At 36.3% G+C, this 57,671-nt stretch carries 47 protein-coding genes and 4 tRNA genes (1 of these 51 running past the window's edge); 5 read left to right on the top strand and 46 right to left on the bottom strand.

What is annotated here, in order from left to right; genetic code table 11:
• The 4 genes from FHL06_RS05985 to FHL06_RS05970 all read right to left on the bottom strand — a co-directional run.
• Window positions 1–328, bottom strand: partial view of an acyl-CoA thioesterase gene (locus FHL06_RS05985; protein ID WP_153385320.1) — the 5' portion only. It extends 179 nt beyond the left edge of the window; only the first 328 of its 507 coding nucleotides appear in the window; its start codon is at window positions 326–328; the stop codon falls past the left edge of the window.
• Between the two features lie 65 nt (window positions 329–393).
• Window positions 394–467: transfer RNA gene (locus tag FHL06_RS05980), tRNA-Arg, on the bottom strand.
• A gap of 62 nt (window positions 468–529) precedes the next feature.
• Window positions 530–1,750: a DEAD/DEAH box helicase gene (locus tag FHL06_RS05975; RefSeq protein ID WP_153385319.1), complete on the bottom strand. Its 1,221-nt coding sequence runs from the start codon at window positions 1,748–1,750 to the stop codon at window positions 530–532.
• 2 nt (window positions 1,751–1,752) lie between these two features.
• Entirely contained in the window at window positions 1,753–2,748 is a 996-nt protein-coding gene (locus tag FHL06_RS05970; protein WP_153385318.1) for a Gfo/Idh/MocA family protein, read from the bottom strand.
• A gap of 123 nt (window positions 2,749–2,871) precedes the next feature.
• On the opposite strand from FHL06_RS05970, the gene FHL06_RS05965 reads away from it, so the two are divergent.
• The 3 genes from FHL06_RS05965 (at window position 2,872) to FHL06_RS05955 (ending at window position 6,598) form a co-directional block, all read left to right on the top strand.
• Window positions 2,872–4,215, top strand: a complete 1,344-nt coding sequence (locus tag FHL06_RS05965; protein ID WP_153385317.1) for an APC family permease — start codon at window positions 2,872–2,874, stop codon at window positions 4,213–4,215.
• Window positions 4,216–4,391: 176 nt separating this feature from the next.
• Window positions 4,392–5,711 carry a PTS transporter subunit EIIC gene (locus tag FHL06_RS05960; RefSeq protein WP_153385316.1) on the top strand — a complete coding sequence of 440 codons (1,320 nt, stop codon included), beginning with the start codon at window positions 4,392–4,394 and terminating at the stop codon, window positions 5,709–5,711.
• Window positions 5,711–6,598 (top strand): alpha/beta hydrolase, encoded by an 888-nt coding sequence (locus FHL06_RS05955; protein ID WP_153385315.1) that lies wholly within the window; start codon window positions 5,711–5,713, stop codon window positions 6,596–6,598. The genes FHL06_RS05960 and FHL06_RS05955 overlap by 1 nt, the downstream gene beginning before the upstream one ends.
• On the opposite strand, the gene FHL06_RS05950 is transcribed toward FHL06_RS05955, so the two are convergent.
• The 17 genes from FHL06_RS05950 to rbsD form a co-directional block, all read right to left on the bottom strand.
• The gene (locus FHL06_RS05950) at window positions 6,583–6,774 is read right to left on the bottom strand and encodes a hypothetical protein (protein WP_153385314.1); all 192 of its coding nucleotides are present in this window, start codon (window positions 6,772–6,774) and stop codon (window positions 6,583–6,585) included. The two genes, FHL06_RS05955 and FHL06_RS05950, sit on opposite strands and share 16 nt — an antisense overlap.
• A gap of 118 nt (window positions 6,775–6,892) precedes the next feature.
• A complete protein-coding gene (rlmD, locus tag FHL06_RS05945) occupies window positions 6,893–8,251 on the bottom strand; it encodes a 23S rRNA (uracil(1939)-C(5))-methyltransferase RlmD (RefSeq protein ID WP_153385313.1) in 1,359 nt (452 codons plus the stop codon).
• A gap of 59 nt (window positions 8,252–8,310) precedes the next feature.
• Complete coding sequence (locus tag FHL06_RS05940) at window positions 8,311–9,309, bottom strand: diacylglycerol kinase (protein ID WP_153385312.1); 999 nt, start codon at window positions 9,307–9,309, stop codon at window positions 8,311–8,313.
• 12 nt (window positions 9,310–9,321) lie between these two features.
• Window positions 9,322–10,752: an Asp-tRNA(Asn)/Glu-tRNA(Gln) amidotransferase subunit GatB gene (gene gatB, locus FHL06_RS05935; protein ID WP_153385311.1), complete on the bottom strand. Its 1,431-nt coding sequence runs from the start codon at window positions 10,750–10,752 to the stop codon at window positions 9,322–9,324.
• Window positions 10,752–12,209, bottom strand: coding sequence for an Asp-tRNA(Asn)/Glu-tRNA(Gln) amidotransferase subunit GatA (gatA, locus tag FHL06_RS05930; RefSeq protein ID WP_162000271.1), 1,458 nt, complete (start codon window positions 12,207–12,209; stop codon window positions 10,752–10,754). The genes gatB and gatA overlap by 1 nt, the downstream gene beginning before the upstream one ends.
• Entirely contained in the window at window positions 12,209–12,508 is a 300-nt protein-coding gene (gene gatC, locus FHL06_RS05925; RefSeq protein ID WP_153385310.1) for an Asp-tRNA(Asn)/Glu-tRNA(Gln) amidotransferase subunit GatC, read from the bottom strand. The genes gatA and gatC overlap by 1 nt, the downstream gene beginning before the upstream one ends.
• A gap of 13 nt (window positions 12,509–12,521) precedes the next feature.
• Window positions 12,522–13,655: a CamS family sex pheromone protein gene (locus tag FHL06_RS05920; RefSeq protein ID WP_153385309.1), complete on the bottom strand. Its 1,134-nt coding sequence runs from the start codon at window positions 13,653–13,655 to the stop codon at window positions 12,522–12,524.
• Between the two features lie 11 nt (window positions 13,656–13,666).
• Complete coding sequence (gene ligA, locus FHL06_RS05915; RefSeq protein ID WP_153385308.1) at window positions 13,667–15,685, bottom strand: NAD-dependent DNA ligase LigA; 2,019 nt, start codon at window positions 15,683–15,685, stop codon at window positions 13,667–13,669.
• A gap of 11 nt (window positions 15,686–15,696) precedes the next feature.
• The gene (gene pcrA / locus FHL06_RS05910) at window positions 15,697–17,928 is read right to left on the bottom strand and encodes a DNA helicase PcrA (RefSeq protein WP_153385350.1); all 2,232 of its coding nucleotides are present in this window, start codon (window positions 17,926–17,928) and stop codon (window positions 15,697–15,699) included.
• Between the two features lie 551 nt (window positions 17,929–18,479).
• On the bottom strand, window positions 18,480–19,775 hold the full coding sequence (gene purB / locus FHL06_RS05905) for an adenylosuccinate lyase (RefSeq protein WP_153385307.1): 1,296 nt from the start codon (window positions 19,773–19,775) through the stop codon (window positions 18,480–18,482).
• A gap of 3 nt (window positions 19,776–19,778) precedes the next feature.
• Window positions 19,779–20,909 carry an ATP-grasp domain-containing protein gene (locus FHL06_RS05900; RefSeq protein WP_153385306.1) on the bottom strand — a complete coding sequence of 377 codons (1,131 nt, stop codon included), beginning with the start codon at window positions 20,907–20,909 and terminating at the stop codon, window positions 19,779–19,781.
• Window positions 20,910–20,927: 18 nt separating this feature from the next.
• The gene (locus FHL06_RS05895) at window positions 20,928–21,509 is read right to left on the bottom strand and encodes a xanthine phosphoribosyltransferase (RefSeq protein WP_153385305.1); all 582 of its coding nucleotides are present in this window, start codon (window positions 21,507–21,509) and stop codon (window positions 20,928–20,930) included.
• 50 nt (window positions 21,510–21,559) lie between these two features.
• The gene (locus FHL06_RS05890; protein ID WP_153385304.1) at window positions 21,560–22,210 is read right to left on the bottom strand and encodes a glycoside hydrolase family 73 protein; all 651 of its coding nucleotides are present in this window, start codon (window positions 22,208–22,210) and stop codon (window positions 21,560–21,562) included.
• A gap of 117 nt (window positions 22,211–22,327) precedes the next feature.
• On the bottom strand, window positions 22,328–23,506 hold the full coding sequence (locus FHL06_RS05885; RefSeq protein ID WP_238333969.1) for an MFS transporter: 1,179 nt from the start codon (window positions 23,504–23,506) through the stop codon (window positions 22,328–22,330).
• A 144-nt stretch (window positions 23,507–23,650) separates the two neighbouring features.
• Window positions 23,651–23,851: a cold-shock protein gene (locus tag FHL06_RS05880; protein ID WP_153385303.1), complete on the bottom strand. Its 201-nt coding sequence runs from the start codon at window positions 23,849–23,851 to the stop codon at window positions 23,651–23,653.
• A gap of 189 nt (window positions 23,852–24,040) precedes the next feature.
• Window positions 24,041–24,949, bottom strand: a complete 909-nt coding sequence (rbsK, locus tag FHL06_RS05875) for a ribokinase (protein ID WP_153385302.1) — start codon at window positions 24,947–24,949, stop codon at window positions 24,041–24,043.
• 13 nt (window positions 24,950–24,962) lie between these two features.
• Window positions 24,963–25,358, bottom strand: coding sequence for a D-ribose pyranase (rbsD, locus tag FHL06_RS05870; protein WP_153385301.1), 396 nt, complete (start codon window positions 25,356–25,358; stop codon window positions 24,963–24,965).
• 239 nt (window positions 25,359–25,597) lie between these two features.
• On the opposite strand from rbsD, the gene FHL06_RS05865 reads away from it, so the two are divergent.
• Window positions 25,598–26,905 (top strand): DUF6056 family protein, encoded by a 1,308-nt coding sequence (locus FHL06_RS05865; protein WP_153385300.1) that lies wholly within the window; start codon window positions 25,598–25,600, stop codon window positions 26,903–26,905.
• Between the two features lie 61 nt (window positions 26,906–26,966).
• Here the strand turns inward: FHL06_RS05865 and FHL06_RS05860 are convergent, their stop codons facing one another.
• The 13 genes from FHL06_RS05860 to FHL06_RS05800 form a co-directional block, all read right to left on the bottom strand.
• The gene (locus FHL06_RS05860) at window positions 26,967–29,807 is read right to left on the bottom strand and encodes an SLAP domain-containing protein (RefSeq protein ID WP_153385299.1); all 2,841 of its coding nucleotides are present in this window, start codon (window positions 29,805–29,807) and stop codon (window positions 26,967–26,969) included.
• Between the two features lie 545 nt (window positions 29,808–30,352).
• A complete protein-coding gene (locus tag FHL06_RS05855) occupies window positions 30,353–30,841 on the bottom strand; it encodes an SLAP domain-containing protein (protein ID WP_153385298.1) in 489 nt (162 codons plus the stop codon).
• A 498-nt stretch (window positions 30,842–31,339) separates the two neighbouring features.
• Window positions 31,340–31,840: an SLAP domain-containing protein gene (locus FHL06_RS05850; protein WP_153385297.1), complete on the bottom strand. Its 501-nt coding sequence runs from the start codon at window positions 31,838–31,840 to the stop codon at window positions 31,340–31,342.
• Window positions 31,841–31,897: 57 nt separating this feature from the next.
• A complete protein-coding gene (locus FHL06_RS05845) occupies window positions 31,898–32,746 on the bottom strand; it encodes a helix-turn-helix domain-containing protein (RefSeq protein WP_192917951.1) in 849 nt (282 codons plus the stop codon).
• Window positions 32,747–32,914: 168 nt separating this feature from the next.
• Window positions 32,915–33,000 (bottom strand) — tRNA-Leu (locus FHL06_RS05840).
• A 36-nt stretch (window positions 33,001–33,036) separates the two neighbouring features.
• Complete coding sequence (locus tag FHL06_RS05835) at window positions 33,037–33,501, bottom strand: SprT family protein (RefSeq protein ID WP_153385295.1); 465 nt, start codon at window positions 33,499–33,501, stop codon at window positions 33,037–33,039.
• Window positions 33,501–33,935: a hypothetical protein gene (locus tag FHL06_RS05830; RefSeq protein ID WP_153385294.1), complete on the bottom strand. Its 435-nt coding sequence runs from the start codon at window positions 33,933–33,935 to the stop codon at window positions 33,501–33,503. The genes FHL06_RS05835 and FHL06_RS05830 overlap by 1 nt, the downstream gene beginning before the upstream one ends.
• A 5-nt stretch (window positions 33,936–33,940) precedes the next feature.
• Window positions 33,941–34,921: a glycosyltransferase family 2 protein gene (locus FHL06_RS05825; RefSeq protein ID WP_153385293.1), complete on the bottom strand. Its 981-nt coding sequence runs from the start codon at window positions 34,919–34,921 to the stop codon at window positions 33,941–33,943.
• Complete coding sequence (locus FHL06_RS05820; RefSeq protein ID WP_153385292.1) at window positions 34,914–36,368, bottom strand: ArnT family glycosyltransferase; 1,455 nt, start codon at window positions 36,366–36,368, stop codon at window positions 34,914–34,916. Before FHL06_RS05820 ends, FHL06_RS05825 begins: the two co-directional genes overlap by 8 nt.
• Window position 36,369: 1 nt before the next feature.
• On the bottom strand, window positions 36,370–37,539 hold the full coding sequence (locus tag FHL06_RS05815) for an aminotransferase class I/II-fold pyridoxal phosphate-dependent enzyme (protein ID WP_153385291.1): 1,170 nt from the start codon (window positions 37,537–37,539) through the stop codon (window positions 36,370–36,372).
• Window positions 37,540–37,679: 140 nt separating this feature from the next.
• Window positions 37,680–38,501: an ammonia-dependent NAD(+) synthetase gene (nadE, locus tag FHL06_RS05810; RefSeq protein ID WP_153385290.1), complete on the bottom strand. Its 822-nt coding sequence runs from the start codon at window positions 38,499–38,501 to the stop codon at window positions 37,680–37,682.
• Window position 38,502: 1 nt separating this feature from the next.
• Window positions 38,503–39,978, bottom strand: coding sequence for a nicotinate phosphoribosyltransferase (locus FHL06_RS05805; RefSeq protein ID WP_153385289.1), 1,476 nt, complete (start codon window positions 39,976–39,978; stop codon window positions 38,503–38,505).
• Between the two features lie 44 nt (window positions 39,979–40,022).
• Window positions 40,023–41,099, bottom strand: a complete 1,077-nt coding sequence (locus FHL06_RS05800; protein WP_153385288.1) for a glycosyltransferase — start codon at window positions 41,097–41,099, stop codon at window positions 40,023–40,025.
• Between the two features lie 58 nt (window positions 41,100–41,157).
• On the opposite strand from FHL06_RS05800, the gene FHL06_RS05795 reads away from it, so the two are divergent.
• Window positions 41,158–41,895, top strand: coding sequence for a WecB/TagA/CpsF family glycosyltransferase (locus tag FHL06_RS05795; RefSeq protein WP_153385287.1), 738 nt, complete (start codon window positions 41,158–41,160; stop codon window positions 41,893–41,895).
• Between the two features lie 50 nt (window positions 41,896–41,945).
• On the opposite strand, the gene FHL06_RS05790 is transcribed toward FHL06_RS05795, so the two are convergent.
• The 12 genes from FHL06_RS05790 to FHL06_RS15110 form a co-directional block, all read right to left on the bottom strand.
• The gene (locus FHL06_RS05790; protein ID WP_153385286.1) at window positions 41,946–43,340 is read right to left on the bottom strand and encodes an O-antigen ligase family protein; all 1,395 of its coding nucleotides are present in this window, start codon (window positions 43,338–43,340) and stop codon (window positions 41,946–41,948) included.
• A 78-nt stretch (window positions 43,341–43,418) separates the two neighbouring features.
• Window positions 43,419–44,120 carry a GntR family transcriptional regulator gene (locus FHL06_RS05785; RefSeq protein WP_153385285.1) on the bottom strand — a complete coding sequence of 234 codons (702 nt, stop codon included), beginning with the start codon at window positions 44,118–44,120 and terminating at the stop codon, window positions 43,419–43,421.
• A 318-nt stretch (window positions 44,121–44,438) separates the two neighbouring features.
• Window positions 44,439–44,510, bottom strand: a tRNA-Gln gene (locus tag FHL06_RS05780).
• 5 nt (window positions 44,511–44,515) lie between these two features.
• Window positions 44,516–44,598 (bottom strand) — tRNA-Tyr (locus tag FHL06_RS05775).
• Window positions 44,599–44,706: 108 nt separating this feature from the next.
• Window positions 44,707–46,506 (bottom strand): SLAP domain-containing protein, encoded by a 1,800-nt coding sequence (locus tag FHL06_RS05770; RefSeq protein ID WP_153385284.1) that lies wholly within the window; start codon window positions 46,504–46,506, stop codon window positions 44,707–44,709.
• Between the two features lie 323 nt (window positions 46,507–46,829).
• Window positions 46,830–48,305, bottom strand: coding sequence for a peptide MFS transporter (locus FHL06_RS05765; protein WP_153385283.1), 1,476 nt, complete (start codon window positions 48,303–48,305; stop codon window positions 46,830–46,832).
• A 144-nt stretch (window positions 48,306–48,449) separates the two neighbouring features.
• Window positions 48,450–49,952 (bottom strand): glycerol kinase GlpK, encoded by a 1,503-nt coding sequence (gene glpK / locus FHL06_RS05760; protein ID WP_153385282.1) that lies wholly within the window; start codon window positions 49,950–49,952, stop codon window positions 48,450–48,452.
• Between the two features lie 44 nt (window positions 49,953–49,996).
• Window positions 49,997–51,505, bottom strand: coding sequence for a glycerol kinase GlpK (glpK, locus tag FHL06_RS05755; RefSeq protein WP_153385281.1), 1,509 nt, complete (start codon window positions 51,503–51,505; stop codon window positions 49,997–49,999).
• A 102-nt stretch (window positions 51,506–51,607) separates the two neighbouring features.
• On the bottom strand, window positions 51,608–54,160 hold the full coding sequence (locus FHL06_RS05750) for a YfhO family protein (RefSeq protein ID WP_153385280.1): 2,553 nt from the start codon (window positions 54,158–54,160) through the stop codon (window positions 51,608–51,610).
• A 396-nt stretch (window positions 54,161–54,556) separates the two neighbouring features.
• On the bottom strand, window positions 54,557–54,904 hold the full coding sequence (locus tag FHL06_RS05745; RefSeq protein ID WP_153385279.1) for a DUF6483 family protein: 348 nt from the start codon (window positions 54,902–54,904) through the stop codon (window positions 54,557–54,559).
• Between the two features lie 139 nt (window positions 54,905–55,043).
• A complete protein-coding gene (locus FHL06_RS05740) occupies window positions 55,044–56,396 on the bottom strand; it encodes an FAD-dependent oxidoreductase (protein WP_153385278.1) in 1,353 nt (450 codons plus the stop codon).
• Window positions 56,397–57,574: 1,178 nt separating this feature from the next.
• A partial coding sequence (locus FHL06_RS15110; RefSeq protein ID WP_153384755.1) for an IS3 family transposase occupies window positions 57,575–57,671 on the bottom strand: 97 nt, incomplete at its 5' end.

The following is a 57,671-nucleotide window of genomic DNA, read 5'->3' as shown; positions in this document are numbered from 1 at the left end:
AACAAGTCAATCCCAAAAATCTCTTACCAGTTTTTAGATGCTCGCCGATAATTTTCGTAAAAACTTCGATTGAACGAGTGCCCACTCCTGAAACATAAGATTCAGTACACATCGAATCCTGCAGTTTAAATGGCAAGATAAAATTAACTTGGTCGATTGAAGCTGTGACCGTCTCGATTCGAGCCACTCTAGAAGCCGAAATCGACGAATTATCGTCAATCGTCATCAAGGTTTTGCCACCAAAGACGGTGTCATGCTCATTCAAATCTGATGAGAAAACGCGATGATTGCTGATTGAGAGCGTATCGCTGCATTTTATAGTTTTCATTCACTGTTTCTCCTTATAAAAAATGAGCCATAACCTCCCAAAAGGAATTATGACCCGAAAATTTATGATCCCTCCCGGAATCGAACCGGGGACCTACTGCTTAGGAGGCAGTTGCTCTATCCTGCTGAGCCAAGGGACCAATAAAACACACTTTCTATTTTAACGCAAAATGCCAATTGAAAGTGTGCCAAATTAAATTTACTATTTCTTATTGAATTTACGTTTTCCCTTGTTCTTTTGGTCACGTAAACGTTTTTTAGATTTAGTGTTAGTTGATTGCGACTTAGAAGTATGATGACGTTTGTTCTTATCAAAGACAGGTTTCTTAGTCAATTGCCCTTCGTGACCAACATACATCTTTGTAACAGGAGATTCGATCATCTCTTGAAGATTACGCATATCATGGCTGTTACCAAAGGTAATAACTGAGCCACTCTTACCCATTCGGCCAGTCCGACCAGCACGGTGCACGTATTCACTGTTATCTCGAGGAATCATATAATTAATAATCATATTGATATCATCAATATCCATCCCACGAGCAGCCACATCCGTCGTTAAGAGCAGATTGACCTTTTTACTGGAGAATAGTTGCAAAACAGTTTTACGTTGCTGAGAAGACATCTTACTGTCCAAAACAACGAAATTAGTCTTATTGTGGTTCATATCGCTGACAGTTTTGTGAAGCGAACGGGAATTATTGAAAAAGACGATTCCCAAGAATTTCTTGCTGTGTGCCAACTCACGTAAAATGGCGTTCTTGACGAATTCATTATTCGCATCGACGAAGTAATGCTTGATTCCGGCCGTGTAAGTCGTGTCATGTCTTTGATCGATCACTAAGAAATCTTGACCGAACCACTTGTGCATATCTTGAAAGATGTCATTGCCAGTAGCTGAGAAGAAAGTCATTTGCACATCAGCGGGCATTTGCGAGATAATCTTACGAACGCTCTCTAATTTAGATTCATTCAACATTTCATCAGCTTCATCGACAATGACAGTGTTGATCTTGCCTAACTTAACTTTGCGACTTTCAGTCAATTCATTCAAACGACCTAAGGTTGCCACAATGATTTCAGGCTTTTCCTTCAATTTCTTCAATTGACGAGTTGGATTAGCACCACCAGTCAAAGCCTGAACTTTGCAGTCGACCAATTTAGCAAGTGGTTGGATAACATCCCTAACCTGCATTGCTAATTCCTGCGATGGCTCTAAAATCAAAACTTGCAGTCCATCTTTAGGAACTAAAGTCTCTAACATTGGCATCACGAAGCCTAAAGTTTTCCCTGAACCAGTTGGTGCCATCGCTACTAAATCTTTGCCCTCTTTAAAAGGCATGTAAACAGCATCTTGAATCTTTGTTAAAGCTTCAAAATGATTTTGTTTAAAATAATCCTGATATAATTTTGGTATTTCCAATTTTATTTTTCCTCATCTGCATCAAAAACAAGTCCAGCACTAGTTCTGGCTTGCTCTAAAACTTTATTTACAATTCTAGCGTACTTTAACAGATTTTCATAAGTTTCTTTATCATTTTCAGTAATTATTTTTGCAAATACTTTAGCTTCAGCGTCCATCGGGTTGCTGCTCTTGACTGTTGGAATATCAGTAATATTTCTGTTGTCGTCGGCCCAATCCAGATGATTGATGTCGCCACCATTATCAAGAATCAAAGTATCCTTGCCAAAGTAGATTTCTGAAGACATGTAAGAATTTTTAGTCTTGCCAATAATAATATTAACGTCAAAATCAGAATACTTGAGTGTTAAACTACCGCTGCCGTCGATACCTGATTCAATAATTTCAGGCGTATATTGGACCCTTTCTGGTTGACCGAACAAAACTACGGCATCGTAGACGGTATATACTCCTAAATCATATAGGGCGCCACCAGAAAACTTGGTCGTGAAAATATTAGGATTTTGGCCTGCTAAATAAGCGTCATAACGACTGGAATACTTCATATAAGAAAACGTTGCGCCAGTAATATCTTTTTGATGCTTTGAAACGACTTCTTGAATCTTCTTGAAAATAGGTTCGTGAATGTGTCTAGCAGCCTCAAACAAGTAAACTCCCTTAGAATGTGCCAGCTCATCCAAAATTGAGAACTCTCTAACTGTTGATGTGCTTGGCTTTTCAACAATAACATTCTTGTTGTTTTCGATTGCCTTTTTTGCTTCTGGAAAATGCAATGCATTAGGTGAAGCGATATAAACAGTGTCAAAATTTCTTTGGAAAAATTTATCCATGTCCGTGTCGATTTGGATATCACTCTTGTTTATATCATCAAGAAACTTTTGCGCCTTAGTTTCCGTACGTGAATAAACGTTGGTTAATGAAAAAGTTTCGGTTTCATCAATTGCTTTAATAAATTGTTCTGTAATGCCACTAGTACCAATTATTCCTAAACTAATCATAAAATCACCTCTGTTTCTAATTCTACTTAAATGTAAGCGCAATTACCACAAAAAAAGTTTTTTCTCAATATCAATATGGTATATAATTTTATTCTATACCATTAAAAGGGGAGTTTTACTTTTATGAACGATGAAACAGACAAGTTCAGCCTGAAAAGAGACCTCGGTTTCTTTCCCGCTTTATCTACAGTAATGGGTCTGGTCATTGGTGGCGGTGTCTTCTTTAAAATTTCAAGTGTCACGCAAGCGACCGGATCAGCCAGTTTAACCATCTTTGTCTGGTTGCTCGCTGGTTTCATTACTATCAATGCTGGACTGACAATTGCTGAATTAGCTTCAGCACTACCAGTTGCAGGGGGAATTTATAAATATATTGAATATATCTATGGTAAAGTTCCAGCCTTTTTATTAGCTTGGGCTCAATCGGTAATCTATTATCCTGCCGGAATTTCCGCTCTTTCGATTATTTTTGCCACACAAGTTATGAATCTTTGCAATCTTCCTAGCACTTGGCAAATTCCAATAGCTATTTCATTAGCTGTCTTCTTATATTTAGTCAACTTATTAGGAGCTAAAGTTGGTGGACGAATTCAATCGATTTCTTTAATTGCTAAATTGATACCGATTGTATTGATTATTGTTGTTGGTATCTTTACGCCGACATCCAATAACATCTCGCTTTTTCCTATCACTTCCGGAAGTCATCCTAACTTTTGGTCTTCAATGGGTGGAGGCTTGTTAGCAACAATGTTTGCCTTTGACGGCTGGATGAATGTTGGTAATTTAGCTGGAGAAATGAAGAAGCCTGAAAAAGATCTTTCTAAATCAATTATTGTGGGACTATTCTTCATCACTTTGATTTACGTCCTAATCAGCTTTGTCTTTATCAAGGCTCTACCATTTGATTTGATTCCTGGAAATCAAAATACTGCTTCTGAAGCAGCCATCAGGATTTTTGGTAATATTGGTGGAAAAATCGTAACAATTGGAATCTTAATTTCAGTCTTTGGTTCAGTCAACGGCTACACAATGACTGGTTCACGTGTCAGCTATACTTTAGGTGCTGATGACGAAATCGTCTTTGCCAAACACTTCGCCAAATTGACGAAACATACACGAGTTCCTGCTTTTGCCGGTTTGATTCAAACAATCATTGCGATTGCCATGATTTTCATGGGCAGTTTTGATTATCTGACCGACATGCTGGTTTTCGTTATGTGGATTTTTTCAATGATGATGTTCGTTGGAGTCTTCATTTTAAGACGCAGCGAGCCTGACTTGAAACGTCCCTATAAAATCAATTTCTATCCGATTCCACCAATTATTGCTTTAATCGGTGGTGCTTACATCATCATCTCGACCTTGCTTCGCCAACCGGGATTAGCATTTATGGGAATAGGAATCACGCTTTTAGGATTGCCAGTTTACTACATTCACTATTTACATAAAAAAAGATTATCCAAATAAATAATTAAGCACTTCTTGAATTGAAATTTGTCATTCAAGAAGTGCTTTTTATATTGCTTTATCCAAAACGACAATTTTTACTTATTGTTAAAAATGGCGATTTTTCAATTGGAAGATTATACTCATTTTGAGTATCCAGATTCTAATTGAAAATAAAAGCTAGGCGGCGTGTTTTCATGAAAGTCCAATTCAAAAACAACTTTGAAAAGCGATTGGTTTTAACAACTTTAAAAATACAAAAGCTTTTGATTTATCGTATCATCCAAAAAACGCTTCTTTTGATTTTTCCATTTGCCTTATTTGGCAGTTTCATTAAGATTATTCAGACAATCATTATTGGTAAAGAGGGTTTCTTAACTGACGTCTTCCCTAGCCTAGGCAATGACTTTATTTTCCGTCAAGTCGACAACATGGCTAACGTCTTATATAACCTCTCTTTAGGTTGGGTCTCGGTGATTGCTATTTTTGGTGCTGCTAAATACACCGCTAAATACTACCGACGCGATGACCAATTAGCGGGAATTACTGCTATCAGTGCCCTTTTAATTGTTGATTACGTCTATTCTAAAGTACAGCCATTTTCTTTTCACCCTGCCATTTTAGGGATGCGTGGTTTATTATTTGCTATTATTTTAGGAATCTTCGTCGGTTGGCTCTTTAAAAAATTCAGTCGTCCTATTCCAGAAACCAGTCACGTCAATAATATTTTGGAACGAACCTTCATTTCTTTGAAACCAATCATCACTACTTTGATTTTAGCAATGGTCTTTAGCATCTTGATCAATGTTACTTATTATTCACAAGCACCAGGAAACTTTATCAATTCGTTATCCAGTGAATACACCACTTCAAATGATTGGCTGCAACTCTTTAAAACACTGATTTTTTCAGTTTATACAATTATCATGTCGTTTTTAGGTTGGTCAGGAACTTACTCCGCTTTAGGAGTTGAAAAGATGGATGTCCTCTCGACTGCTAACTTGAATTACGCACTGCAAAAACATACCGCCTGGAACGCACCCAATCCTTTCACGAGTGCTACCTTATACCATGCTTTTGCGACCTTTGGTGGGACGGGTTCGATTCTTGGCTTGCTCATAGCGATTTTGATAATTTCCAAGGACAAGGATTTTCAAACGGTGGCTCACTGGGCTATGGTTCCGACTATCTTCAATATTGGCGATGGTTTGATGTCCGGTATTCCTATTTTATTCAATGTCATCTTTTTGATACCATTTATCCTTGCTCCAATTGCAAACATGCTCATGGCAGCACTTGCGATTGCCCTGCATTTGATGCCGCCAAGCGTTTATCCGGTTCCGATTGGAACTCCAGGTCCCTTGATTGCCTTTGTTGGGACTAATGGCAGCTGGCAGGCTCTCATCTTCTCTGTCATTGCCATAATTATTTCAGTATACATTTATATACCATTCGTTAAAATGGCCGTCAAAGTTAAATTACTGGACAATTTAGGGCTTGAAGAAGGTGCATACTAATGCCAAGACACAATTTGAAAAAAAACAAGAACTTCAAGTATTTGATTGCACTGGCAATTATTTTAATTTTGCTGGGAATCCCGTCATACATTTGGACCAGAAAAAACGTTTCGACTTTAGCTGGACGCTACAATTCGCCAATGTCTCCTATCATCATGATTCCCGGCAGCAGCGCGACTGCTTCTAGATTTGACGACTTAGTTAAAACTGTCAACCGCCAGACTGGCGAACATCATAGCCTGATAAAATTAACCGTCCATACTGACGATAAAATCACTTATACTGGCAGTTTGCGGCCTAATGATCAACGACCTTTTATCGTTGTTGGCTTTGAGAACAATTCTGACGGCTATGCGAACATAAAAAAACAAGCTGCTTGGTTCAATATCGCTTTTAACAAACTTAAACAGCGCTATCAATTCAACAGCTTTAATGCTTTTGGACATTCAAATGGTGGACTCGTTTGGACATACTTTTTAGAAGATTACTTCGACGACTCATCAATTTCCATCAATAAAATGCTGACTGTTGGTACGCCCTATAACTTTGAAGAAACTAATCCAGTCAATCATACGCAAATGTTAAATGAACTAATCAAAAAGCGGGAAAAGATTCCAAGCAATTTAACCTATTACTCAATTGCGGGCACCAAACTTTATACCGACGATGGTATCGTACCTTTAGGTAGCGTTGATGCTGGAAAGTATATTTATGAAGACCAAATCAAGCGTTATACTTTAATCACTTTGACCGGCTCCAAGGCTGAGCATTCTGATATGCTTGATAGCAATCAATTCATTAACATTTTTGAACAATATATCGTGGAAAATGGCAATAATAACACTCCTAATAAGAATCCTAAAAAGAACCGTTATAATAAGGAATAAAGCGTCGTTACGCCATAAACTATCAACACAGCCGCAAAAATCAAACTGGCAATCAAAGCAATCAAGGCTAACAAAAGTGGACTTGATTGTTTTTTGATATTATTAAAATATTCCTTTGAGATAAAGATTTGCCAAATGGCAATTCCGATTGCACCGATACCAAATATTGCTTGCATATTACTTCTCCTTATAAGCGAATTGCCCTCAACTCCTGCTCAATTTTCAACCTAATATTAATAAATTTATATCCTGAAAGCAAAAAAATTGATTCCCCAACTAAAAGAATCAATTTTTTTATTTCAACTTAAGTTGCGTTACAGATTCGATGTGATTTGTCATTGGGAACATATCAACTGGCGTAACATCGCCAATCTCATAAGTATCGCTCAAGGCTTCTAAATCACGTGCTAAAGTAGCAGGATTGCAACTGATGTAGACGATTTTCTTTGGTTTGATATTCTTCAATGAACCAATCAAAGAACTAGCCAAACCTTTACGTGGAGGATCGACCATCAAAACATCGACTGACATATCGTTTTTGGCCCATTCATCCAAGACATCTTCTGTCTTGCCAACGATAAAATCAGCGTTATTGATACCATTCAACTTGGCATTCTTGTCAGCATCTTTAACGGCATCTTCGATTACTTCGATACCAGTCACATGCTTTGCTTTATCAGCCAATGATAAGCCAATTGTTCCGATACCAGAATAAGCATCGACAACATTTTCTTTGCCAGTCAATTCAGCCTTATCAATTGCCATCTTGTAAAGATTTTGAGTTTGAACTGGGTTTACTTGGTAAAAAGATCGTGGAGAAATTCGGTAAGTATTACCCAAAATCTCATCATCGATATACTTCTTGCCACCCAAGAGAGTCATCTTTTGACCAAAGATAACATTGGTATTCTTTGAATTAACGTTGAGATATAGTGACTTAACTTCAGCATTATCTAGGATTTCTTTAGTGATGTCCTTGTAATGAGAAATATCAGGTGTTCTGGAAACCAAAACGACCATCATTTCACCTGTAAAGTAAGCACGACGAACCATGATAGTTCTGATTTGACCCTTTTGATTCTTTTCATCGTAGCCACGAACGTTATATTTACGTAAAATATCACGCACACGTAAGATTTCAGCATCAATCTTAGGATCTTGAATCAAGAAGTTTTCCATTGGTACTAAATCATGCGAACGACGACGATAAAAACCAGTTGTCAATTTGCCATCGATTTGTCTAACAGGAACTTGTGCTTTATTACGATAATTAAATGGTGAGTCCATTCCTAAAGTTTGATTGACTGTAACATCTTTTAGGCCAATCTTACTGAAGTCAGTTACGACTTGATTACGTTTGAATTCAAGTTGTTTATCGTACTTTAAATGACTCAAAGGAGCAATTCCTGTTTGAGCATAAACGGCATCAATATCATGTACACGATCTGGAGATTCTTTAAGAACCTCTAACGTTCTTGCAAAGCCAAAATTCTTATTAACTCGTGTGATGACCGCATTAACTTTTTCACCGGGCAAAGCATTGTCCACAAATAATGTGAAGTCGTCTACTTTAGCGACACCCTTGCCTTCGTATGAGAGATCTTCAATCTCTAATTCTATTTTTTGGTTCTTTTTTAAATTCGGTTTGTCCATTTTTCACCTATACATAGAAAAAAGAAGTGCTCAAAATTGATACACTTCTCAATTCTTTTTTATTTGTTCTCTTTATCGAGATTCTTTTCTTCTTCGATAATTTTTTCACCAGCATCTTTTTCACTAAGAGTTGATGTATCAATTGCTTTGAGAGGTATAGAATCAACATTTGCATAAATATTCAGATGATTATGTAAATTGGTAAATTCCATTGGGGCATCTCCACCATATTCACCATCCAAGTTAACCATCACCCGATTATCATCATTAGCTTTGACGCTAATTTTTTTAGTCTTCGTATAGATAACTTTGGGATTATAAACGTGACGACCGCCGTTCAAGACTAAGGCAATCAGATGAACTAAGTCTCTTAAATTAGTCTCTTTGACGATAATCAGTGAAAATGTTCCATCACCAATAACAGAGTCAGGGGCAATTTGTTCCATCCCACCAATCGAATTAGTTAATCCTATCAGAAACATGGTTGCTTTACCATCAAAAACTCCATCATCGTATTCAATATGCATGTCAATTGGACTGATTCGAGGCAACAATTCCGCGCCCTTAACCAAATAAGCCAAGTAACCCAAAATTGATTTATAAGCTGAAGGTACTTCGTAAGTTAACTCCGTCATCGAACCGCCACCGGCAATATTAATAAAATATTTCTCGCCAGCTTGCCCGATATCGACAGGTAACTTTTGACCTTTCAAAATAACTTTTGCTGCATCAACGACATCATCACGCGGGATTTTTAAAGCTCGTGCATAATCGTTAGTGGTTCCTGCAGGAATGATGGCCACCTCTGGACGTTTATCCAAATCAGCGATTCCATTGACGACCTCATTGATCGTACCATCTCCACCAGCAGCAACGACAAGTTCAAATCCCTCTTTTGCTACTCGTCTGGCTTCATTTTTAGCTGAATTTTTTTTCGGTGTAGTTCGGTAAGCACTAGCCTCATAACCAGCTTTTTCAATAATATTTAAAATATCTCCAACATTACTGTTCATGGTCTCGTGACCTGAAGTTGGATTATAAATCAGTCTAGCACGCATATCTTTCCCTCACTAACGACTCTTTAACTCTTCCATCAAAAGCTTATTAGCAACCTTAGGGTTAGCTTGACCATGTGTTTGCTTCATGATTTGACCAATCAAGAAACCAACGGCACGATCTTTACCATTCTTGAAGTCATCGATTGATTGTTGATTATTATCAAGAATATTCAAAATCATTGGCTTCAAGACAGCTGGATCAGATTCTTGGACAAGTCCCTTTTCTTTGACCCATTTTTCTGGTTCTGTACCATTGCTGATAGTTTCTTGGAAGACCTTTTTGGCAATCTTAGAAGAAATTGTTCCGTTAGAAATCAAATTGATCATCTTAGCCAAATGTTCAGGCGTCAACTTAGTATCTAACAAACCAATTTTATTTTCATTCAAATAACCATTAACTTCACCCATCAACCAGTTAGAAACTAGTTTTGGATTAGCTTTGTATTCAACAGCTTCATCGAAGAAATCAGACATTTCCTTAGTATCTGTCAAGACGCCAGCATCATATTCAGGAATTCCTAGTTCATTGATATAACGCTTGCGACGCTTTTCAGCAGTTTCAGGCAAAGTAGCTTTGATTTCTGCAACCCATTCTGGAGAAATATCAAAATCAGGCAAGTCAGGTTCTGGGAAGTAACGATAATCATCAGCACCAGACTTAACACGCATTAAGAATGTTTCACCAGTCTTTTCATCAAAACGTCTTGTTTCTTGGCCAATCGTACCACCTTGTTTTAAGATAGCAGCTTGACGTTTCTCTTCATAAGCAAGACCTAATTTAACGTGGTTGAAAGAGTTCAAGTTCTTCAATTCGACTTTAGTACCATAAGTATCTGAGCCGACTGGACGTATTGAAATATTTGTATCAACACGCATTGAACCTTCTTCCATCTTAACATCAGAAGCACCAGTAAATTGAACAATCTTACGTAAGTTCTCAAGATATTGGTAAGCTTCTTCAGGAGAATGCATATCAGGTTTTGAAACAATTTCAATCAATGGTGTACCTTGACGGTTCAAATCAACATAAGAGTAGCCGTTGTTACCGTGGGTATTTTTACCAGCATCTTCTTCGACGTGAAGTTCTTCGACACCGATTTTCTTCTTCTTGCCATCAACTTCAATTTCGATATAGCCATCGTGTCCTAATGGCTTATCTTGTTGAGTAATTTGGTAAGCCTTAGGATTATCTGGGTAGAAATAGTTCTTACGGTCAAAGTGAGTGTGGTGTTCAATTTCAGCATTTAAAGCTAAAGCGACCATCAAACCTAGACGATAACCATTTTTATTTACAGTTGGTAATGTTCCTGGAAAACCAAAGTCAATCACATTGGTATTGATATTAGATTCAGCACCATACGCAACTGGTGAAGGACTGTACATTTTGGACTTTGTCTTTAATTCAACGTGAACTTCTAGTCCGATAGTTGTTTCAAAATTCATTAGTCTTCCCCCTTAAGTGCAGTAGGTATTTTTTCGTAAAATTTATTTTCTTCTTGAAGTGCATAAGCAGCATTGAAGACATCTTGTTCAGCAAATGGACGACCAATGATTTGCAATCCAACAGGTAAACCGTCTGCCAAGCCTGCAGGAACTGAAGCAGCTGGAAGACCAGCTAAGTTAGCAGGAATTGTCAAAATATCATTCATATACATAGCCAATGGGTCATCAACTTTTTCACCAATCTTGAAAGCAGGTGTTGTCGTTGAAGGTCCCATAATTAAATCATAGTCTTTTAAGACATCATTCATTTCATTAATAAAAATAGTTCTAACTTGAGCAGCCTTCTTAAAGTAAGCATCGTAAGCACCAGCTGATAAAGCAAATGTACCTAACATAATACGACGTTTAACTTCATCGCCGAAACCTTCAGAACGTGAATTAACGAAGAGTTCCTTAATGTTCTTAACATCTTTAGCACGATAACCATATCTAACTCCATCATATCTTTGAAGGTTAGATGAAGCTTCACTAGATGCCAAGACATAATAAACTTCAACCGCATGCTTCAAAGTTGGTAAACTAACTTCTTCAACAGTTGCGCCCATCTTCTTGTAAGCATCGAGTGCTTCGTTAACGTTCTTCAAAACATCAGGGTTTGTTCCTTCATGCCAGAATTCCTTAGGAACAGCAATCTTAACGCCTGTCATGTCCTTATTTAAGTTAGCACGATAGTCAGGAACTTCTTTTTCTGAACTTGTTGAATCGTGGTCATCATGACCAGCAATCACTGACAAGACTTGTGCTGAATCTTCAACACGTTTTGACATAACGCCGACTTGATCAAGACTTGATGCAAAGGCAATAACGCCCCAACGTGACACACGTCCATAAGTAGGTTTGATACCAAAGATACCATTAAAAGCTGAAGGTTGTCTGATTGAACCACCAGTATCAGTACCTAAAGCAGCAACAACTTCACCAGAAGCAACAGCTGCAGCAGAACCACCAGATGAACCACCAGGAACGCGGCTTAAGTCCCAAGGATTAACGACGGTTCCAAAGTAAGAAGTTTCAGTTGATGAACCCATAGCAAATTCATCCAAATTAGTTTTACCGATATTAACAGCACCGGCATTTTCCAATTTTTCTAGAACTGTAGCACTGTAAACAGGCATGAAATTGTACAAGATTTTACTTGCAGCAGTAGTTTTGATGCCATTGCTGACAATATTATCTTTGATAGCAATAGGAATACCAGATAATGGTCCTTTAATTCCAGCTTCATCGACTTTTTGTGCATCTTCAGGTGCCTTGTCATTAACAGTGATGAAAGTATTGAGTTTCTTTTCGTTAGCGTTGATTTTTTCAATAGCTTGATCAGCTAACTCTTTAGCAGTCACTTCTTTGTTAACTAATTTATCATGCAAAGAAGCAATTGTTTCCTTCTTGATATCCACTATTCATCGTCCTCCTTGTCAACAATCGTTGGAACTTTAATAAGGTTGTTATCAGTTTCGGGAACATTTTTAAGCATTTGTTCTCTAGTTTGAGTACGAATTCCCTTATCTTCACGGAAGACAGTTTTAGTGTCGCCCATGTTGTATGTAGGTTCGATGCCAGTTGTGTCAACGCTGGACAATTTACTTTCCATGCCAACGATTTTATCCAATTGACTAACGAAGCTATCAACTTCATCAGCTTCAAATTTCAAATTAGCCAATTTGGCAACGTGTAAAATTTCATCTTTTGAAATCATAAGTTTCTCCTTTTTAATCTGCATCATAAACGTGTGAATAGAATTTGCCATTAGTACGTGTAACGACTGATTGTTGTTCATCAACAGTTTGAATATTAATATCTAAATCTGCTCCAGATGGTAAATACTTAGTTGCACTTTGTTGAACAAATTGTGTGAAACTAGTTACCTGAGCCAAACCATCAAATTGTGTATTAATTGTCACATCTAACGACTTGAGATCAGTACCATCATAGTGTGCCTGAGCAGTTACTCCAGAAAGATTAGGGAAGTAATCTTGAATGTGATCCTTGAAGTTAGAAAAGGCATCAGAATCGCTGCTGCTAATGGCCGTATCGCCATTAACGGTTGGTAACATTTGATTCTTGTAATCTAAATTAGACCAACTTCCAAGGTCGCCACTCTTACTTACCGCATATTGGAAATAAGTCCCACCAACTAAAGTATCTTCAGGGGCCACAGAATATAATCCCACGACAATCGGAATATTGCCAACTTTATTGTCCTTACGTAAACGCTTGACAACTTCTTTAGCAATTTTTTCACCCTGTTCTTTTTGCTCTTCAGTTGAAATAGTGGTCTTATAAGTAGCACCATATTGTTTCTTTTGGTAATAGTCAATTTTATTCATCGCAATACCAATTGACATACCGGCTAATTTATATTTTCCATCTTGTTTTTGAAGATAATCCTCTTCGAGCATTTGTTGGAAATACATTGGAGCACGCTTGTCTTCAGCCTTAGAACCATTCGACTTTGGATTTAGTCCTGTCGGATTTTTCTTAGTTTTTCTGTCTAACCAGTTATTAACAGTGCTGGCAGACAAAACCTGTCCTTCTTGGAAAACATACGAATTAGTCGAAAATTGTTTTTTCGACAACTTCATCAAGCCACTTTCAAAGCTACGACTATTGAACTGATTACTATTATCAGCAGCAGTCAAGCCTGAAATTGCACTTGTCTTGTATTTTCCTCCACTCAATAAAACATCATAACTACTTGAATCAGACGTCGATGTGGTCTGAACGGAGCTCTTTGATGAACTTCCACTACCAGATGATAAAGTTGAATCTTGTAAATTACCACAGGCAGACAACAAAAGTGCACACATTAGTAGTAACGACGTAGTTTTTAAGAATTTTTTCAAATCTGTTTCTCCTACTCTTTGGCATCATCCAAATAATCAGACAATGTTGCTTCATCAATAATCTGCGTTCCTAATTGTTGAGCTTTAGTTAGCTTGCTACCAGCTTTTGTTCCTGCAATCAACAGATCAGTCTTTTTAGTAACTGAACCTGTGACTTTAGCACCGAGATCCACCAACTTCTGCGACAATTCTGAACGTTTATAATTTTCCAATGTTCCGGTTATAACAATTATTTTATCAGTAAAGTGTACATTTGTTTCATTAGAATTTGAACTACCAATAAAATTCATATTAATATTTACTGATTTTAGTTCATTTATCAACTTTTTAACATCATCATTTGCAAAATAAGTTGAAATACTGTCGGCAATAATTTCACCCATAGTATTCACGCTTAAAATTTCGTCCGTTGATGCTGCCATCAAATTATCTAAGTTGCCAAAATGTTCTGCCAGAATTCGACCAGCTTTGGCACCGACATGACGGATTCCTAAACCAAAAATCAAGCGTTCAACTGAATTACTCTTAGAATTATCAATTGCTGTCAATAAGTTGTTGATTGACTTCTCCTTGAAACCATCTAAAGTATTCAAGTCGTCAGCTGTCAATTTGTAAATATCAGCAACATCTTGAACTAACTTCTTAGTATACAACTGTTCAATAATTTTAGGACCTAATCCATCAATATTCATTGCATTTCGTGAAGCAAAATGCGTTAATTGCTCTTTAACTTGAGCTGGACACTTAGGATTGATACATCTTAAAGCTACTTCATCTTCAAGGTGAATCAATTTTGAATTGCAATATGGACAGTGAGTAGGGATTTGTGCTGGTTTAGAATCTTTAGGACGTTTATCTAAAACGACTTGAGAAACCTCTGGAATAATATCGCCCGCTTTATGCAGCAAGACGGTATCGCCAATTCTAATATCTTTTTGCTTAATCATATCTTCATTGTGCAAAGTTGCTCTTGCAACAGTCGTACCCGCTAAACTAACTGGATTCATCACCGCTGTTGGCGTCAACACTCCAGTTCGCCCAATCGTCCAAGTAATATCTAAGACTTTTGATTGAGCTTGTTCAGGTGGGAATTTATAAGCTATTTCCCAACGAGGAACTTTAACGGTATTGCCTAAATCTCTTTGAAGACCTAAATCGTTGACCTTCAAAACGACGCCATCGATTCCATAATCCAAACTGTCACGTAATTCTCCAAAGTGCTCAATGTAATCTTTAACGCCCTTTAAGCCAGTAGTTACTTTAGCCGTAGGATTAACGTTAAAACCTAATTCTTTTAAAGTCTCTAAAGCATCATGTTGGGTTGGAACATTCAAATCATCAAAAGTTACGATCGTATACATAAAAGTTGCCAATTTACGAGAAGCCGTAATTTTAGGGTCTAATTGTCTTAAACTACCAGCAGCCGCATTTCTTGGATTAGCAAAAACTTGATGGCCATCTTTTTCACGTGCTTGATTCAAGCGTAAAAATTCCTTTTTTGACATGAAACATTCGCCACGAACTTCAAAGGAAAGTGGACGACTCAATTTTTGTGGAACATCAGCAATCGTTTTAACATTTTCGGTAACATTTTCACCGATTGTTCCGTTACCACGAGTTGAGCCTTGAACTAAGATACCATTTTCATAAATCAACGATAATGATAAACCATCAATTTTTAATTCAACATTATAATCTACTTCATGTCCAACATTTTTTTCAATTCGATCGTTAAATTCTGCTAATTCAGCTTCAGAAAAGACATCCCCCATTGAAAGCATGGGAATATCGTGAGTAACTTTATTGAAATCAGGCAAGGTAACGTCACCGACTTGTTGAGAAGGTGAATCTGGCGTTACCAATTCGGGATACATTTGTTCCAATTCCAAAAGACGATTATAAAGTTTATCGTAAACATTATCTTCGACCGCAGGCGCGTCCTTGGTGTAATAATCTTCACGCCACTTGTTCAATTGTGGACGAATCTTTTCCAATTCTTGACTAACTTGTTCTTTTGTCAAATCTGCCATGTTTCCACCTCTTAATCAGTAACTTTTTTAATTGGTGCATATTCAGCTAACAGACGCTTAACGCCTTCACTCTTAAAGGCAATATCTAGTTCAGCATTCTTGCCTGCACCATTAACTTTAACGACTGTTCCTTGACCCCATTTTTTGTGATCGACTTTATCGCCAACATTCCAACTTAATTTTTCAGCACCGGAAGCACCTTTTGACTTCAAAGTTGGTGACTTAAAGGAAGCCGTTGTTGCTGCAGCAAAGCGATTTTGTCTTCTATTAGGTCTATTGTTTCTGCCTGCACTTGAGACATTGCCAACATTGCTGTTCACTGGGTCGATTGCGTCATCCTTAATTTCTTCAACGAATCTTGAAGTAGGATTATTTTGTAGACGGCCATAAAGCATCCGACTGACGGCATTAGTTAAGTAAAGTTTCTTTTCAGCACGAGTAATTCCAACGTAAGCCAAACGACGTTCCTCTTCAAGATCGTCTTCTTTAAGAAGCGAACGACCTAATGGGAAGATTCCCTCTTCCATTCCAACTAAGAAGACAACTGGAAATTCCAATCCCTTAGCAGCATGTAAAGTCATCAGTGTTACTTCTTTTTGGTCTTCCTCTAAATCATCCTGGTCACTAACTAAGGACAATTCCGTTAAGAAAGTTGTTAAACGAGTTTCATCCACTTCTGGATCTGGTTCATAGCTTTGGTCGAATTGAGTTGTAACAGTTAAAAGTTCTTCAATATTTTCCACACGAGCTTGTGATTCCAAATTATTTTGTTGTTTTAAATCTTCTACATAACCAGAATCTTCCAATAAGTGGTCCATCAAAACTGTCATTGATTGGTCTTGAGCTAACTTAGTCAAATTGTCGATTACTTTAGCAAAGTCACCGATTTTTTTTCGAGGACGAGCTGATAAAGGCGACAATTCAATATTTTCAGCTGCTTCTAATAGCGACCAGCCATGTTCGTCAGCGTAATTTTGAAGCTTGTCTACTGTTCCTGGACCAATTCCACGTTTAGGGCTGTTGATAACTCGTTGAAAACTCATTGAATCATCGTGATTAGCCACTAAACGCAAATAGGCCATAACATCTTTAATTTCTTTTCGATCGTAGAACTTATGTCCACCAACAATCTTATAAGGAATATTAGCTTGAAGCAATTCCTCTTCAAACGTACGTGATTGAGCATTTGTTCGATAAAGAACAGCAAAATCACCATAATTGAAACCTTCTAATAGGAGGTTTTTGATTTGGTCGACGACGTAGAGTGCTTCATCAGATTCATTTTGACCACGATAAAACTTAATCTTGTCGCCCTCTTTATTGTCAGTCCAAAGCTCTTTAGGTTTGCGATTGCCGTTATTATTAATAACTTCGTTCGCAGCCTTTAAAATAGTTTTCGTTGAACGATAATTTTGTTCCAGTTTAATCGTCGTTGCTTCAGGATAATCTTTTTCAAAATTCATAATGTTTTGAATGTTTGCTCCACGCCAACCGTAAATACTCTGATCAGCATCACCAACTACGCAGACATTACGATATTTAGCACCTAATTGTTTGACCAATTTATATTGAGCTTCATTGGTATCTTGATATTCATCGACGTGAATGTATTGGAATTTTTCTTGATACTTTTCCAAAACGTCAGGATTTTCTTCGAATAACTGATTGGTCTGCATAATCAAATCGTCAAAATCAAGTGAATTATTGCGATCCATTTCTTTGGCATAGGCATCATAAACATTAGCAGCCGTTTGTTCATATGGCGAAGCAGCTACTTGGGCAAATTCAGCTGGTGTCTGCAATTCATTCTTGGCGTTACTGATAGTTCCTAATAGTGCTCTTGGATCATAACGTTTAGGGTCCAAATTCATTCTGACCAAAATTTGTTTCATCAATGTTCTCTGTTCACTAGGATCAGCGATGGTGAAACTCTTGGACTTCCCCAACTTATCAATATCTCTTCTTAAAATTCTTACACAAAGAGAGTGGAAAGTTGAGACCCAAACGTCATTGGCAGATTCATCGAGTAATTTGCCAATTCTTTCTTTCATTTCTTTAGCAGCCTTATTAGTAAAGGTAATTGCTAAAATATGCCAAGGCATAATATTTTTTTCTTCAATTAAAAAGGCTACGCGGTGAGTTAAAACACGTGTTTTACCAGAACCGGCGCCAGCCATAATTAAGAGTGGTCCTTGTGTTGCCTTAACTGCATCTTGTTGCTCCGGGTTAAGACCTTTTAACATAGTATCGTCCAATTTAAAAATACCTCAAATCTTTGTGTAAAAAAATTTAGTTGTGCTTAAAATAGCTGTTTATATTGTAGCAAATTTTTCATGTTAGAGCGAAAAAGGTACTACGGTTTTTTGGTGGACAGAAAAAGATGTTTTACCTTTATTTGAACTCTCGTTGGAGAGTTCATAGGTAAAACATCTTTTTTTATTTTTTGATTTAATTTGTTTTTAAGAGTGAATCACTTTACTTACTTTTTTGGGTGAACGGCGTGCTTCTTTGTTGCATGGTGGAAACGAGTTACACAAGGGCAACCCATTCCGGTTAAATCTACTCGCTTCTTTGCTGCATAGTGGAAACGAGTTACGACGGGGCAACTCACTGCACCTAAGGCTATTTTATTCTTACTTTTTGGGGTAAACTACACGCACCTTTGCCGCATAGTGGAAACGAGTTACGCAAGGGCAACCCATTCCGGTTAAGTCTAATATCTCGGGCGGTTGTTTCACAACCACCTGAGATATTGGTCTTAATCCTCGTGGGCTGACCGCCCTTGCTTCACTCTCTATTCTAATCCCACTCTCTTAAATATCTCATCCACATTTCTCAAATGCCAATGATAATCAAACGCATCATCTAAATCTTCATCGCTCAATTTATCTGTAACTCTCTTATCATTTTCTAGCATGGTTCTAAAGTCTTTCTTTTCATCCCAAGCTTTAGCTGTCATTGGTTGCACGATGTCATAGGCTTCTTCTCTGGAATATCCGGACTCTACTAGTTTCAATAAGACTCTTTGTGAGTAAATTAAGCCATGTGTGATGTTCATGTCTTCTAACATCTTATCTGGAAAGACTGTTAAATCTTTTGTGATTTTTGTAAATCTTCTCAAGATGTAATCTAACAATTCGGTTGTATCTGGAATAATGATTCTTTCGGCTGAACTGTGAGAGATGTCTCTTTCATGCCATAATGGCATATCTTCAAGAGCTGTAAAGGCGTGGCCTCTGATTACTCTTGCTAAACCAGTCACATTTTCTGAACCGATTGGGTTTCTCTTATGTGGCATAGCACTGGAACCTTTTTGTCCAGCAGCAAAATATTCTTCAGCTTCTCTAACTTCAGTTCTTTGCAAGTGACGTACTTCAAGTGCAAATCGTTCAATTGATGTGGCTATTAAGGCCATTGTTTGAATGTATTCAGCATGGAGGTCACGTGGTAGGACTTGTGTGGATATTTCTTGAGCACGGATGCCCAATTTATCACAGACGAATTTTTCTACACTGGTTGGAACATTAGCATAACTACCAACGGCACCACTGATTTTTCCAGCTTCTACGCCTTTAGCTGCGTGGTCGAAACGTTCGATGTCACGTTTGATTTCAGAATACCAGTTAGCTAATACCAAACCAAAAGTTGTTGGTTCAGCGTGCACTCCGTGAGTTCTACCAATCATTGGCGTGTCTTTATATTGCAAAGCTTTTTGTTTAACTACTTCGAGAAATTCATTGAGATCTTCACGAATAATATCATTAGCTTGCTTCATCAAGTATCCATAAGCTGTATCAACAACATCAGTTGATGTAAGTCCAAAGTGGACCCACTTTCTTTCTGGTCCAAGGTAACGTGAAACATCTCTTGTAAAAGCAACTACATCATGCTTAGTTTCTTTTTCAATTTCAGCAATCTCAGAAACGTCAAACTTAGCATTTTGAGCAATTAGTTTAGCATCTTCAGCAGGAATTTCTCCTTCTTTGCTCCAGCCTTCAACGGCAGCAATTTCTACTTCAAGCCAAGCCTGAAATCTGTTTTGGTCAGTCCAAATTGGTTTCATTTGTTCAGTTACATATCTATCAATCATGAATTATTCTACTCTCCAAATATTAGTTGTTAAGATATCATTTTTTAATTCTTCGACATCGTCTGAGAAAATTGAAATATATCCGACATCTCGGTCGGCTTGATTCTTAGCTTTAAAACCTGTGTAATAGTTAAATTTCCATTGAGCTTTTTCTTGCAATAAGTCCAAACTCTGAGGCAAATTGCCTTCAATAATCTTTAAGCTCGCTGCATTGACCATGGGAAATATTTCGGGAATCGGCCAATCGCAGATGGCTCTGATATGTAATTCAAATTGTGAAATACCAGTTGCTTCTTGATAAACATTTGCTGAATAATCGATTCCTGGGAAAATGCGTTTGACGTATAAAACCCCAGTTTGCGATAGGATAAATCCGATTCCAAAGATTCCTACATAATCGATATTTTCAGCTACCATCAAAGCAACTCTTTGCATCTCGGCTTCCACATCAGGATCATTCTTTTTATAAATAAAAGAACTCATCAGATGCGTGCCATCATAAATTTCTTTGATCATTGGAAAAGTATGGATTTTTTTATCCTTACTCTTACTGACCATAATAGAATATTCATCTTGTTTATCAATCCAAGCTTCCAAAATGTATGTTCCGTCTTTCAACAATCTTTGGACGCGTGACACATCTTCATCATTGTACAGAATATGACGTTTCAAAATATCTTGGTTGTTTTGAATTGGTTTTAAAATACAGGGAAAACCGATTTCTTCGACTGCCTTTTTTACATCGTCGACAGTTACGATCGAGAAAAATGGTGGAACGTTAATATTCAAATCGTTCAAAAATGTTCGCTCAATATACTGATCTTGAGCAATTTCTAGCAGATTTGCTCCCTGAGCAACATTAAAATTCTCGCCCAGCTGTTTCAAAAGACTGCTATCAAAATCTTCATCCATATAAAGAATCAGATCACTTCTATTGCCCAACTCATTTAGATTATCGAGATTTTCCAACGTACCGACCAAAAAGCTGTCAGCTGCTTGTGTCGCAATATCATTTTCTTCGTCGGTCAAAAGCATGGTTCTAAAGCCCATTCTTTTAGCTTCTAATTCAAAAATATATGTTTCACTGCCTCCGCCTATTATGCCTAACGTTTTACCGGGCGCAATAAAAGTCATAATTCCACCTTCTCATTACTAATCGTCTTCTTCTTCAAAGACCACTTGTCCATTATCAAAAGCCTTGATACGAGCTAATGAATAAATTGGAGTTCCTGATTTATCAATCATTTGTCTTCCCTTTTGGAAGGACTTTTCGATTACGATACCAATACCGGCTAAAGTTGCTCCGGCATCTTCAATAATTGTATTCAAGCCATTTACAGCTTGACCATTAGCTAAGAAATCATCAATGATCAATACTTTGTCACTGCTGGATAAGTATTTTTTAGCAATACTAATGTGATTTGAAGTCTTCTTCGTAAATGAATAAACTTCTGATGTATATAGATCATCGCTCAATGTTACTGATTTGTGCTTTCTAGCAAATACTACTGGAACTTGAAATTTCAAGCCTGTCATGACGGCTGGAGCGATACCTGAAGATTCAACAGTTAAAATCTTGTTGATACCGGAATCCTTGAAGTGCTTGTAAAATTCCTCGCCCATTTTTTCCATTAACATTGGGTCAACTTGATGGTTCAAAAAGCTATCAACTTTAAGCACATCTTTGCCTAAAACTCGACCATCGGTTCTGATTCTTTCTTCTAATTCCTTCATTGCGTTCTCCCTATTTAATAGAATAATTAGAGTCTATCATACTTTGTTTTTCACTTGATACCTTCATCGTACTTTTTAAGATTATATTTTTGGATAATCCGAATAATTTTACTTGTATATCCAGGATCAGTCGCATATCCGTCAGTTTGAAGAGCAACGGCAGCATCAATATAATTTTTGGATTGCAACACTTGCTTGTACTGTTGCGGGTTCCAGGTCGTACCATCAACAAGTAATTTTGTATGATCTTTCATCGACTCACGAAAATCCGAATAAACCCGAAAGCGTCCGTTGATGGTAGTCCACTGACCGTTAGTGTACTCTTTAGTTTGCAAAACCTTGGTATTATTAGGATTTTCTCCCTTAATACCAAAATAATTATTGTACTTGCTAGCCAAAGTACTATTTCCCCAATCACTCTCTAAAATTGCTTGGGCAATTGTAATACTTGGTAGAACTCCATATTGCTTACCTAATTCCATTGCATATGGGGCAACCTTTTTTACAAAGTCATTACGTTCTTGTTGGACCATTTCAACTTGTGCTTCGTTCTTATATTGGACATATCTCCTGTATCCAAAAAAACTGATAACAAACACTGCAACGATTGCTATTAAGATAATAGTTGTTGTATTATTCTTTTTTTTGCTACGCTTGCGCCGATAACGACGATGAGTCCTGTATCTCCTTTTTTGTGACAATTGATCTATCCTTTGTAGTTTATTAATACTAATTATAGCGGATATTCTTGAACTTTTTGTGATTTGAAACAGAAATTTAAAATTTGCTTAGATAATCAAAACAGCCATTTTATTTGTTTATTTTTTGCATAAATCAGCCAAGATACTAAGGCTAATAGTTCTAAAATTGCGGAAAAATAGGAAAATACTCTTGTAGCCAAAACCAGTCGCAATCACTGCCGCTAAAACTGGACCAAGAACATTTCCAAAAGCTTGGGCTGATTGATTGTAACTAAAAATCCGTCCAAAGACCGATTGAGGAACGCTCTGAACTGTCAAAACCTGAATCGATGGAATCAAGGCAGCATCAGATATTCCTAAAATGAATCTCAAAATCAATAGTTCCCAAACATTTTGAACCAAGCTGGTCAAAGTCAAACAAACTACCGCTGACATTAAGAAGATAATCATACACTTCAACGCACCTAATCGATCAATCAGCCTACCAACGCTATTTGCCATCATTATCGTGGCCAAGCCTGGTGCCGCTGAGACGATTCCGGTTAACATGACTAATTGACTCGAATCAACATTCAATTCTTTAACTAATAAACTAATCAAAGGCGTAATTGCATTTGTTGTCGCTTGAACAGCTAATAATGAACCGAATAAGGCAATAAAAAATCCAGCACCAATTTTTTTCATAACTGGCAGTGCTGGTTGTAATTTTTCCTTAGAAATAGGTATAAAGTTTTCCTTAACTCCAAATAGAGTTGTTAAAAATACCAGCAACATTAAAAAACTGGCTGTAAAAAGGGAACCTCGATAACCGACTAAAGTTACTAAAATACTCCCGATAATCGGTCCAACTAATGTGCCGGTAATATCGCCTGTAATCAATTTGCTCATAACTCGTCCTCTAATGCCTTTTGGTGCGGAAACAGACATTAAAGCATTAGCATTATTGATGTATCCTGAAAAAGCTCCCTGAAGGCCACGAAAGAATAATAAGAACCAGACGTTTGGTGCAATTCCCACCATAAAAATAGTCATCGTCATAGCCCCACAAGCACGTAAGCACATCAATTTGCGACCCTTTAAATCTGCTAAGCGACCCCAGAATGGCGATACAATTGCTTTACACAAATAAGTTATTGAAAAGGCTGCTGCTCCTAAGAGATTCAATTCTGTTCGATTAAAATTTCCTAACGTATTGATAAACAAGACAATAAACGGCATTGTCATTGCATTGCACAAGCCAACTATTAAACTGCCAAACCACAAAATTCTAAAATTTCTTTGCCAACCATTTTGCATTATTTATCCTCAATTCTTATTTTTAAGTAACAATAATAACCTTGGATTGTTTAGTTAACGTAAATTTAATGTAAATTTTTGGTAAATTTGGGTACTAAAAAAAGCTAACCCGAATGGGTTAGCTTTTTGCTCAAAGTTTATTAATTAGTCCTTAACAACGTTTGAAGCTTGTGGGCCACGATCGCTATCTTCGATATCGAATGTTACAGATTGTCCTTCTTCAAGGGTCTTGTAACCTTCACCTTGGATTGCTGAGAAGTGAACAAATACGTCACTACCATCTTCGCGTGTAATAAAACCATAGCCTTTTTCTGCGTTAAACCATTTAACTGTTCCGTGTTCCATCAGACTATTCCTCCTGATAACTAAATATTTATTTTTGTGCATTATTTCGTGGTACATCATGGAAGAAAGTCTAAAATACGAAACATTCAAACCATTCGAACCATTCACCATTCAAAAATACAACTCTTATATTAACATGATTGATGAACTATTACAATCGGCATAGTGTAAAGTTTCCTTTACAATTACTTAAATTTCAACATTTTTAACATAAGGAATCGAATTTTGCGCTCCCTTAGTCTGTACGGTAATGGATGAGGCCTTGCTAGCAAATTGCATAGCTTCCTCAACATTACCCAAATCGGAATCTAGTTTCGAAGCTAAATATCCAATAAATGTATCACCAGCGGCTGTAGTATCAACTGTGTTAACTTTATAGGCGTCAACGAATCCATTTTTTCCAGGTTGTGAATAAAACGATCCCCTGTCACCAACGGTTATTATAACATTGTTTATACCCATTGTATGTAATTTATTTGCAGCTTTTACCATAGAATTCTCATCTGTGACCTTAATTCCTGTAATCGCTTCCGCCTCTGTTTCGTTGGGAACGATGATATCACTGAGTTTCAGCAATTCTTCAGGAATATCAGTTTTAGCTGGAGCTGGATTTAAAATTGTTAAAACATTATTTTCTTTAGCAATTTCAAAGGCACGTTTTGATGCTTCCATGGGCGTTTCAAACTCAGTAATCAAACAATCAGCGTTTGCAATCGTTTCTTTAGCATTTTCGACATCTTTGATTGAAATAGTTTGATTGGCACCACCATAAATCAAAATACTATTTTGACCATTGTCATCTAACAAAATATATGCTTGGCCAGTTCCAGCCTTTTCATCCTTTGTGACATGATCCAAGTTTAAGCCATCAAACTTAAAAGTATCGAGCATAAAGTCAGCTGTTCGATCTTGACCGATTTTTGCAATAAACGAAGTGTCGGCACCAGCACGTACGGCTGCAATAGCCTGATTGGCTCCCTTTCCACCACCAGCAGTGGAACGATTATGCATTGCCATTGTTTCGCCAGGTAAAGGCAAGCGAGCAATATTTAAAATAATATCAACATTTATGGAACCTAAGACAACAATTTTTTTCATATTTAAAACCCCTTTAAAAGACGACTCCACTTTCAAGTATGATATTTGAATATGGTGTTTCCTCACCAGTACGGATAAATGCTTTCGTGCTACTCAAATTCTGTTTCATTTCTTCATGTGGAATAAATTCAATCGGTGTTTCGCCGATTACTTTTCTAACTGCAGCTAGTTGATCTGGATTTTTTGTTTTAATTTCTTCAGCCAGATAAACTTTTTGAACTTCTAATTCACTTAAAATATTTTCTAGAACTTGCATAAAACTAGGTATGCCTGCTTCAAGCGCAAAATCGATTTTTTCAGTATCATCTGGAACTGGCATGCCTGCGTCACCAATTCCAATGGTATCAAAATGGCCCATTTGGGCGATGACACGCGATATATCAGAGTTAATAACCCTCGTTTTTTTCATGAAATTCTCACCTTTTCTGCAATCGTTTTCAGGACCAATACTACCATGTCCTATTATCCAAGTAAATATTCTATCAATATGCTGACTAGCTTAGCAAGTTTATAAAAATACTTGATAAATTTTAAAAAACATTCTAATATCCTAAGATATAAACAAGAAAAGGAATCACTATGAAAAGAACAATTAAATTAAGTTACTATCTGATAGTCTTTGTCATCTTTGGTCTTATCGGACTTTAGATGCCGCTTTTAGGGGATGATCTTCACTGGGGGACGTATTTTGGTAGCAATTATTTTCCTAATGGAATCTTTTTAAAATACGACGGGCGATATCTTGGAGACTTCCTCGTCATCTTGTTGACCAAAATACGTCCTGTTGCGTTTATCGCCTACGGGACTTTTGTAACAGCAATCGTTTATCTGATTCAAAAAATTAGAGACCAAATTGCTACACCAAAATCATTAGGATTGGTTTCATCGACCTTAATGGCAACATTTTTATTAATAATGCCCAAGACAATTTTTAAACAAACGCTGGGGTGGCATTCTGGATTTTCCAACTATGTCACGTCAGCGATTTTTCCGTTATTGATGCTTTTTTTAATCCTGAAAAATTATGATAACAAGGAAGTTCACTACTATCGAACAAGCGTAATCCTGATTTTTATAGGTTCAATTGCCGCACAATTTTTTGCTGAACACATAACGGTTCTAAATGTTATCAACGGAATTTTAATCTGGATTTTTCTAAGAAAACATTTTGGAAAAAGATTTCAAAAGATTCTTAAATTAACAATTGCTGGAAATATTATTGGTGCATTTTTAATGTTTATCAACAAAGCCTACATAACTGTTTTAACGGGCAAAGACTCCTATCGTTCGCTGGACTCAAAAAATTCCGGCAACATGATTCACTATTTTGAAACTATGGACCAAAAGAAATTAATCCTGCTTTTGGGAGCCCTTTTGATATTCACAATTGCAATAATTCTTTACACTTTGAAACTGAAAAATAAAAAGCAAAAAATTGCTAACTTTGCCTTGCTTTGGTCAGGTTACGTTGCCGTATTGCCCTTTGCAGTCGTCTCGCCTTTTGGTTCCAGATGTACTTTTGCAACCTACCTATTCTTGATAGCCATTGTCATAATCAATTTTGACTTATTATTGTCAGCTTACGAAAAATTCATTTTGCCAATCGTAACGATAATTTCATTAGCCTTAGGATTAAGAATGGATTTAATCTCGCATGATTATCACAAAACTTTTAACATGCAAATTCAATATTCACTTTATCAAAATAGTCTCAAACGAAATACGCAATATTTCCCACAATATAAAAACACCGATTATATTTGGGCAACTTCACCGATTCAATCCGATACAAACTTTGCGGAACTTTATGTAACCAATAAAAATCGTCAAATGTTGCCTATCAGCTATAATGACTGGACAAGCATTGCTAATAAACTTAATAAAAAGCATATCAAGAATCCCACAAATTATATGAAGAAATTTGACAAAGAAGTTATTCAAAAAGAAAACAATTAATCAAAAAAAACAGATGATTTTAGGAAAAAATCCTAAATCACCTGTTTTTTTAAATTCAATCTTATGAAAGATCTAATTGTGCTTCGTCGACCCATTCATCTGTAGCAACACGATACATCTTAACTCCATTAATAATTGCGTAGCCATCTGTCTTCCAAACAGTGCCACTTGGCAATTCTTCAGTTAAAATGTCGCCTTGTGAATTGTAAAGCGATGCTTTTTTCATAGTTTTAATCGAACTCATTGGCATTTCAGTAAATAGAACTGATTTTTCGACTTCTACATACTCATCGGTGGCTACGTGATAATACAATTTATTATTGATTGTCACGATACCTTTAAACTTAAAAGGAGCATTAGCCTTCAAAGTTCGTGTGACAGTCTTTCCGTTGGCATGTACTATCTCAGTTGCTCTATTGAAGGTTCTGACAATCCCTGATTTTTCAGATACAAAATCTTTTGCCAAAACCCATTGCTTATAACCGACTAGATAATATTTGGCACCATTTATTTCTGTGGTTGCTTCAACGCCTGAAGAAGCAAGGGCTGCATCTGTCTTATTACTGATATTTTTTACGTCTGTAATTTTTACTTCAATCCGATTCTTTGGTTGATCATTAGATGGATTGCTTGGTGGGGTCGTTGATGACGGCGGTGTTGCTGGGGTTACTGGAAAATCCGGTACGTCGTCGTAAGTTTGATTCTTTGTGTAAACCAAATTTATGACTTGCGGATTTTGTGTGTAATTGCCCTTCAAAGCTTCTGGATTACTCAAAGCATATCCATCCACTGCTCCGTCAGCTGTTAAATCAAAGCTGTCGCCGATATTTTCTCCATCAATCGTCTTTGTCAAAGAAGCTCCATTTACAGTTATGGGAGCACCCGTAGTATCGACATAATTTAAAGTAACATTAGGATGTGCTTGCCAAATCAATGGTTGACCATTAGTGATAATCGTTTCAAAAGTTGTACCATTGTTGACTTCTCTAATATAAGCATCTGCATTAGAACTATAGTTCCAACCTAAATGACCGTAAATCAATGTTTTAGCGCTAGGATCAGCACCGACCAATCGATAATTATCATTGCCTAAATTATCCAAATTATCATCTACTAGATTTGCTTGAGGACCTGAATAAGAGAAGTGATAAGTATTAGCTATATCTTTACCATCTATGTCTAAAACTTTGGGAGCGGTAAACTCAATTGGTTGACCGGTCACAGCATAGACTGGCGTTGGATTAGATAAGGTGTTATTTGCTGCAACGATAGTTACTGGTTTGCCAGTTTCAACGCCTTTTAGTGGCGTAAAATCAGTGATAGCAGAATCACCTAATTCAATCAGGTGATAGCTTTGATCATTATTAGCAAATTTAATCAAAGTAGGAGCAGCTTCAGCTAATCCTTGATCATTTAAACCACTATCTGAAGATAACTTCGTAATACCTGTCATTTCCATATAACTAATTGGTGTAACATCGATATTTGCAAATTGACTGACATCAATTTCTTTGCCATTTGAATTACTATAATCTCCATCAATGATCAATTGGTTAAACTTTAGATTATATAATGGCGTCAAATTAGTATCAGCATTACTGTCATAAGCAAGCATAACTTGTAAATAAATCGTTACGTTGGAAGGTAAAAATTGTAAATATTGCAAACCATTTAAACTTTCAATTGGAACATCATCTTGGTCGCTCATTGACGTAGTACTTTGTGAAGCTGGCAAACCTACTTCAGTGGGATTTCTCATTTCAAAATTGGTCAACATTAAATTCAATGTTGAACCAGTGAATTTCTTGATAGCACCAACAGTCAATGGCGTAGTGTTTGGAATATTCAAACCATAATCAACCATTTTACCTAAAATAGGATCTGTAAAATTAACAACGGTGTCGTCAGTAACATCGCTAGGTATCGTGTACAAATCACTAGGAATTGTCGGCGTTGTCGGCGTGGTCGTACCTGGACTTGGAGTTGTTGACGTTGTAGTGCCACTCATATTAGGTGGCGTTGCGTTACTAGATGGTGTGGTAGTTATTGCTGCTCCAGCATTTGTATTGACTGTTGTACCTGAGGTTGAGGTACCGGTCGTTGTGGTACTTGAAGTTGAAGTACTTGGTGCTGTAGTACCCGATGCTGTGGTTCCTGTCGTTGTCGTACCTGAGGTTGAAGTACTTGGTGCTGTAGTACCTGATGCTGTAGTACTTGAGGTTGAAGTACTTGGTGTTGTGGTACCCGATGCTGCGGTTCCTGTCGTTGTCGTACTTGAGGTTGAAGCACTTGGTGTTGTAGTACCCGATGCTGTAGTAACTGAAGTTGTAGTACTTGAAGTTGTGATTCCCGTTGTTGAAGTACTTGAAGTTGCAGCATTTGAGGTTGTACTGCCTGATGTTGAAGTACTTGGTGTTGCAGCGGTACTTGTCGAATCAGTTGGACTAGTTCCAGTTACACCTGTAGAAATCGTTGTTCCAGTACTTACAGTTGTGCCAGAACTGGAGGTAGAACTAGGGGTTCCTGTGGCAGCTGTTGAATCATCATCCGAACTACTTGAAGAATTATTGGAACTAGGTGTAGTTGTAGCACCAGTAGTCGGAGCTGTGCTTGTGGTGTCTGAACTGGTAATTGTTGAGCCAGTTGAGAGCGTCGTTCCTGTATTCAAAGTGGCTCCACTAGACTCAGAACCTGAGGAAGTTGATACTTCTGGACTACTAGATGTAGAAGTTGAATCAGTACTTGAAGTCGCATCATCAGCATTACTATTCGACGTTAGGATCGTACCAGTATCTGCAGTACTGGTCGCATCTGCTTTAACGGTTTGATCTGACAATGAGGTCAATATCATCGCTGAAAACAGCGTTGCACCGATATAGATTCCTTTTTTGTTTATTAACATTTCAATCACCCTTTTCTGTTTCAAGGGCTATATTAATCAGTTATTATCGAGATACCAAACATAATCATGAGACAATATTATATAAACAATCAGCGTTAGCTTAACTGCCTCAACCGATTGGCAAGATTACCGAATATATAGACCGTTAGTACAGAGCGATTTACGGTATAATTTTTTTCATAGAACCAATATTTTGTTAATATTCAATCAATTTTTCTTTTAACAGAACTAAATTTCGACAAATAATATTTCATAATAAAGCGCTATAATCCTTTAATATCAAGGCTTATAAGCAGTTAGTATTAAACCGATTATTTTTTATTTCACTTTTGGAAAAAGTCTCTTACAAAAAATGAGTTAAAATCATTAAATATCGATAGTAAACTACGAATTGTAATAAAGATTGACCTCGGATATATTGAAATTAAATTTTAAGTACATTGGCAGTGTACATGAGAATTGATAAAAATATAGACAAAAAAAGATGTTCATGGTCGGCATACCACAAACATCTTTTAGAGATTAATATTTCACACACACTATAATTAAATAGTAGCCTTAAATTGTTGTTCAACGACATCGTACATGGCAACGTACTCATCAGGAGCAACACGTAAGAAAGGCATACCGTTTGACGTATTGATGACTGTATCTGTAGCCCACTTGCTATTAGGTGCAAGCGATACGTCTGTTTTTTGTACTAAATTATGATCATAAACTTTAACAGCTTTATCAGCACCGTCAAGTGATTGAACCTTAATAGTCATTTGACGGTTTTTGTATGCAAATCCATCTTTTGAACTCAAGAATTGATTTGGTGCGACTTGGAAGTAATCAGTACCATTGATACTTTGAGTTTTAGCAGCTTTCCAAGTGCTGTTTTTTTGCAAAGCAACGTTGATTTTATCCCCATTTTGGTTATACAGCTGTGCTTCGTCGCTACTTACTTGAGCATAATTTCCTTGGCTTACTGATTGAGCATTTACGTCAGTAGCTGCCCCAATTGTGCTAGTTACAGCACTTCCTGCACCCATTAGTGCGCACACTAAGAGTAAAATAAATTTTTCATATTTTTGACCTCACTATATTGTCGTTAATTCCCTCGTACACTATTTTTTGGCAGAAAAATAGCGTACACAAAAATTGATTTTTTAAATTCATAGAACAAATATTTTAATATTTCACACACTGCTCATACATTTTCGGCATAATTATAAGCAACTTAATAGTACAAGCATTTATCCACTATTACAACAAAAAACTCTAATTTTTCTTGCTTTTTTCTATAAAAATTTCTATATAAATATTATCAAAAAAAGAAGAAAATGTTATAAACGTTGGTACTATTTACTTTCGTAGACATATATTACATGAAGATAATCTTTTCCAAAAAAATATTTTTTACAAAATTTTATCTTAAATACAAATTTTCACTCATTATCTATTAAAGACTAAAAAAGGGACTACCAATTCATCAAATAAATTGATAGTCTCTTTTGAACTCGTGAGAAAAATTTTTCTCTAAGTTCTAACTAGTATTTTTCTGTAAAAGATTGTTGAATGACGTACCACATACCTACGTACTCATCAGTTGCAATTCTAACGAATGGCATTCCATCTGAAGTGGAAATCACACGATCTGAATACCAATAAGTACCAGGAGCTAGAGCGACTTTGGAACTCTCAACAAAGTTGTGATCATAAACTGGGACATCCTCATCAGTCGTAACTCGGATAACTTCCGGTCTATCGCGATAAATATAGCTATCGCTTGAATTCAAATACTCATCTTTCCCAATTTGGTAATAATTTGTTCCATTGATATCAATCGTTTTACCAAGATACCAATCACTATTCTCTGATACAGCCTTATCGAGCGAATCGCCTTTTGAATTATACATTTCTGCAGTGCGATAAGCATCGACAAAGTACCCGCTAGTCACGGATTCAGCCTTGACACTTTGGACAGGTATAAATGAAAATCCAAAACCTAGTAGAAGAATGAATAACACTACTACAAATTTTTTCTTCATTTTTTATACTTCCTTAGTCTCCTTAGACTATCCAAAGTATAACTTGTTTAAACATATTTAACCAATGTTTTGCATGTTTTTTATATCATGCATTAATGACTTGTTATCATTTAATTTAGCTAGATAATAAGCTAAATTATAATGGTCTTCATAAGCTTGTTTATGATTAACGCCATTTTGTAAGGCTAAAGCAGCTGAATAGTTCAACTCATCTAAGAAATATGAAACATTTCTCTCTTGAGCAAAATCTAATCCTTCTTGACTTAGTTGATAAGCATCATCATATAACTTCATTTCGTCAAATGATTGAGCAATCATTTTATAAATAAAGAGAATTTCTAAGTCACTGGCATTATCGATATCTTTTTCTTCTTCAAAGGCTGCAGTGATCATTTTGAAATAATATGATGCTTGATCGGCAAAACCTTGATTCGAGTATCGTAAACCTTTGAACAAATAAGCTAATAAAGTATAAACATCAGTTTCATCAGATTTGGTATATTGTAGTACCTTATCGAACGTAAACATTGAAGTTTCAATATTGTTCTTCCAAAAGTCCAAAACACCATTGATCAACTCGTATTGTTTCCAATCATCGTTGCTCAATTTACTTCGTAATGAATCAATCTCTTTATCCAAACCATCAATATCTTTTAGTAAGGCTTTTTCTTCAATTTTATCAAGAATATTTTCTTGATTGTTTGCTTTAGATGAAAATTCACTAAATACATCGTTTAAAGTTAAGTCTAATCTTAGGCATATTTTGATTAGAATATTTACAGTTGGTGCAACATTATGTTTCTCTATTTTACTAATAGTATTTTGAGTACAAACATCTTGAGCCAGCTCAACTTGAGTTAAATTCATTTCTCGTCGTTTATTATAAATAATAGATCCAAGAAACAATGGCAACACACTCCTATCTTTGCTTTGACATTTATCAATAATACTATAATTACTAACAAAAATATACATATATGGGTTACAAATATTAAATAAATCAAATCTATAAGATTTTATATTTCCAAAATACACAAAAAAAGTAGTTGAACAGATGTTCAACTACTTAACTGATGCGGGTAAGAAGATTCGAACTTCCACGGAGATAACTCTCCACAAGATCCTTAGTCTTGCGCGTCTGCCAGTTCCGCCATACCCGCGTACGAGTAATACTATACACATAATTAAGAAAATTTTCAAGGCAATTTTTGAATGTCCTTGAGATATTTCAAATGACCGTGGCATTTACCGCAAACGAAACGTCTAGTATTGATTTTTTTGACTCGAAAATAAGTTTGATGACAGTTCTGACATTGATAAAGATGATACTTCCGATTCTTCACGGAACTAGTTATCGGAGAATAACGCAAACCTCCCACTTGCTTCAGCAAAGCTTTAAAAGTTCGGTCCTTATGCTGAGCTGGCAAATGGTCATTATATAAGTGATAGTGACACAATTCGTGCTTGATCACACCTACCAAGGTTTCATAACCAAAGTCTTGATAGATTTTAGGATTAATGTCAATGTGACGATCATTCAAGTGAAAACGGCCACCAGTCGTCCTCAAACGATTATTAAAACAAGCATAGTGAATAAAAGGCTTCCCAAAATCATCTTGGGAAACCTTTTTTATTAATTCTGTTAATTCTAAATCAGTCATTAGGCTAAATTAGTCAACTTTTGAATTAGTTTTGAAAACTTATCCATGTATTCGTCTTGTTTCTTTTCAGCTTCATCAAAACTGTGGCGATCAACTTGTTTCTTGTCACCAATACTAGTTGTCATTTCTGAACAAGCTTCAACATACTTCTTAAATGCAGATACTAATGAAATATGCGTACCCATCAAACGAGCAGGAGCTTTGCCCTTTTCCAATTTAGCTAAAGTTGTTTGATAGTTCTTAGTTCCGGTTGTGAAATCTTTTTGAACCCTTGCATATTCCACATCATCCATTTTATCCACTTTGCTACGATCCAAAGCGTCACGAATCTTTTCAAATTCTGGATTTAACTTATCTTGTTCATCTTGAATCGATTGAACAGTTTCATTGATCAATTGACCATAATTCATAGCTTTCTTTTGTGCGGCATTCATAACAATTACCTCTTATTTTCTTCTTGAGTCTTTTCAGTGTAAATATCCTTTTCGATGGTAAATCTTGGACGTTGTTTAACTTCGCTAAAAATCTTACCAACATATTCGCCGATGACACTGATACTAATCAATTGTACACCACCAAGGGCCCAGATGGATATCATTAATGACGACCAACCTACGACGACGTGACCATTGATTTTTCTAACAAAACTGTAAATCAACAGCAAAATACTAATTAAAACAATTAGAAAACCTAAGCCCATAATCATTTTGATTGGAACGATTGAAAATGACGTGATACCGTCCATCGCAAACTTAATCATCTTTCTCAATGGATATTTCGATTCTCCAGCAAATCGTTCTTTTCTAGCATAGTAGACCTTAGCCGATTTGAATCCAACTAAAGGAACGATTCCTCGCAAAAAGAGATTTCTTTCTTGATAACTCAATAAAACATCGCAAGCTCGTTGACTGAGCAATCGATAATCAGCTGAATCAGGAACAAGTTTCACGCCTAGAAATCCCATGAACTTGTAAAATAGTTCAGCAGTACCCCGTTTAAAGGCAGTATCAGTGTCACGATTATTTCTAACGCCATAGACTACTTCTGCTCCCTTTAAATACTCATCAACCATTTTAGGAATGGCATTGACGTCATCTTGCAAGTCGGCATCTATCGTTATAACGGCGTCAGAATCCTTGGAAGCACTCGTCACACCGGCCAATAAAGCGCCTTGATGTCCAAAATTACGACTTAACTTAACCCCAGAGACAAAGTGATACTGTTTTGAGAAACCATCGATCAATTGCCAAGTTTTATCACGACTACCATCATCAACGAAAACAATTTTACTATTTTCAGTAATCTTCCTTTCATCAACTAAATTTTGTAAAATTGCCATTAATTCTTTGGTCGTTTCATGCAAGACTTCCTCTTCGTTATAACAAGGAACGACAATACTTAACTTAAATAAATCAGACATTAACTTTTCCCCATTTCGATCCAACCCATTCGCAAATCTTAAAGAGACCTAAGCCACCTAAAATTGCAATTACAGGTAAAAATTCGAGTCGATAGCGACCCTGCACTTCAATCAATAATTGTACAACAGCGTATGCCATCAAAGGTAATAATATCAAAAACATCTCTTTATCGTGCGATTTTTTCCAGAGACATAATGAACCAATCCAAGAAAAGATAATCAGCATGACGCTTCCTAAGTAACCAAGAAGCTTTATATGATTAGTTAAACTTAGAGAATGTTTAGTTTCTAAGCCTGTGAAGTCAATTGTTCCTGATCTTCCAGCCCAAAGCGTTTCATTTTTATGCCAGAATAATTTCAGCCAACCATGCGTTGCATTCAAATTAGCAACATTTTCTTTGATGACTTGATGTTCCTTTTTACTCATCTTGTTGCGGCTTTCACTTAAATCAAACCGGTTCACCATCCCTTGATCATATGAACCATTTGAATTAGCATCTAGTCCAACGACGAATTTCCACTCCGAATCGCGATTCGAGAGCCCAAAAGAGTTTAAACCGGAACTTTTGACCATTAAGCCAGCTCCAGAAAAAATCACTTGGTAAATAACTAGCGTAATCAAAACTTTTAAAATTTTAGACCAATCGAATTTATTATTAGAAATAAATAAGAACAATAAAGCGTAAACGACGATTCCTGCAATAATAACTGGACCTATCGGTCTAACAATACTGCCAAGTCCCAAAGTTACTCCGGCTAAAATATAAGACCAATAACGGTCCTTTAGAATTAAATAAAACGTCAATAAGAAAAACATCATCCCGATATATTGATTATCAGCTTGGCTATTCAGTGCAAACCAATCTAGGTCAATCATTAGTAAAAATACGGCTAAACGAGCAATTTTTACTTTATTGAACAATTTGATGGAAAGCTGATAAACCAAATACAAAATTACAACTTGATAGAAAACATTCAATAATTGAACCGCAATGACATGGTGCCCAAAAATTTTGACGACGCCCATAACATAAACTAAAAAGCCAGTTTGATAGGCCCATTTAGCAAAATAATCATTATCGTGAACAAAAATATTTTTCCCCGACAAAGCCTTTGGAGCTGTAGTCCAAAAGGCCTTAAAATCACTGATTTGCGTTTTAGGAACAATTGCTAACCAAATTACAGCAACTAAGATAAATATCAACAACATGCTAATTAAAATCAAACGATTGAGTTTTAAATCATCGTCTCGAATCCTAAACAGCAGATAACCGACTCCTAAAGTAAGAATAATGGCACAAAGAAGAACCAGTATTGCTAATACTGGTTCAATTTTTAGATAATTTACTGTGTAGAAACTTCCCATTTGAATCAATACAACAGATGTAAAGATTCCCACGCAAATAATAATTAATTTGCTAATAACATTTTGAAATTTACTTAGCATTTTACTCCTCGATATTTGCTACTTTCTGCGGCTTCTTTAGGAAGTCCCCTAATTTAGATACACAAGTATTAATGTTGTCCATACTTGCGGCATAGCTAAATCTGAGATGACCTTTACCACCAACACCGAAGAAACTACCTGGCAAAATTGCTAAGTGTTCTTTTTCTAGTAAATCGTTGGCAAATTTAACATCATCTTGTTCGTATTCATCAGGAATCTTAGCAAATAGGTAGAATGCCCCATCTGGATCTGGACAATCGAAACCTAATTCGTTTAAGCCCTTATGTAAAACATCACGTCTTGCCTTGTATTGATCCCTCATAGAAATTGGATCGTCATACCCGTTGGTATAGGCTTCCAAGGCTGCATATTGCGTGATTGATGAAATAGAAGTTGTAGCTAATTCGTGAATCTTATTGATTTGCGAAATAACTGCTGCTGGTCCACAAATAATACCAAAACGCCAACCAGTCATAGCATGCGACTTAGACAATCCATTCAAAAGAATCGTTTGCTCAGGTAAAATTTTACCAAATGACACATGCTTGAAATTATAGGTCAATTCACTATAAATTTCGTCACTGATCACAAAAACATCATGTTGCTTCAAGACGTCTGCCAATGCTCTCAGTTCATCTTCTGTATAACTAACGCCAGTAGGATTACTTGGGAAATTAAGCAAGAAAATCTTGATACGTGGATTAGTTCTAAATGCTTCTTTCAATGCTTCAGGAGTGACCTTAAAGTCTGTCTCTGAAGTGTCAATATAAACTGGTGCGGCACCATTGAAGTCGGCATCCGGTCCATAAATCGTAAATGATGGTGAAGGAATCAAAACCTCATCACCGTCTTGCAAAATTGCATTGAATGCTGAGAATACACCCTCAGTTACACCCGCTGAGGCTATGATTTGAGTTTCAGGATCATAATTCAGATCATATTTGTCATGTAAATAGTCTGCCACAGCATGCAAAAGTTCATGAATGCCTTCAGGCACAGTATAATGTGTCTCATTGTCGTCAATTGCATCTTTGGCGGCTTTTTTGATATGTTCTGGGGTTGGGAAATTAGGTTCCCCAACAGTCATATTGACCACCCCTGGAATACTCTTTGCTTTAGCATTAAACTTAAAAATCTCTTGTTGCTTAATGGCAACTACAGACGGTTTCATAAGGGAGATTAAATCACTTTTCACTATAAACACCTCTTTTAGAAGATTACACCTTTATTCTAACATACGATAATTTAGAAAAAAAAAGACATTCAATGAAATGAATGTCAAAATATGAAACTTCTAATAATTATTTTTATTTATTTAACATCAAAAACGGTGTATGGAGAACGGCGCTTGTGAGCTGTCTTTTTAAACCAGTTTTCGATGATTTCAGCACTTGCTTCTTTGATGTCTTTACCTTCAAGGTAATCATCAATATCCTTGTAAGAAACCCCTAAAGCCTTTTCGTCTGGGAGACTTGGACGGTCCTCTTCTAAATCAGCAGTAGGAATTTTCTCATACAAGTTCTTTGGTGCAGATAATTTTGCTAATAAAGCTTTACCTTGACGTTTATCTAAACGGAATAACGGCGTTACATCAGCAGCACCATCTCCAAATTTAGTATAAAAACCAGTAATATTTTCAGCTGCATGATCAGTACCCACTACAACTCCATTGTTATCGCCAGCAATTGCATATTGAGCAATCATTCGCGTTCTTGCTTTGATATTGCCTTTATTGAAATCAGAAATAGTCATTCCATTAGCTTCAACAGCTTTCACCATTGAATCAACACTATCTTTGATATTCACTCTCACGACTTTATCAGCTTGCATCCAATCAATAGCTTGCATTGCATCTGATTCATCGGCTTGTTCACCATATGGCAAACGTACAGCGATAAATTGATAGTCGTCATTGCCTGTTTCTTTTCGCAATTCAGTCATGGCCATTTCTGACAACTTACCTGCTAATGTGGAATCTTGTCCGCCAGAAATTCCAAGAACTAAAGTCTTTAAAAAACTGTGTTGTTTCAAATAATCTTTAAGAAAATCAACGGAACGACGTATTTCAGTTTCAGGGTCAATTTCTGGTTTTACTTGTTCAAATTCAATAATTTCTTTTTGTAGTGGTCTCATTCTAGTCACCTAATCTAATATTGTTTACATCATTTCTGATCTTTTCAATGTACTTCATCTTGTGACTGTAAAGTTTTGAGGAAAGGTCAACTGGATAAACTTGAGGATTTAAGATACGTTTATACTCATCCCAAAGCGAATCCAAATTAGCATTGCAGTACTCTTTGATTTCTTTAACATTTGGCAAATCATAAACTAATTTACCATCGACAAAGATGTCGTGAAGCAATGGTTTTGCTTGGAAGTCTTCAACAGTCTTATTAATATACGTATATTGTGGATGGAACATGTAAAGCGAACTGTGTTCTCTAGGATCTTCATTCCAGAAGGTTACGTAATCCCCTTCTGATTTGTCGTTTTTTTCATTGTTAGTAATGCGCCAAACTTGTTTCTTGCCTGGCGTGGAGATTTTAGCAGCATTGCTGGATAGTTTCAAAGTATCCATCATATTGCCCTTATTGTCTTCAATGCTTACCAACTTATAAACCGCACCTAAAGCAGGTTGGTCAAAGGCTGTGATAACTTTAGTACCGATACCCCAAACGTCAATCTTGGCATCTTGCATCTTCAAATTAAGAACAGTCTTTTCATCCAAGTCATTAGAAGCATAGATTTTAGCATTAGGGAAACCAGCCTCATCCAATTGCTTTCTAACACGCTTAGAAATATAGGCCATATCTCCAGAATCGATTCTGACACCGAGGAAATTGATTTTGTCGCCCATTTCACGAGCAACTTTAATTGCACTAGGAACGCCACTTTTCAAAGTATCGTAGGTATCAACTAAGAATACGCAATTCTTGTGCGTTGTAGCGTAGGCTTTGAAGGCATTATATTCGTTTCTATATGTTTGAACCAAGGCATGAGCATGAGTACCTGAAATAGGAATGCCGAACAATTTACCTGCAAGTACATTGCTTGTAGCATCAAAACCACCAATATAAGCAGCTCTAGTTCCCCAAATAGCTGCATCGACTTCTTGTGCTCTACGTGATCCGAATTCCATTACTGGGTCGTCGCCACAAACATTTTTAACACGAGCAGCTTTAGTAGCAATCAATGTTTGGAAATTGACCATGTTTAATACAGCTGTTTCAATCAATTGGCATTGAGCTAATGGTCCTTCAACTTGCAAAATAGGTTCTTCGTTGAAGACCAAGTCGCCTTCTAGCGATGAACGAACGGTACAGCTAAATTGCATATCTTTGAGCCAACGCAAGAATTCTTCGTCAAATTCACCATACTCGCGCAAATAATCGATGTCAGAGTCGGAAAATTTGAGGTTCTTCAAATAATCGACTACGTGTTCAAGTCCTGCAAAAACAGCGAAACCATTGTCAAAAGGCAATTTTCTGAAGTAAACTTCAAAAACAGCCCGACGGTTGTGTAATCCTTTCTTCCAATACGTATACATCATATTTAATTCATAATAATCAGTATGTAAAGTTAAATCCTCATCTTGAAATTGAGTCATCATATCTCCCTTAATTAATTGACATTTTATTTCAGGTCTATTTTACCTTAATTGTTATTCAATGTCGCAGTATAGCCTTCATTTACTTTTCGAGCAAGTTGTTCAATTGAATAATTGTCACGGACTTCTTGGTACAAAGCTAGGCCTTTTTGATCCAAACTGCCATCTTTCCAATATTCATGAGCATCATTTAAAGCAGCAATAAGTTCTTGCTCATTATCTGATTCTACTAACCAACCAGTATCGTCATTGATTACTTTATCAGTTGCACCAACATTTGTCGCAATAACAGGTTTGCCATAAGCAGCTGATTCTAAGTAAACTGTAGGCAAACTTTCTGATTTAGAGGTCAAGACTGATACATCGCTTTCCTGGTAATAATCGCCAGTATTTTCTCTAAAGCCAACGAATTCTACCTTATCCTTGATGCCTAAATCTTTGACTAAATTACGTAAATCGTCCATCAAGGGACCATCGCCAACTAAAGTTAAACGATAATTGAATCTAACTTTGCTCAAAGCTTCTAAAAGCAAACGGTGATTCTTGACTTCAACTAAACGAGCCACTACTAAGAGGCTAAAAGTTGGTTGTCGATTGAATTGAGGGTTGATTCCAGAAAAATCAATTGCATTGAAAACTTCAAAAGTTTTTGTGGAGTCAATCTTCAAAGATTCAAAATACTCTTTTAAGTCAGGATTCATGTAAAAGAGCGAATCGGCTCGTTTTAAGGCATGAAGATTCAATTTGAGCATAACTTTCCCTTTGATACCTGAAAAGTCTATACGAGGGTCAGAATGGACGGTAATCACCCATTTTGCATTGATATTTTTACGAATCAAAGAAACAATATAGTTGGCACGAGGTCCATGCGTATGAACTATATCAAAATTATTATTATTAATATATTTAGTCAATGGTTTAAGAATCGATAAATCAAACCGTTGCTTTTGTTCCATAACTGCAACTCTTAATCCGTTTTCTCGCGCCATTTTAGAAACTGGACCTTCCTGAAAAGTCAAAAGCGTACTTTCTTCGCCAATAATTTTTTGGCCTTTCATTAGGTTCACGATATATGTCCGTGCTCCGCCGTCTTCGTTTCCGGCATTGATATGTAAAACCCTCATTTCGACACCTCTCAAATTAATCTTTCTCGTGTATAATAATACATTAAAGGAGAACGCCATGCACAAAAATAGAATAAATATTTTAGGCACAGAGTTTGATAACTTTACTGAAAAACAATTCCACTTATATTTGGACAATGATTTAGATTTTAAAGCTAACAAGTTCATCGTAACACCCAATCCAGAAATTGTTCTCTCTGCCCGAAAAGATGCCAATTTTTCGAAAATTATCAATAATGCAGATTACGTAATTCCTGATGGAATCGGAATTATTAAAGGAGCTAAAACCTTAGGCACTCCGATGCATGAACGAATCACTGGTTTTGATACATTAAAATACTTGATTGAAGCAGCCAATCGCAAATTACTAAAGGTCTACATCTTAGGATCAAAACCCGAAGTAATTGAAGCAACGGCTAACAAAATTAAAAAAGATTATCCACAAATCGACTTAGTTGGCTATCACGATGGCTATTTTAAAGATGAAGGCGAAATAGCACAAGAAATCATAACTAAAAAGCCTAATCTCGTCTTAGTCGCTCTTGGTTCACCTAAACAAGAAATCTTTATCAACAAATACAAAGATCAACTAAATGCCGTTTGGATTGGCGTTGGTGGAAGTTTCGATGTCTTCTCAGGAACTAAGAAACGTGCCCCAAAAATTATGCAAAAGCTCAATTTGGAATGGTTCTATCGTCTAGTCAAAGAACCCACTAGATTTGGAAGAATGCTCGCAATCCCTAAGTATCTCAACATGATCAATAAAGAAAAAAAAGCTCGTCAAAAAAATAAATAATTATAAAAAAATAGGCCTAGCAAAAACGTTTTTGCTAGGTCTATTTTATTTTAATCTTCAACATTAATCGTATACGGATCATCATTTGTTCTTAAAAAGATACGTGCATTCAACATTGCATAACCTAAAATGGCTACAAAATAAATGCTGACAGATGGTGCTTCAATAACGTGTCCCGTCATCAAAGCCATCCCAAATCCAATAGCAACGCTGGAAACCAGCATCGACCACTTAACCGACCACATGTACTTGAATTTTCTGAGGAATGCTCCAATCAAATAAATCAAACAGTAAGCCAATGGAGCTAAGTAAACGATGGTTCCAATAACACCGAATTGGAAGAAGATATCGATATAATCCATTTCGACCAATTTAGCATCTTTGTCGCTCTTGTAATTCGTAGCATAACCCATTCCAAAAGTCTTTTGAGCAAGACTTGCTTTAGAGAAGTTATGAGCTGAATTTTCAAAGTAAACTGTCCGACCACTAAGTAAATAAGAAACTGTCTTATTAGTTTCAACATATTTCTTTTGGTCTTTAGTAATACCTTTTTTAGTCTTAGCTTGTTTCTTTTTGTACTTAATCATATCGGTATGCAATTCAGCTGTTCTTGAAACGGCCATTGCTGGATAAGCTGCTAAGATTCCACCGAAAGTAATGACTAGCAGTGCAATGATACCAACTGTATATTTTCGTTTACCCTTGATTTGGAACAGACGAATAACAGCGGCTAAAATCGACATGCATGTTCCGAAGAGAATTGCTAACAGTGAACCCTTGGTTCCAATCAATAAAGCAGAATAAATCGCCAAAATAATTGAAATCCAGTAGTAAATCCTCGACCACTTGTCAATTTTTTTCAGAGCATACCAAACCATAATTGGGAACGAAATTGAAACAATCGCACTCAATTCGTTAGCAGCGAAGAACCAGCCGCTTTCTCCCAATTTATAATATGAATAAGAGCTGAAACTAGTGTTTGTAAAGTGCGACACAATCATGATGACACTGATAATATTGATAGCAATGAAGATTACTTTAGGGAAGAAACGATTAATGATTCGATCTTCAGCTAATTCTTCAAAAGCATAAAAATATGACAACAACATAATTGGGTAATACAAACTCTTAGCTAAACTTGTAATTTCCAAAGTTGGAATAAATGTTCTTTTGGTATTGTAATTGATAACTAAACTAATTACCGAGACTACTCCTAACAAGACGAAATAGCCAATGACTCGAAACCCGTGCTTATTATCCCGATTCAGAATCAGGAAAATAAGTATGTAAAACACACTAACTGCCATCACAGCCATACGAATTAAAACCCCGAATGTAACATCGATATGGGCTTGAGCCATCAATCCGGTAATTGCATCTAATACTGGTTGAAAAATTATATATAGCATCAAGAAAATGCTGTATTTTTTTATAAAGCTTTGCATATGTGGTGACTCCCAGTTAAAAATTTTAAAACTATAACAAGTAATATATTATCCTAAAAACAAATTTAAAGAAACGAATTATCTCTCTAAATAAAATTCAAATCGATCACCTGCATATTGTGAACGTACGTACTCAAATGGACGATCATCATCCAAAGTAGTAATTTGACGCACACGCAATACAGCTGAGCCGCGTTTAACGTTTAAATAATTGGCAATCTTTTCAGATGCCAAGATAGCTGAAACAGTTTGAGCAGCGTTACCTAATTTTAACCCTGCTTTATCTTCCAAAGCTTTATAAAGCGAAGACGTAATGTCTTTTTTATTGAGGCTATTAACGATATCAATCGGAATCGTTGCTACTTCAAAACAAATTGGTTGTTTGTCAGCGTAACGAATTCTCTCCATTCGTAAAACTTGGTCGCCATCTTTTAATTTTAACTTTTCTAATTCACTAATAGAAGGATCAGCAACGTGGTACGAAACCGTCTTACTCGAAGGATGTTTACCCTGACTTTCAGTGATTTCAGTAAAACTAGTGGTTCCAGACATCTTTTCTTGCACTTTGCTGCTGGCAACATAAGTTCCAGATCCAACTTGACGTTGTAAAATTCCTTCATCAACTAAAGTTTGAATCGCTTGACGAAGAGTCATTCGACTAACATCAAAATCTTGAGATAGCTGTCTTTCAGATGGAATACGTTCCCCCACAGCCCATTTGCCAGATTCTATTTCTTTTCTAATCTCATTATGAATTTGTATATATACTGGTACCTTCATTTATTTGGCACTCCTTTATGAGCATTACTTCCATTAATTATACAGTATTTCTGTCAAAAATTAAGAAGTGGCCTTAAAATCGCAAGACATTACTTAAAATGAAATCTTAACCACAAACATATTATCTTTAAAAACACCCTTATTAAGTTGAAATAATTGATTTTTGATTACAAAAAGTCAAATTTGTAGTCACAAAATTATTATAAATGATTTTTTGTTTTAATTGGTTGGTTATTAATAATTTTAATAATCTTTTTAACAACAAAAAAGCCGCCTAACAAGAATACCTCACTTGTTGACGACTAACGAATCATTTAATTGGGTTAGCTGGATTCGAACCAGCGCATGATGGAGTCAAAGTCCATTGCCTTACCGCTTGGCTATAACCCAATGAATGGAGGGGAGTGGATTCGAACCACCGAACCCGAAGGAGCGGATTTACAGTCCGCCGCGTTTAGCCAGACTTCGCTACCCCTCCATGTGTTTAACACATGTCTTTATCCGACTAGATAATAATACCGAAAATTCGATGTCATTTCAAGTAATTTCTATAAAAAAATGAATCCTTCCGGATCCATTTATATTTTTATTTAACTATATTTACATTGGCAGCTTTGACAAATTCATTCGTAGCTACTCGATAGTAATCTTCGCCATCAAGTTCAGTCAATTTATCAACCTTCCATTTACTCAAGCCAGCTAAAGCACGATTAGTTACTGCTTTACCATGAGAATTCTTGAGTGATTCATATTCAACATCCTTAGTCTTGACAACTTTATCAACAGACTTGTAAACATAAGCATCACTTGCTTTAATCCATTTGTTAGTTGCTACTCGATAATACTTTTCATTATTGATAGTAGCTTCTTGGTCTGAATACCAGTCAGTATTTGGTGCTAGTTCCACTGTCTCATTTAAATTACCGTTCTTATCGTAAACTTTGACTGCCTTACGATCTGGATATGTTGAAACGGTTTGTTCTTTATCTACATAATTTGAATCTGAGTTAGATGATGAATTACCGTTGTCATCTTCATCGCCGGTTGTTGTTGAATTACCGTCATCATCGTCTTCATCGCCGGTTGTCGTTGAATTGTCGTCATCATCTTCATCGCCAGTTGTTGAGCTATCATCTGAATCTTTTGTGTAATAAAAAACATAAGAGAATGGAATATTAGCTGAAAGAGAAGATGTACTTACTTTAGCATTGACAATGTGGTCATACGTAGGTGTAAGGCTTAAATAATATTGAGTACCACTTTCATTAATATTTGTGGTATTGTAAAAACTTCCTGTTGATGTTTGATTGTTATATTTTGCCGTTAATTCGATATATGACACGTCCGGCGTATATCCGGATACTTCTGGAGCTTCTATTTTAATAGTATCTCCCACATACTTAGGTAAATCTTCCTCAGGAATCGTTAATTCCCAACAATAGGCATCACCATCCAAAACGACCTTTTGATAATCGGTAGAATCACTCAATAAAACATCTTCAAAGTTTTCACCTTTTTCTCCAAAAGAAGTTGGGTCTATATTTACTAAAAGTGTATTAACCCCATCAAAGGTTTGATCTCCATAATTAGTAGCATCACTAGTAACTTTAAGTCTCCATGTTCCTTCTCCGTTAGGATACGATTCTCCCGTTGTATCAGAAGAATCAGTATTGACCCATTTTACTTTTGAAGAGGAATATGTGAAACCGGCATTTTCTAAATTCAAATTGCCTAATACGATTTTATCAATATTATAGGTACCACTGAATATATTTTTAACAGTTAAATCGGAACCTGTAAAACCACTTAAATCAACACTTTCCAAATAAGTATCATATTGAAACATTTCCGTCATATCAACAGTCTGATCAGTTTTAAAACTACTTAGGTCAAGATTCGTAATGGTAGTATTTCTTTGAAACATATCTGTAAAATCAGTTACGTCGCTTACATCTAGATTGTCTAATCCTTCATATTCCGTAACGGAAGGCAAATTTCTAAACAAACTAGCTGAATTGGCAGGTAATTTTAATTTTCCATCAGTGCCAGTCCCAGTAATAACTACCTTAGTTACATTTTTTAAACTAGAATACTGTTCAAACCAAGGAACTTTAATGACTTGCCCTTCGTCATAACTCACATTTTCCGTTTCATCAATACTAGAACCACTCAAATACAAAACATTGTCTTTGATTGACCAAGTTGCATTGTCACCAAAACTTTGTTCATCAACATCAGATGGTGCTGTAGTCGTCGTTGATGTTGAGGTACTTGAAGAGCTAGTATCGTCACTTGCAGCATTAACATTAGTACCTTGCATAAATCCAAGGAATAATCCCAAAATAGCAATTGTTCCAAAAATCATTTTTTTGATACAATTTTTCATAAAAAATTAACGCCTCCTTACTTCACTGATTATTGTACAATGGAAACGCTTTTTATAAAATTAAATTTATTTTACATTATTTTGATAATAAGGCAGTTTTATTCATGCTATAAAACTTTCTCATATAATTTATGATTATAAAATTATAATTTATTGGAATAAAAAGTTCTTATTAGATACTGAATCATTTGATTATTTCTTGATTTTTTATCAAATTTCAACATTATTTTAATTCAGTAAATGAATACCAGTTGAATTGAAATTTATCTAATACAACAAAAAAGCCATGACCACAAAGTCATGACTTTTTTGATATTTAAATGTTAGTTAACACCTTGCATCAACTTCTTGATTCTTGGAACAAACATGATCAAGAGAACTGCGGCAATAAGTGTCACGATACCAGTGACACCAAAGAACATCATTTCGTTTTGAGGATCTCCTGGCTTGAATAACTTAACTAATTGAGCATTAGCGGCTTGTCCGGCTGAATCGGCTAAGAACCACATACTCATCATTTGAGATGAGAAGGCCTTTGGTGCCAATTTAGTTGTAGCTGACAATCCAACTGGGGAAATCAACATTTCACCAATTTCAATAATACCCCAACTTAGTACTAACCAAAGTGGACTAACTTTTCCACCTGCGCCTAATCCCATCAAAGGAATAATCAAGACGAAGTATGAAAGAGCTGTGGCAACTAATCCCATCCAGAACTTAGATGGAGATGATGGTTGTCTCTTGCCCAACTTAATCCATAACCATGCAAAGAATGGTGTATAGATAATAATAAAGAATGGGTTAAGCATTTGGAACTGTGGTGCTGATAGTTGGAATCCAGCAAAGTTAAGCTGCGTTTGTTGAGCGGCAAACAAGGCCAAGATAACTGAACCTTGTTCTTCAATTGCCCAGAAAATTGCAGCGGCGATAAATAGCGGAATATAAGCAACAACACGAGATTTTTCAATCTTAGTAACTTTCTTGCTTGTTAGCATCATTACGAAGTAACCAACTGGCAAGGCGATACCTAAGATACTTAGAATCGTAATAAAGTTATCAACATTGAAGGCATTGGCAAAGAACATTACAGCAACAATAATAATTACTGCCACGATTCCCCAAGTCAAACGTTTGAAGAATTTAGCACGTTCTTCTCCGGTAATAGGGTCTGGTGCATGCATGCTTGATTCTGGCAAGTACTTGCGACCATCCCACCAGTAAACAATTAACCCAATGAACATACCAATAGCAGCCAATGAGAAACCAGCATGGAAATTAAAGTGATTCCACATAGTTGTTACAGCTTGTGGTGCAATCAGTGAACCTAAGTTGATACCCATAACGTAAATACTGAAACCAGAATCACGTCTTGGATCTCCTTCTGTATAAAGTCCACCAACCATTTCAGAAACATTTGGTTTCAATAAACCAGTACCAATAGTAATCAAGGCTATAGAAATATATAGACCTCCTTGACCAATTGGTAGTGACAAGACGATGTGACCAAACATGATCAAGACACCGCCCCAGAAGACAGTTCTTCTAGCTCCTAGAAGTCTATCACTGATATATCCACCCAGCACACTAGACATGTAAACTAATGAACCATAAATGGACATAACAGATGCGGCGGTAGTTTGGTTCATACCAAGTCCGCCCTTTTCTACAGCATAATACATGTAGAAAAGTAAAATAGCACGCATACCATAATAACTGAATCTTTCCCAAAATTCAGTTAAGAATAAGGTACGCAAGCCAATCGGCTGACCGAAAAATCCTCGGTCCTTTTTCTTATCCATTAAAAAATTCTCCTCACATTACACAACGATAGATTAATATTAAACTTACAAAGCGTCTATGTCAAAGTGTTTTTAATAAAAATCATCAAAATCCTTATATATCAACAATTAAAAATAAGAGTCTTTTAAGATACTCTCTTATTATTAATCGTTATGCTTAAAGGCCATGGTTGCCGAAACCGCTTCCTTCCAACCGTTATACAAATCTTTCCTAACTGTCTGTTCCATTTTTGGTTCGTAAGTTTTTCCGATTTGATAATTTTTTTTGATATCATCCAAATCTTTCCAAAAGCCAACTCCTAATCCAGCCATAAAAGCTACGCCTAAAGAAGTTGTTTCCAATTCTGAAGAACGTTGTAAAGAAATATTCAAGATGTCAGTTTGAAATTGCATCAGATAATCATTGGCAGAAGCTGCCCCATCAACCTTTAAGACCTCAATTGGCATCTTTGCGTCAGAAGCCATCGTTTCGATAATATCTTTTGTTTGATAAGCAATTGCTTGAAGCGTAGCTTTGACCAAATCTTTATCCGTCGTTCCTCGAGTGATGCCAAAAATGGTGCCTTGAGCCTGATTATCCCAATATGGTGCACCCAGACCAGCAAAGGCTGGTACCACATAAATTTCATTTTGATCAGTCGACTGCTTAGCAATTTTAGAAGTCGACGGCGTCGAACTGATCAAGCGCATATCATCTCGCAACCACTGTAAAGCAGCTCCAGCAACAAAGACGCTTCCTTCTAAGGCATACTTGACTTCGCCATTGATCCCATAGGCAATCGTCGTTAACAGATTGTTGTCTGATAAAGCAGGCTTATCACCGGTGTTCATAACGGCAAAAGCACCAGTTCCATAGGTATTCTTGACCATGCCCTTTTCAAAAGCCATCTGACCAAATAATGAGGCTTGTTGCGACCCAGTCATCCCTGAAATCGGAATCTCTGAACCGTAAAATTGATAATTCTTCGTAATACCAAAGATTTCAGAATTTGATTTAACTTCTGGCAACATCGCTTTAGGAATATTAAATAATTTTAATAAATCCTCATCCCATTTTAATGTATTGATATTAAAGAGCATTGTCCGACTTGCATTAGCGTAATCGGTCAAGAAGCTCTCGCCGTCAGTTAACTTCCATAAAAGCCAAGTATTGATGGTCCCAAATAACAAATCGCCCTTTTCAGCTTTTTCTTGGGCACCCTCAACATGATTCAAAATCCAACGAATCTTCGTAGCTGAAAAGTATGGACTGATAATCAAACCAGTTTTTTTATGAATCTCGTCTTTATAGCCATTTTTAATTAAATCATTAGCTAATCTTGAAGTCTGACGACTTTGCCAAACAATCGCATTATAAATTGGCAAACCAGTATTTTTATCCCAGACAACCGTAGTTTCACGTTGACTAGCAATTCCGATAGCTTTGATTTGCTTAGGTTTAATCCCTGAATCGATTAAAGCTGTAGCAATTGTCGTTTGAACGGCATTCCAGATTTCATTTGGCTCGTGTTCGACCCAGCCAGGATTAGGCAAGATTTGTCTAATTGGGTGTCGAGCTATGGCAACTTTTTTTCCATTGTGATCAAAAATAATTGCCCGCGCAGTCGTAGTCCCCTCGTCGATTGCTAAAATATATTCTTTATCCATCTCTATTATTTACTCCTAAACACTAAAAAATGCGCATTCCGCCTTTATTTTGTTGCCTTATGCTTGAATTTTCTCGTTGCACTAACGGCTTCCTTCCAACCTTCGTACAAGTAATCAGCTCGCTTTTGTTCCATTTCTGGTTCAAAAGTTGCGCCGGTCGCATATTGCTGTTTGATATCATCTAGATTATCCCAATACCCTACTGCTAGTCCAGCTAAAAATGCTGCACCTAGAGCAGTTGTTTCCAAATCCTTTGCTCTTTGAACAGGGGTCTGAAGAATATCAGCTTGAAACTGCATCAAATAGCGATTATTGGCTGCACCACCGTCAACTTTCAATGTTGGAATATCGATACCAGTATCTTTTTTCATCGTTTCGATAACGTCACGAGATTGATAAGCTAATGATTGCAAAGTAGCTTTGATGAAGTCATTTCTTGAAGTTCCACGCGTCAATCCAAAGACAGCACCACGGGCATCGGCATCCCAATAAGGAGCGCCTAAACCGGTAAAGGCTGGAACGACATAAACTTCATCATCGTCATTTGAAGCTAAAGCAGCCTCTTCAGATTCTGGAGCCGTGTCCACCAAGTGCATTGCATCACGCAACCATTCAATTGCTGAACCAGCTACGAAAATACTACCTTCCAACGCATAATAAACTTTATCGTTGATACCATAACCAATCGTCGTCAACAAATTATTGTCTGACAATTGAGGTTCTTCACCAGTATTCATAACGATAAAAGCCCCGGTACCATAAGTATTTTTAACCATTCCGGGTTCAAAAGCCATTTGGCCGAACAAGGCAGCCTGCTGATCACCTATCATACCAGCGATAGGAACTTCGGAACCGTAGAAATGATAATCCTTAGTTTTCGCATAAACTTCTGAGTTTGGACGCACCTGTGGCAGCATCTTCTTAGGAATATTCAAAATCTTTAGAATTTCATCATCCCATTTTAAAGTATGAATATTAAAGAGCATCGTCCGACTAGCATTTGAATAGTCAGTCACATGAGAAGCTCCCCCAGACAATTTCCAAAGCAACCAACTGTCAATGGTTCCAAAGAGCAAATCGCCATTTTCAGCACGTTCTTGAGCCCCGTCAACATGATCCAAAATCCAGCGAATTTTAGTAGCTGAAAAGTATGGATCAATCAATAAGCCTGTTTTTTCATGAATTAAATCTTCATAATTATCTTTTTTTAATTGATTAGCAATGTCAGAAGTTTGGCGACTTTGCCAAACAATCGCATTATAAATTGGCAAGCCAGTATTCTTATCCCAAATAACGGTCGTTTCACGTTGATTCGTAATACCGATACCTTTGATTTGTTTTGGTTTAATGCCAGACTCGATAAAAACATTTGCGATAGTCGACTGCACCGCATTCCAAATTTCGTTTGCATCGTGTTCGACCCAACCGGGTTCAGGAAAATGCTGAGTGAATTCACGTTGAGCATCGGCAATTTTATTTCCTTTTTGATCGAAAATCATCGCCCGAGTACTAGTTGTACCTTCATCAATGGACATAATATATTCATTTGACATCATTTCACCTCATTTTTATGTAAACGCTTCACATCAAAATATTATAACATCTAGCTAATTTTGCAAACAATTGCCTTCATTTTTAATATTTTGTTATAAAATTTATTCTTTAGATTTATTTTTCCAATATTTTGATTTTTCTAATAAACTAAAACTAATAAACAGAATAACCGATATTCCGGAAACTATCCAGCCTAGCTTCAATCCGGGCACTTGATAATTCAAAACCACCTGATGCTTACCAGGTTTTAAATTAATTGCCATTAAATTCTCAACGACTTTGTGGATTTTGACTTTTTTACCATCAACACTCGCCTGCCACCCGTCGTCATAAGGAATGCTGAACAACATTGGAGATTTGTTCTTAACAGAAATCGTCCCTCTAACAGTATCATGATTGAGGTCGGAACTAATCTGCAAGGAATTCTGCCGAAATTTTTGCAAAGTCTTTAGAAAACTAGTTTGATCTAAGGACTGGAAATAATCAGGATCAACATCGAGCGCTTTGTCAGTCAATATCTTCACTTGAATTTTTTGCTTGTTCTTGAAATGACCCAATCGAATCGAAGCTGCACTGTAAACATTTTTATCTGCCGTTTTAATCCGCTTGCCATTGACGTAAATTCTTGCTTTGACGTAATTCATCGGTGAAACGTAAAAATAAAGCGGCCCACTAGCTCGAGTGCTCAATTGGTAAGTGTAAAGCGTCTTATTGTTAAATTCGGTTTGTTGCATACTGTTGATTATGACATTTTTTAAGTATTCCTGACTATTGCCATTAAGAGCTTGCCACAGGCGGTCTTGATTGGAGAACGCTCTTTTTTGATACATCTTGAAATTATAAACATCGGGGTCAACTAAGAAGCCCATTGATGGAGCATTATAGTTTTCTTCAACATGATAATGATTATCCCATTGTCGAACTCGATAATAGACACCTAACAAGGCATTAGTTAAATTAGTGCCGCCATAATAACTGATTCTTCTAACGTTCAAACTAAAATATCCTAAATTATGCATCATTTCGAGCGTATTTTGATCCAAAGTCGAACTATACAAACTTAGTCCATTGATATTGAATAATATCGGATCATTATAATTATTATACTTCTCAGGAAAAGCTTTATTGAGTCCAGATTTTGAAACGATGATGCGCTGCCCTTTATGGCTTTGATTTTTGACATCCTTTAAAATATTGTTTTCCTTAGCAAATTCGCTGCGGTAAACCAATTGATTGCCTAATCCAGCTGTCCCCATGACTGCATTGAAATTAGCAATCACTTCAAAGGCCACCATAATCAGCATTAAACTTAAAAATTTCTGATTACGATTCAATAAAAGCAATAATGTCCCTGAAATCACGATACAGGCGATACTGAGCCAAAAATAACGTCCATCATAAGGATTATCGGGACGGTCGAATCCTAATTTTTCAATGATTCTTGGCAAAAGCCATTCTGTCGAATAACCCAAACAAATCAGGATGCCAGCGACGCAAGTACTCTTGATGATGGTGTCGCTTTCCTGAAAGACTCCTTTGTCAAAAGCTTTATAAGCGATAAAAATACAGACGAAAGAAAAAATGAAACTATTGCGAAATGGAAATCCTGCGGGATTTTGAAACATGTGCCATACAGTATTAAACGTGGTTACAAACATGCTGACTAAAAGAACGCCTAAAAGAATCAGCGAGTGAGCTTTATCTTGATTAGAAATTTTAGAACTGAAGAAATAGCTCAATAATAAAATCAAAATCAAAGTCGTCATAAAGACTGAAGGACCATGTTCCAAGCGCTGTTGAAAAGTATTGCCACCAATACCAAGTTCAGTTAAAGCCTCTAGTCCAAAACGAGCTGAAGGCAAATAATTGAACAAATTAAAGGAAGTTTTGGCAGTCTTCAACATCCCAACTAGAGTTGGAATTAAAACAACAGCTGAACTTAGCCCTGCCAAAATAGAGGTCATTAAATAATTACGAATAATGTGCCATTTGATTTTTCTTTGAAACAGTTTTTCCTCTAGAGCAATATATACGAAGAAACAAACTGAAAAAATACACAGCATGTATCCCAAATAATAGTTAAAAATAATTGCTAATAAAATCGAACAATAGTACAAAATATATTTCTGTTGCTTGATAACAAGCATCACGCCAACCGCAACCAGTGGCAACATGATAAGAGCATCCAACCACATCAAATCATAAAAGTAAGAGGCTACGAATCCGCAAAAACTATACGCAATCGTGAATAAATAATTAGCCATCCCTCTCTTTTTAAAATATGACGTTAAAAAGTAGGCCATGGAAACGCCCATGGTGGAAATTTTTAGCATGATGATAATATTGGCTGCAGCGGGAATCCCTTTGGGACTAAACAGTACCAACAATAAATTGAAGGGTGATAGCAAATAGTAACTGATAACTGGAAAAAAATTGTCCCCTAAAGACTGGCTGAATAAGTACAGATGCACATTGCCAGAAACTAGTTGTCTTCTCAATTCGGTCAAAAAGGCCAAATATTGAGTTCCTAAGTCGCTACTCAAAAAATTGTTGCTCCCAAAAGGAACTAACTGCGAAGCAGCAAAAATTATCGAAATTATAATGAGATTTATGAAAAAAGCTCCGAAATAATAAGGCAAACGACGTTTTATCATATTTTTATCTCCTAACTACTCAAATAATATGAGATATATTCTTTAAATGCAAAGAAAGACAAAAAAAGAGTCTGCTCACGCAGACTCTCAAGATCGTTTTTATATATATTTTATTTAAAAAAATTAGTTATCGGAATCGAATTTTTTGAATGGTTTTGATTCGTTTGTTTTGTATTTTTGAAAATTTGGAGATTTTAGTACAAGAATCTCTTCTCATTGCGGCTTCTAATCATTTTAGTGCAAATAGTCGCTAAAACTGAAACACCTGTGAGAACGAGAATAGGATGTTTTTTCATAAAATTCACCTCGTTTTTATTGATAGTCAAATTTGACTATGAATACATCATAACTGGTATATGTGAATTTTAAATATCTTAAATAAGAATAATCTGTGAATTAGCTCGTACGTTTGTCTTTATACTTGTCCATATTAGTAGAAAATTCCTGCAATAATAAAGGATTCATTGTTGAATCATCGCGTTTCAATTTTTCAATCAGCCATAATCCCAATTCATAATAACTATTTCGGTCTAATTCAAATTTTTGTTCATAGACTAAGTGGATTGCTGCTTCATATTTTTTATGCAAGAGCAAATCATCTAATTTCGTGTAAAGCAAACCTTTTTGATTTTGTTGCTGCTGATAAACAATTTCAGTTTTCTCATGACCCTTTTTCCCAGCTAAATAACCAAATCCCTCGGCAATCGATTTAATTTGTCGCAAAAGAAAATCATCATCTTCCATTGTCTAATCCTCACCATTTTATTTAACTCAAGAATATCATCACTAGCCTTTTTTAGATACTTATATTAAGAATAAAAAAACTGCTGATTTACTTAAAAATCAGCAGTTTCCTTTGTATCTATATCAGGGAGTTCTTATTTTATTCTGAAACTTTTGAATTAGCCTTTTCAACGGCAGCTCCAGCTAAAGCACTGACATAGTTAACTGGCTTGTCAAAGTTTGGTTGGAAGAAGAAGTCGACCATCGACAACTCATCGATCGTAACTTTCTTTTGAATGGCTAATGACAACAAGTTAGCAGATTGTGAAACATCATATTTACTTGTCAACGCACCGCCCAAGACAACTCTTGTTTCTGGATCCCAAACGAGATTCATCAAGACAGGAGTTGTGGACAACATGAATTCAGGACGATAGTTATCTTCCAATGACACTTCTTCAACTTTCTTACCCAAAACATCGGCATGAGTCTTAGTCAAACCACTGGCAGCATATGTTCTGCCAAATAATTCAACAGCTGAACTTGCTTGTGTACCGATATAAGCAGTCGTATCTTTTTCAATATTTCTACCAACTAAGATACCTTGACGAACTGAGTTAGTTGCTAAAGGAATGTATTGGTCGTCATTTGTTGGATTGTAGTGAACTGATGCAGCGTCTCCGGCTGAGAAGACATCTTTTTTACTTGTGTGCATATACTTATCGACAATTAAAGCACCATTTGGCAATGTCTTAAATTGGTCGGCAAACATCTTTGTATTAGGACGGAAGCCAACGCACATAACAGCAATATCAGCTTCATAACTGTTCTTGTCAGTCTTGACGATAATGCTGTGGTCTGTTTCTTCAAATGAAACAACCTTTTCACCTAGACCCAATTTAACATCATGGTCTTTGTAATCTTGTTCAGCAACAGCTGACATATTAGGATCGAAGTTCTTATCCAAAACATGTGGCAAAGCATCGATCAAAGTTGTTTCCTTACCAAGTGTAGAATAACCTTCAGCCAATTCAGCACCGATATAACCGGCACCGATTACGACAGCACTCTTGATGTCTTTCGAGTTTTCTTTTAGTTCAGTAGCGTTTGTCCAATTCTTGCAAAGCATAACACGGTCTGAATCAATACCGTCGATTGGAGGGACAACAGGAGCAGAACCAGTTGTAATAACCAATTTGTCATAGTCTTGTTCGAATGTTTCCCCACTAACAAGGTTCTTTACTGCTAGCTTTTTATTATCGAAGTCGATATCTGTGACATCATGTTGCATGTACATGTGAGCGCCAAGTTTTGTCAAAGCTTCTGGTGAAGCATAAAACATCTTGTTAGGATCAGAAACACGATCACTGACCCAAAGTGCGATACCACATGACAAGAAAGAAAGGTTATCGTTTCTTTCAAAGACAGAAACTTCCCAATCTGGGTGCTCCTGAAGAATATTCATTGCTGAAAATGTTCCTGCATGTGTACAACCTACAATACTTACCTTCATAATAACTACCATCCTTTTTTATTTTAATTATAGTTAATTCTTCCATATAATTAAAGCGTTTACAAAATAATTAGAAAAATATATCACAAATATTTATATTAGGAATAATAACCATAATTACCCCTCGTTATTCCACACAATCAGTGAATTTGCGTATTATCTTTCACCGAGAACGCAGAATTGAAGGTACTATCATAGTCTCATAAAACAACCAGTTTGTGATATTAAAAACAAATAATTATTTTTTCTAAATTTGAATTTATTTGTTTAAACACGTGTGCTATATTTATAACCGTGAAAGAGGTAAAAGATATGACATGCAATTCCTTCCTTTTAAACTCTTTAATCGGATTGCGGTACATCCTCATATCGTAATCTAATTTACTAGCAAAAATAAATTTGAATTGCCCCCCTCAATCAATTCTCATTTATAATGTGTCAACTCATTAATAATTTACTTTGAATGCTTTCATTAATTAATTAACAAATCCCTCTCTATTTGACAAAATATGGAAACCTCACAAGCATTCATACCCTTTACCTTCTAACACTACTGGTAATGCCGTTACACGTAAGTGTGACAAAAAACAAGCCCATCCCCCAGATGAGCTTATTTTTTTGCCTTATATAAAAAAATTGATTGTTCCAAAAAACAAATAAAATATTTCTTCTAAAATGAATTTAATAGAATAATTATTGATGGTATATTATTAGCGGTGAAAGGGATAAGAGATATGTTAAATGCGATTCCTTCCTTTTAACACATATTAGGATTGTGGTACACATCCTCATACCATAATCCTCAAAATAACGCATTCCGAATAGAAGTTGCCCCCCTCAATCAACTTCCATTCCCCCCTCAAATGCGCATCCCATTACAATAATTACTTTGAATGCTTTCATTAATTAATTAACAAATCCCTCTCTATTTGACAAACATGGAAACCTCACAAGCATTCATATCTCTTATGCCTAAACACTACTGGTAATGCAAAAACAAGCCCATCCCCCCAGATGAGCTGTTTTTTTGTCTTTTTTGAAATTAATGCGAACAAAAATGAACATAAAGCACATTATCCGTCAAAATAACGTTTAATTTATCGACCATATTTTTATTATTATATAAAAAAGACGACCAAATCCTGAATTGAAGTGAACCCCATTAATTGGAGTTTATTTTAGGCAATCAGTTGGTCGGAAAGATTCCGGTATTCTACCGGTGTCTTTCCGGCCAATTTTGTCCTTATCCTTTTGTTGTTATAGTAATATACATAT

This window comes from Companilactobacillus halodurans, from assembly GCF_009600985.1.
Taxonomy (GTDB): domain Bacteria; phylum Bacillota; class Bacilli; order Lactobacillales; family Lactobacillaceae; genus Companilactobacillus; species Companilactobacillus halodurans.
Note: the sequence above shows the minus strand (reverse complement) of the source record. Positions and strands in the feature narration are given on the sequence as shown.

What these genes read in the sequence shown, in the direction of transcription:
- purB (WP_153385307.1), bottom strand. Translation starts at nt 19,775, where the DNA reads ATGATTGATAGATATGTAACTGAACAAATGAAACCAATTTGGACTGAC.
- FHL06_RS05900 (WP_153385306.1), bottom strand. Translation starts at nt 20,909, where the DNA reads ATGACTTTTATTGCGCCCGGTAAAACGTTAGGCATAATAGGCGGAGGC.
- FHL06_RS05855 (WP_153385298.1), bottom strand. Translation starts at nt 30,841, where the DNA reads ATGGGTGCAGGAAGTGCTGTAACTAGCACAATTGGGGCAGCTACTGAC.
- FHL06_RS05815 (WP_153385291.1), bottom strand. Translation starts at nt 37,539, where the DNA reads ATGAAACCGTCTGTAGTTGCCATTAAGCAACAAGAGATTTTTAAGTTT.
- FHL06_RS05800 (WP_153385288.1), bottom strand. Translation starts at nt 41,099, where the DNA reads ATGAGGGTTTTACATATCAATGCCGGAAACGAAGACGGCGGAGCACGG.
- FHL06_RS05895 (WP_153385305.1), bottom strand. Translation starts at nt 21,509, where the DNA reads ATGAAGGAATTAGAAGAAAGAATCAGAACCGATGGTCGAGTTTTAGGC.
- ligA (WP_153385308.1), bottom strand. Translation starts at nt 15,685, where the DNA reads ATGGCAGATTTGACAAAAGAACAAGTTAGTCAAGAATTGGAAAAGATT.
- FHL06_RS05750 (WP_153385280.1), bottom strand. Translation starts at nt 54,160, where the DNA reads ATGATAAAACGTCGTTTGCCTTATTATTTCGGAGCTTTTTTCATAAAT.
- FHL06_RS05820 (WP_153385292.1), bottom strand. Translation starts at nt 36,368, where the DNA reads ATGCTAAGTAAATTTCAAAATGTTATTAGCAAATTAATTATTATTTGC.
- FHL06_RS05770 (WP_153385284.1), bottom strand. Translation starts at nt 46,506, where the DNA reads ATGAAAAATTGTATCAAAAAAATGATTTTTGGAACAATTGCTATTTTG.
- FHL06_RS05765 (WP_153385283.1), bottom strand. Translation starts at nt 48,305, where the DNA reads ATGGATAAGAAAAAGGACCGAGGATTTTTCGGTCAGCCGATTGGCTTG.
- FHL06_RS05805 (WP_153385289.1), bottom strand. Translation starts at nt 39,978, where the DNA reads ATGATGACTCAATTTCAAGATGAGGATTTAACTTTACATACTGATTAT.
- FHL06_RS05885 (WP_238333969.1), bottom strand. Translation starts at nt 23,506, where the DNA reads ATGCAAAATGGTTGGCAAAGAAATTTTAGAATTTTGTGGTTTGGCAGT.
- FHL06_RS05955 (WP_153385315.1), top strand. Translation starts at nt 5,711, where the DNA reads ATGCCAAGACACAATTTGAAAAAAAACAAGAACTTCAAGTATTTGATT.
- FHL06_RS05965 (WP_153385317.1), top strand. Translation starts at nt 2,872, where the DNA reads ATGAACGATGAAACAGACAAGTTCAGCCTGAAAAGAGACCTCGGTTTC.
- FHL06_RS05745 (WP_153385279.1), bottom strand. Translation starts at nt 54,904, where the DNA reads ATGGAAGATGATGATTTTCTTTTGCGACAAATTAAATCGATTGCCGAG.
- FHL06_RS05850 (WP_153385297.1), bottom strand. Translation starts at nt 31,840, where the DNA reads ATGAAGAAAAAATTTGTAGTAGTGTTATTCATTCTTCTACTAGGTTTT.
- rbsD (WP_153385301.1), bottom strand. Translation starts at nt 25,358, where the DNA reads ATGAAAAAAACGAGGGTTATTAACTCTGATATATCGCGTGTCATCGCC.
- FHL06_RS05950 (WP_153385314.1), bottom strand. Translation starts at nt 6,774, where the DNA reads ATGCAAGCAATATTTGGTATCGGTGCAATCGGAATTGCCATTTGGCAA.
- rbsK (WP_153385302.1), bottom strand. Translation starts at nt 24,949, where the DNA reads ATGAAAAAAATTGTTGTCTTAGGTTCCATAAATGTTGATATTATTTTA.
- FHL06_RS05740 (WP_153385278.1), bottom strand. Translation starts at nt 56,396, where the DNA reads ATGAAGGTAAGTATTGTAGGTTGTACACATGCAGGAACATTTTCAGCA.
- FHL06_RS05860 (WP_153385299.1), bottom strand. Translation starts at nt 29,807, where the DNA reads ATGTTAATAAACAAAAAAGGAATCTATATCGGTGCAACGCTGTTTTCA.
- FHL06_RS05960 (WP_153385316.1), top strand. Translation starts at nt 4,392, where the DNA reads ATGAAAGTCCAATTCAAAAACAACTTTGAAAAGCGATTGGTTTTAACA.
- FHL06_RS05865 (WP_153385300.1), top strand. Translation starts at nt 25,598, where the DNA reads ATGCCGCTTTTAGGGGATGATCTTCACTGGGGGACGTATTTTGGTAGC.
- FHL06_RS05970 (WP_153385318.1), bottom strand. Translation starts at nt 2,748, where the DNA reads ATGATTAGTTTAGGAATAATTGGTACTAGTGGCATTACAGAACAATTT.
- nadE (WP_153385290.1), bottom strand. Translation starts at nt 38,501, where the DNA reads ATGAGACCACTACAAAAAGAAATTATTGAATTTGAACAAGTAAAACCA.
- FHL06_RS05785 (WP_153385285.1), bottom strand. Translation starts at nt 44,120, where the DNA reads ATGAAGGTACCAGTATATATACAAATTCATAATGAGATTAGAAAAGAA.
- FHL06_RS05795 (WP_153385287.1), top strand. Translation starts at nt 41,158, where the DNA reads ATGCACAAAAATAGAATAAATATTTTAGGCACAGAGTTTGATAACTTT.
- FHL06_RS05835 (WP_153385295.1), bottom strand. Translation starts at nt 33,501, where the DNA reads ATGACTGATTTAGAATTAACAGAATTAATAAAAAAGGTTTCCCAAGAT.
- FHL06_RS05830 (WP_153385294.1), bottom strand. Translation starts at nt 33,935, where the DNA reads ATGAATGCCGCACAAAAGAAAGCTATGAATTATGGTCAATTGATCAAT.
- gatC (WP_153385310.1), bottom strand. Translation starts at nt 12,508, where the DNA reads ATGATTTCAAAAGATGAAATTTTACACGTTGCCAAATTGGCTAATTTG.
- gatB (WP_153385311.1), bottom strand. Translation starts at nt 10,752, where the DNA reads ATGAATTTTGAAACAACTATCGGACTAGAAGTTCACGTTGAATTAAAG.
- pcrA (WP_153385350.1), bottom strand. Translation starts at nt 17,928, where the DNA reads ATGTTAAAAGGTCTTAACCCGGAGCAACAAGATGCAGTTAAGGCAACA.
- glpK (WP_153385281.1), bottom strand. Translation starts at nt 51,505, where the DNA reads ATGTCAAATGAATATATTATGTCCATTGATGAAGGTACAACTAGTACT.
- FHL06_RS05940 (WP_153385312.1), bottom strand. Translation starts at nt 9,309, where the DNA reads ATGCGTGCTAGACTGATTTATAATCCAACTTCAGGTCACGAGACCATG.
- FHL06_RS05790 (WP_153385286.1), bottom strand. Translation starts at nt 43,340, where the DNA reads ATGCAAAGCTTTATAAAAAAATACAGCATTTTCTTGATGCTATATATA.
- glpK (WP_153385282.1), bottom strand. Translation starts at nt 49,952, where the DNA reads ATGGATAAAGAATATATTTTAGCAATCGACGAGGGGACTACGACTGCG.
- rlmD (WP_153385313.1), bottom strand. Translation starts at nt 8,251, where the DNA reads ATGGACAAACCGAATTTAAAAAAGAACCAAAAAATAGAATTAGAGATT.
- FHL06_RS05825 (WP_153385293.1), bottom strand. Translation starts at nt 34,921, where the DNA reads ATGTCTGATTTATTTAAGTTAAGTATTGTCGTTCCTTGTTATAACGAA.
- FHL06_RS05880 (WP_153385303.1), bottom strand. Translation starts at nt 23,851, where the DNA reads ATGGAACACGGAACAGTTAAATGGTTTAACGCAGAAAAAGGCTATGGT.